Annotated in this window: 72 protein-coding genes; 56 read left to right on the forward strand and 16 right to left on the reverse strand. The window is 32.6% G+C overall.

Features of this window, described 5'->3' with window-relative positions; translation table 11 throughout:
* Positions 1–457: 457 nt before the first annotated feature.
* Positions 458–1117, reverse strand: coding sequence for an XRE family transcriptional regulator (locus FHR24_RS07385; RefSeq protein ID WP_167186117.1), 660 nt, complete (start codon positions 1115–1117; stop codon positions 458–460).
* 136 nt (positions 1118–1253) lie between these two features.
* Here FHR24_RS07385 and FHR24_RS07390 point away from each other — a divergent pair, with 136 nt between their 5' ends.
* From FHR24_RS07390 to FHR24_RS07495, 22 genes are all read left to right on the forward strand, one after another.
* On the forward strand, positions 1254–1445 hold the full coding sequence (locus tag FHR24_RS07390) for a hypothetical protein (RefSeq protein WP_167186120.1): 192 nt from the start codon (positions 1254–1256) through the stop codon (positions 1443–1445).
* Between the two features lie 9 nt (positions 1446–1454).
* Entirely contained in the window at positions 1455–3458 is a 2004-nt protein-coding gene (locus FHR24_RS07395) for an integrase catalytic domain-containing protein (protein ID WP_208412300.1), read from the forward strand.
* A gap of 4 nt (positions 3459–3462) precedes the next feature.
* Positions 3463–4311 carry an AAA family ATPase gene (locus tag FHR24_RS07400; RefSeq protein WP_167186122.1) on the forward strand — a complete coding sequence of 283 codons (849 nt, stop codon included), beginning with the start codon at positions 3463–3465 and terminating at the stop codon, positions 4309–4311.
* Between the two features lies 1 nt (position 4312).
* On the forward strand, positions 4313–4975 hold the full coding sequence (locus FHR24_RS07405) for an ATP-binding protein (protein ID WP_167186125.1): 663 nt from the start codon (positions 4313–4315) through the stop codon (positions 4973–4975).
* A 4-nt stretch (positions 4976–4979) separates the two neighbouring features.
* Positions 4980–5336 carry a hypothetical protein gene (locus tag FHR24_RS07410; RefSeq protein WP_167186128.1) on the forward strand — a complete coding sequence of 119 codons (357 nt, stop codon included), beginning with the start codon at positions 4980–4982 and terminating at the stop codon, positions 5334–5336.
* A gap of 3 nt (positions 5337–5339) precedes the next feature.
* A complete protein-coding gene (locus FHR24_RS07415; RefSeq protein ID WP_167186130.1) occupies positions 5340–5531 on the forward strand; it encodes a hypothetical protein in 192 nt (63 codons plus the stop codon).
* Positions 5528–5824, forward strand: a complete 297-nt coding sequence (locus FHR24_RS07420) for a hypothetical protein (protein ID WP_167186133.1) — start codon at positions 5528–5530, stop codon at positions 5822–5824. Before FHR24_RS07415 ends, FHR24_RS07420 begins: the two co-directional genes overlap by 4 nt.
* Positions 5821–6078, forward strand: coding sequence for a hypothetical protein (locus FHR24_RS07425; protein ID WP_167186136.1), 258 nt, complete (start codon positions 5821–5823; stop codon positions 6076–6078). The genes FHR24_RS07420 and FHR24_RS07425 overlap by 4 nt, the downstream gene beginning before the upstream one ends.
* A gap of 13 nt (positions 6079–6091) precedes the next feature.
* Positions 6092–6625 (forward strand): DUF4494 domain-containing protein, encoded by a 534-nt coding sequence (locus FHR24_RS07430; RefSeq protein ID WP_167186139.1) that lies wholly within the window; start codon positions 6092–6094, stop codon positions 6623–6625.
* A 34-nt stretch (positions 6626–6659) separates the two neighbouring features.
* On the forward strand, positions 6660–7310 hold the full coding sequence (locus FHR24_RS07435; protein WP_167186142.1) for a hypothetical protein: 651 nt from the start codon (positions 6660–6662) through the stop codon (positions 7308–7310).
* Positions 7311–7424: 114 nt separating this feature from the next.
* Entirely contained in the window at positions 7425–7604 is a 180-nt protein-coding gene (locus tag FHR24_RS07440) for a hypothetical protein (protein WP_167186145.1), read from the forward strand.
* Positions 7601–7762 (forward strand): hypothetical protein, encoded by a 162-nt coding sequence (locus tag FHR24_RS07445; RefSeq protein WP_167186148.1) that lies wholly within the window; start codon positions 7601–7603, stop codon positions 7760–7762. Before FHR24_RS07440 ends, FHR24_RS07445 begins: the two co-directional genes overlap by 4 nt.
* Positions 7762–8193, forward strand: a complete 432-nt coding sequence (locus FHR24_RS07450) for a hypothetical protein (protein WP_167186151.1) — start codon at positions 7762–7764, stop codon at positions 8191–8193. The genes FHR24_RS07445 and FHR24_RS07450 overlap by 1 nt, the downstream gene beginning before the upstream one ends.
* 1 nt (position 8194) lies before the next feature.
* A complete protein-coding gene (locus tag FHR24_RS07455) occupies positions 8195–8746 on the forward strand; it encodes a 3'-5' exonuclease (RefSeq protein ID WP_167186154.1) in 552 nt (183 codons plus the stop codon).
* A gap of 31 nt (positions 8747–8777) precedes the next feature.
* Positions 8778–9296 carry a hypothetical protein gene (locus tag FHR24_RS07460; RefSeq protein ID WP_167186157.1) on the forward strand — a complete coding sequence of 173 codons (519 nt, stop codon included), beginning with the start codon at positions 8778–8780 and terminating at the stop codon, positions 9294–9296.
* Complete coding sequence (locus FHR24_RS07465) at positions 9268–9933, forward strand: hypothetical protein (protein WP_167186160.1); 666 nt, start codon at positions 9268–9270, stop codon at positions 9931–9933. Before FHR24_RS07460 ends, FHR24_RS07465 begins: the two co-directional genes overlap by 29 nt.
* 102 nt (positions 9934–10035) lie before the next feature.
* On the forward strand, positions 10036–10392 hold the full coding sequence (locus FHR24_RS07470; protein ID WP_167186162.1) for a hypothetical protein: 357 nt from the start codon (positions 10036–10038) through the stop codon (positions 10390–10392).
* A 195-nt stretch (positions 10393–10587) separates the two neighbouring features.
* Complete coding sequence (locus FHR24_RS07475) at positions 10588–11256, forward strand: BRO-N domain-containing protein (RefSeq protein ID WP_243846512.1); 669 nt, start codon at positions 10588–10590, stop codon at positions 11254–11256.
* Positions 11253–11480: a hypothetical protein gene (locus FHR24_RS07480; protein WP_167186166.1), complete on the forward strand. Its 228-nt coding sequence runs from the start codon at positions 11253–11255 to the stop codon at positions 11478–11480. Before FHR24_RS07475 ends, FHR24_RS07480 begins: the two co-directional genes overlap by 4 nt.
* A gap of 5 nt (positions 11481–11485) precedes the next feature.
* Positions 11486–11713, forward strand: coding sequence for a hypothetical protein (locus tag FHR24_RS07485; protein WP_167186169.1), 228 nt, complete (start codon positions 11486–11488; stop codon positions 11711–11713).
* A 67-nt stretch (positions 11714–11780) separates the two neighbouring features.
* Positions 11781–12413 (forward strand): hypothetical protein, encoded by a 633-nt coding sequence (locus FHR24_RS07490; RefSeq protein WP_167186173.1) that lies wholly within the window; start codon positions 11781–11783, stop codon positions 12411–12413.
* Positions 12414–12461: 48 nt separating this feature from the next.
* Positions 12462–12716: a hypothetical protein gene (locus FHR24_RS07495; protein ID WP_167186175.1), complete on the forward strand. Its 255-nt coding sequence runs from the start codon at positions 12462–12464 to the stop codon at positions 12714–12716.
* On the opposite strand, the gene FHR24_RS07500 is transcribed toward FHR24_RS07495, so the two are convergent.
* Both FHR24_RS07500 and FHR24_RS07505 read right to left on the reverse strand, forming a co-directional pair.
* Positions 12713–13165: a hypothetical protein gene (locus FHR24_RS07500; RefSeq protein ID WP_167186178.1), complete on the reverse strand. Its 453-nt coding sequence runs from the start codon at positions 13163–13165 to the stop codon at positions 12713–12715. The genes FHR24_RS07495 and FHR24_RS07500 overlap by 4 nt on opposite strands.
* Positions 13162–13716 (reverse strand): hypothetical protein, encoded by a 555-nt coding sequence (locus FHR24_RS07505; protein WP_167186181.1) that lies wholly within the window; start codon positions 13714–13716, stop codon positions 13162–13164. Before FHR24_RS07505 ends, FHR24_RS07500 begins: the two co-directional genes overlap by 4 nt.
* 81 nt (positions 13717–13797) lie before the next feature.
* Here FHR24_RS07505 and FHR24_RS07510 point away from each other — a divergent pair, with 81 nt between their 5' ends.
* Positions 13798–14007 (forward strand): hypothetical protein, encoded by a 210-nt coding sequence (locus FHR24_RS07510; protein ID WP_167186184.1) that lies wholly within the window; start codon positions 13798–13800, stop codon positions 14005–14007.
* On the opposite strand, the gene FHR24_RS07515 is transcribed toward FHR24_RS07510, so the two are convergent.
* From FHR24_RS07515 to FHR24_RS07535, 5 genes are read right to left on the reverse strand one after another with little or no spacing between them, the layout of a single operon-like run.
* Positions 13994–15517 carry a phage head morphogenesis protein gene (locus tag FHR24_RS07515; RefSeq protein WP_167186187.1) on the reverse strand — a complete coding sequence of 508 codons (1524 nt, stop codon included), beginning with the start codon at positions 15515–15517 and terminating at the stop codon, positions 13994–13996. The genes FHR24_RS07510 and FHR24_RS07515 overlap by 14 nt on opposite strands.
* 44 nt (positions 15518–15561) lie before the next feature.
* Positions 15562–16806 (reverse strand): phage portal protein family protein, encoded by a 1245-nt coding sequence (locus tag FHR24_RS07520; protein WP_167186190.1) that lies wholly within the window; start codon positions 16804–16806, stop codon positions 15562–15564.
* Positions 16807–16808: 2 nt separating this feature from the next.
* On the reverse strand, positions 16809–17267 hold the full coding sequence (locus FHR24_RS07525) for a phage protein Gp36 family protein (RefSeq protein ID WP_167186193.1): 459 nt from the start codon (positions 17265–17267) through the stop codon (positions 16809–16811).
* A gap of 4 nt (positions 17268–17271) precedes the next feature.
* Positions 17272–18804 carry a hypothetical protein gene (locus FHR24_RS07530; protein WP_167186196.1) on the reverse strand — a complete coding sequence of 511 codons (1533 nt, stop codon included), beginning with the start codon at positions 18802–18804 and terminating at the stop codon, positions 17272–17274.
* Positions 18804–19364 (reverse strand): phage terminase small subunit-related protein, encoded by a 561-nt coding sequence (locus FHR24_RS07535; protein ID WP_167186199.1) that lies wholly within the window; start codon positions 19362–19364, stop codon positions 18804–18806. Before FHR24_RS07535 ends, FHR24_RS07530 begins: the two co-directional genes overlap by 1 nt.
* Before the next feature lie 180 nt (positions 19365–19544).
* Here FHR24_RS07535 and FHR24_RS07540 point away from each other — a divergent pair, with 180 nt between their 5' ends.
* The 27 genes from FHR24_RS07540 (at position 19545) to FHR24_RS07665 (ending at position 39187) form a co-directional block, all read left to right on the forward strand.
* Positions 19545–20522 (forward strand): HK97 family phage prohead protease, encoded by a 978-nt coding sequence (locus tag FHR24_RS07540; RefSeq protein ID WP_167186202.1) that lies wholly within the window; start codon positions 19545–19547, stop codon positions 20520–20522.
* Positions 20523–20527: 5 nt separating this feature from the next.
* On the forward strand, positions 20528–21445 hold the full coding sequence (locus FHR24_RS07545) for a hypothetical protein (RefSeq protein WP_167186204.1): 918 nt from the start codon (positions 20528–20530) through the stop codon (positions 21443–21445).
* 69 nt (positions 21446–21514) lie between these two features.
* Positions 21515–21832 carry a hypothetical protein gene (locus FHR24_RS07550; protein WP_167186207.1) on the forward strand — a complete coding sequence of 106 codons (318 nt, stop codon included), beginning with the start codon at positions 21515–21517 and terminating at the stop codon, positions 21830–21832.
* Positions 21829–22236 carry a M23 family metallopeptidase gene (locus tag FHR24_RS07555; RefSeq protein WP_167186210.1) on the forward strand — a complete coding sequence of 136 codons (408 nt, stop codon included), beginning with the start codon at positions 21829–21831 and terminating at the stop codon, positions 22234–22236. Before FHR24_RS07550 ends, FHR24_RS07555 begins: the two co-directional genes overlap by 4 nt.
* A 3-nt stretch (positions 22237–22239) precedes the next feature.
* Positions 22240–22641: a hypothetical protein gene (locus FHR24_RS07560; RefSeq protein WP_167186213.1), complete on the forward strand. Its 402-nt coding sequence runs from the start codon at positions 22240–22242 to the stop codon at positions 22639–22641.
* 5 nt (positions 22642–22646) lie between these two features.
* Positions 22647–22997: a hypothetical protein gene (locus FHR24_RS07565; RefSeq protein WP_167186216.1), complete on the forward strand. Its 351-nt coding sequence runs from the start codon at positions 22647–22649 to the stop codon at positions 22995–22997.
* Positions 22998–23019: 22 nt separating this feature from the next.
* Positions 23020–24240, forward strand: a complete 1221-nt coding sequence (locus FHR24_RS07570; RefSeq protein ID WP_167186218.1) for a DUF2586 family protein — start codon at positions 23020–23022, stop codon at positions 24238–24240.
* 4 nt (positions 24241–24244) lie between these two features.
* Entirely contained in the window at positions 24245–24661 is a 417-nt protein-coding gene (locus tag FHR24_RS07575) for a hypothetical protein (RefSeq protein WP_167186221.1), read from the forward strand.
* A gap of 2 nt (positions 24662–24663) precedes the next feature.
* The gene (locus FHR24_RS07580; protein WP_167186224.1) at positions 24664–24966 is read left to right on the forward strand and encodes a hypothetical protein; all 303 of its coding nucleotides are present in this window, start codon (positions 24664–24666) and stop codon (positions 24964–24966) included.
* A gap of 143 nt (positions 24967–25109) precedes the next feature.
* Positions 25110–25235, forward strand: a complete 126-nt coding sequence (locus tag FHR24_RS15715) for a hypothetical protein (protein ID WP_262886524.1) — start codon at positions 25110–25112, stop codon at positions 25233–25235.
* Between the two features lie 47 nt (positions 25236–25282).
* On the forward strand, positions 25283–27160 hold the full coding sequence (locus FHR24_RS07585; RefSeq protein WP_167186227.1) for a tape measure protein: 1878 nt from the start codon (positions 25283–25285) through the stop codon (positions 27158–27160).
* Between the two features lie 2 nt (positions 27161–27162).
* The gene (locus FHR24_RS07590; RefSeq protein WP_167186230.1) at positions 27163–27828 is read left to right on the forward strand and encodes a DUF6046 domain-containing protein; all 666 of its coding nucleotides are present in this window, start codon (positions 27163–27165) and stop codon (positions 27826–27828) included.
* 2 nt (positions 27829–27830) lie between these two features.
* Entirely contained in the window at positions 27831–28913 is a 1083-nt protein-coding gene (locus FHR24_RS07595) for a hypothetical protein (RefSeq protein ID WP_243846513.1), read from the forward strand.
* Entirely contained in the window at positions 28913–29413 is a 501-nt protein-coding gene (locus FHR24_RS07600) for a HypC/HybG/HupF family hydrogenase formation chaperone (protein ID WP_167186233.1), read from the forward strand. The genes FHR24_RS07595 and FHR24_RS07600 overlap by 1 nt, the downstream gene beginning before the upstream one ends.
* 6 nt (positions 29414–29419) lie before the next feature.
* Positions 29420–29629 carry a phosphoglycerate kinase gene (locus FHR24_RS07605; protein ID WP_167186236.1) on the forward strand — a complete coding sequence of 70 codons (210 nt, stop codon included), beginning with the start codon at positions 29420–29422 and terminating at the stop codon, positions 29627–29629.
* 1 nt (position 29630) lies between these two features.
* On the forward strand, positions 29631–29972 hold the full coding sequence (locus tag FHR24_RS07610) for a hypothetical protein (RefSeq protein WP_167186239.1): 342 nt from the start codon (positions 29631–29633) through the stop codon (positions 29970–29972).
* Positions 29965–30249 (forward strand): hypothetical protein, encoded by a 285-nt coding sequence (locus tag FHR24_RS07615; RefSeq protein WP_167186242.1) that lies wholly within the window; start codon positions 29965–29967, stop codon positions 30247–30249. The genes FHR24_RS07610 and FHR24_RS07615 overlap by 8 nt, the downstream gene beginning before the upstream one ends.
* Positions 30249–31118 carry a nucleotidyltransferase gene (locus FHR24_RS07620; RefSeq protein ID WP_167186245.1) on the forward strand — a complete coding sequence of 290 codons (870 nt, stop codon included), beginning with the start codon at positions 30249–30251 and terminating at the stop codon, positions 31116–31118. The genes FHR24_RS07615 and FHR24_RS07620 overlap by 1 nt, the downstream gene beginning before the upstream one ends.
* Complete coding sequence (locus tag FHR24_RS07625; RefSeq protein ID WP_167186248.1) at positions 31108–31572, forward strand: hypothetical protein; 465 nt, start codon at positions 31108–31110, stop codon at positions 31570–31572. Before FHR24_RS07620 ends, FHR24_RS07625 begins: the two co-directional genes overlap by 11 nt.
* Positions 31569–32405 (forward strand): hypothetical protein, encoded by an 837-nt coding sequence (locus FHR24_RS07630; protein WP_167186251.1) that lies wholly within the window; start codon positions 31569–31571, stop codon positions 32403–32405. Before FHR24_RS07625 ends, FHR24_RS07630 begins: the two co-directional genes overlap by 4 nt.
* Positions 32406–32408: 3 nt before the next feature.
* Positions 32409–33518: a hypothetical protein gene (locus tag FHR24_RS07635; protein ID WP_167186253.1), complete on the forward strand. Its 1110-nt coding sequence runs from the start codon at positions 32409–32411 to the stop codon at positions 33516–33518.
* Position 33519: 1 nt separating this feature from the next.
* Complete coding sequence (locus tag FHR24_RS07640) at positions 33520–35187, forward strand: hypothetical protein (RefSeq protein WP_167181989.1); 1668 nt, start codon at positions 33520–33522, stop codon at positions 35185–35187.
* Positions 35188–35189: 2 nt separating this feature from the next.
* Positions 35190–35819, forward strand: coding sequence for a DUF2400 domain-containing protein (locus tag FHR24_RS07645; protein WP_167186256.1), 630 nt, complete (start codon positions 35190–35192; stop codon positions 35817–35819).
* A gap of 2 nt (positions 35820–35821) precedes the next feature.
* Positions 35822–36334 (forward strand): hypothetical protein, encoded by a 513-nt coding sequence (locus FHR24_RS07650; protein WP_167186259.1) that lies wholly within the window; start codon positions 35822–35824, stop codon positions 36332–36334.
* A 157-nt stretch (positions 36335–36491) separates the two neighbouring features.
* Positions 36492–37127 carry a thymidylate synthase gene (locus FHR24_RS07655; RefSeq protein WP_167186262.1) on the forward strand — a complete coding sequence of 212 codons (636 nt, stop codon included), beginning with the start codon at positions 36492–36494 and terminating at the stop codon, positions 37125–37127.
* Positions 37128–37305: 178 nt separating this feature from the next.
* Complete coding sequence (locus FHR24_RS07660; protein ID WP_167186265.1) at positions 37306–38190, forward strand: LysR family transcriptional regulator; 885 nt, start codon at positions 37306–37308, stop codon at positions 38188–38190.
* A 76-nt stretch (positions 38191–38266) separates the two neighbouring features.
* Complete coding sequence (locus tag FHR24_RS07665; RefSeq protein WP_167186268.1) at positions 38267–39187, forward strand: YeiH family protein; 921 nt, start codon at positions 38267–38269, stop codon at positions 39185–39187.
* A gap of 37 nt (positions 39188–39224) precedes the next feature.
* Here FHR24_RS07665 and FHR24_RS07670 read toward each other — a convergent pair whose 3' ends face one another.
* From FHR24_RS07670 to FHR24_RS07685, 4 genes are read right to left on the reverse strand one after another with little or no spacing between them, the layout of a single operon-like run.
* Complete coding sequence (locus FHR24_RS07670; RefSeq protein WP_167186271.1) at positions 39225–40202, reverse strand: permease; 978 nt, start codon at positions 40200–40202, stop codon at positions 39225–39227.
* Positions 40195–40602 carry an OsmC family protein gene (locus FHR24_RS07675; RefSeq protein WP_167186274.1) on the reverse strand — a complete coding sequence of 136 codons (408 nt, stop codon included), beginning with the start codon at positions 40600–40602 and terminating at the stop codon, positions 40195–40197. The genes FHR24_RS07670 and FHR24_RS07675 overlap by 8 nt, the downstream gene beginning before the upstream one ends.
* A 5-nt stretch (positions 40603–40607) precedes the next feature.
* A complete protein-coding gene (locus tag FHR24_RS07680; RefSeq protein WP_167186277.1) occupies positions 40608–40844 on the reverse strand; it encodes a thioredoxin family protein in 237 nt (78 codons plus the stop codon).
* Between the two features lie 48 nt (positions 40845–40892).
* Positions 40893–41186, reverse strand: a complete 294-nt coding sequence (locus FHR24_RS07685; protein ID WP_167186280.1) for an ArsR/SmtB family transcription factor — start codon at positions 41184–41186, stop codon at positions 40893–40895.
* A gap of 287 nt (positions 41187–41473) precedes the next feature.
* Here FHR24_RS07685 and FHR24_RS07690 point away from each other — a divergent pair, with 287 nt between their 5' ends.
* A complete protein-coding gene (locus tag FHR24_RS07690; RefSeq protein ID WP_208412301.1) occupies positions 41474–42778 on the forward strand; it encodes an APC family permease in 1305 nt (434 codons plus the stop codon).
* An 87-nt stretch (positions 42779–42865) separates the two neighbouring features.
* Here FHR24_RS07690 and FHR24_RS07695 read toward each other — a convergent pair whose 3' ends face one another.
* The 4 genes from FHR24_RS07695 to FHR24_RS07710 form a co-directional block, all read right to left on the reverse strand.
* A complete protein-coding gene (locus tag FHR24_RS07695; protein WP_167186283.1) occupies positions 42866–43162 on the reverse strand; it encodes a hypothetical protein in 297 nt (98 codons plus the stop codon).
* 59 nt (positions 43163–43221) lie between these two features.
* The gene (gene cydB, locus FHR24_RS07700; protein ID WP_167186286.1) at positions 43222–44295 is read right to left on the reverse strand and encodes a cytochrome d ubiquinol oxidase subunit II; all 1074 of its coding nucleotides are present in this window, start codon (positions 44293–44295) and stop codon (positions 43222–43224) included.
* 3 nt (positions 44296–44298) lie between these two features.
* The gene (locus tag FHR24_RS07705) at positions 44299–45630 is read right to left on the reverse strand and encodes a cytochrome ubiquinol oxidase subunit I (protein ID WP_167186288.1); all 1332 of its coding nucleotides are present in this window, start codon (positions 45628–45630) and stop codon (positions 44299–44301) included.
* A 155-nt stretch (positions 45631–45785) separates the two neighbouring features.
* Positions 45786–46817, reverse strand: a complete 1032-nt coding sequence (locus FHR24_RS07710; RefSeq protein ID WP_167186290.1) for a LacI family DNA-binding transcriptional regulator — start codon at positions 46815–46817, stop codon at positions 45786–45788.
* Between the two features lie 132 nt (positions 46818–46949).
* Between FHR24_RS07710 and FHR24_RS07715 the strand changes: the two genes are divergently transcribed.
* The 5 genes from FHR24_RS07715 to FHR24_RS07735 all read left to right on the forward strand — a co-directional run bounded on the left by FHR24_RS07715 (position 46950) and on the right by FHR24_RS07735 (position 55880).
* Positions 46950–49601, forward strand: coding sequence for a TonB-dependent receptor (locus FHR24_RS07715; protein WP_167186292.1), 2652 nt, complete (start codon positions 46950–46952; stop codon positions 49599–49601).
* A gap of 95 nt (positions 49602–49696) precedes the next feature.
* Positions 49697–51001 carry an MGH1-like glycoside hydrolase domain-containing protein gene (locus FHR24_RS07720; RefSeq protein WP_167186294.1) on the forward strand — a complete coding sequence of 435 codons (1305 nt, stop codon included), beginning with the start codon at positions 49697–49699 and terminating at the stop codon, positions 50999–51001.
* Positions 51002–51012: 11 nt separating this feature from the next.
* On the forward strand, positions 51013–52965 hold the full coding sequence (locus FHR24_RS07725) for a glycoside hydrolase family 97 protein (RefSeq protein ID WP_167186297.1): 1953 nt from the start codon (positions 51013–51015) through the stop codon (positions 52963–52965).
* 133 nt (positions 52966–53098) lie between these two features.
* Positions 53099–54751 (forward strand): sodium:solute symporter family transporter, encoded by a 1653-nt coding sequence (locus FHR24_RS07730; protein WP_167186300.1) that lies wholly within the window; start codon positions 53099–53101, stop codon positions 54749–54751.
* 4 nt (positions 54752–54755) lie between these two features.
* Positions 54756–55880 carry a glycerate kinase gene (locus tag FHR24_RS07735; RefSeq protein WP_167186303.1) on the forward strand — a complete coding sequence of 375 codons (1125 nt, stop codon included), beginning with the start codon at positions 54756–54758 and terminating at the stop codon, positions 55878–55880.
* Positions 55881–55969 lie beyond the last annotated feature (89 nt).

A 55969-nucleotide genomic window follows, 5' to 3' on the forward strand; every position in this document is an offset into this window, starting at 1 on the left:
CACTTATACTTCCTCTTTTAAAAAGCATTTAAGGCTTTTGCTGTAAAACACTACTCTTTTACGAATAAAACACTCTTTAAACCTAGTTAAAACAAGGTTTAAAACCATTTAAAGGTGTTTTAAATACGATAATAACAAACTATTGAGGAGTTTTACTAAACCTCTTAAAAGGCTTCTATTTGTTGGCTTTCTGTTTTATTGCACAATTCTACTTAATCTTTAAAACTCCATTGTTTAAAAATGTTTTAATTTTTTAAAGAATGCTGTTTTTTGGGTTTAGGGGTTCGCTTAGGGGGTCACTTAGGGGTTCAAAAAACAATACTACAATAAGTCATAATTTGCCTATTTTGTGAGTTTAGGTGTTGTTAATGTTTGTTTTAGTTCTTTTAACTAGGGTGAATATACATTTAAAAAACGCTTGAAACAGTCATAAGTGATTGATTTACAGGTTTATTGATCAAGAAGGGTTCATAACAAAGGTTATCTGGTGTATTTCGAGGATATCATCTTTGTATATTTTGAATTTTGAATAGTTAGGGGAAACACACCAAAGTATGTTTTCATCATTGTCATCATGTTGTATGTATTTGATCATTCTCTCTTCATTAGTAATGATTAAATGTTTTTTATCGGTTCTTAAAATCTCCCATCTATTCAGTATTTGCCTAGCTCCAATAACAGCATTCTCCATAACCTCTGGAGCCATAGAATATCCAACAACAGGGAAAATGTTTTCTGTTTGTTCAAATCCTGGTATTCGAATCCCTTCCATATATCCAACAGGCATAATGTTAGAAATCATTTCCACTAACTTTCTACCGCCTGATACTTGTAGATTCCAAAAAGGTTTAGCTCCTCGAGGAATATCTCCGTTGAATTCCTTTATTAAATTTAAAGGATTTTGTGCTTTTGGTTTATTTTTTTGACCTGCAATCAACCAATCTAAGGAAACATCAAAATAGGCAGATATATCCATTAACTGAGGTATTGTAGGTCTAATTAATCCTCTTTCAATCTTCCCGAAATGACTAGAATCAACCTTTATTATGTCTCCAAAATCACTTTGAGTCAAATTATTACTCTTTCTTAACTCTTTGATTCTTAAATATATATCCATTTATTTATGATTAAATAGTAAAATAATGACTATTTATGTTGTTTATTAGTAAAAATATGCCTTAAACTTGTCCAGTAGTTGGACACTACTAAACAAGTTTTAAAAGTATTAAAAAAGAAAACAAAACAAGATTGTTATGGCAAAAAAGATATACGATAAAGAAGTTATCGATGAATTGGCATTAGATAACAAGGTTAATGAGAGAACTATCAGGAGATATTTGTCCCCTGCTAATAATTCTTTAGAGGCGGATATAATTAAGAAAAAATATAATGCAATTGTATCTGCTAAGAAAAGCTTTGTTAAAGCTTTTATTCAAACTATTTAATAAATTCTTATGTACGAATATCACAGCAATACACTTTCTATTCCTGCAAAACTTCTTTATGATGATTGGGCTTTAATAGCTTATGAAACATATAAGACTTGGTGTAAAAGAGGAAAGTTGGTAAGAACAAAACAAGGTCGTGGTGCTAGTAACGAGGCTTTTGTAAGCTACAAGGACCTACCCTTAGATATTAAAAATATCTGTTTAAAAGAATTAGGAGATCCTAAAAAAGTAGCGGTAAAAAATATTTTAGTAGAGTATCTGGTACCGGACCACAATGCAATTTCATTTTTTGCTCAACACAGGAAACCAGATGGACAACCTTTGGCACAAGATATACAGGTTATTAGAGCTACTAATGTGATGATTTTAAATGCTATTAGAACGGTGTTGAATGATTATGGTGTTGCTTCTAAAGCTTTTGGAAGAAAGAAAACTCATATCTGGAAGAATATTAGTGATGCTGTAAATGCAATTCCTACCAGAGAGTGGAAATATTCCTTACCCGGTAATGACAGAAGCTTATACAGAAGGTATAATGAATATTTAAAAAACGGTTATGCTTGTTTTATTCATAAAAATGAAGGAAATGAACATAAACTAAAGTTAAAACAAGAGGTTAAAGACTTCTTACTAGCTACTTATTGTTTGCCAATAAAATATACTACTCCTGAGCTGTTAGAAAAATATAATAATGTTAAAGATGATAACAGCTGGCCTAGTATTTCTGAATCTGCAGTAAATCAATTTTTAGATCAACCTGAAAATAAAAGAATTTGGATGCTTGCTCGTCATGGTAAAGAGGATTGGGCTAAAGAGTTTAAACACACGCTTACTCGTAATAAAAAAGGATGGTTTCCAAACGTGTATTGGGCTATTGATGGTACAAAATTGGACTGGGTGCATTTTTGGGATGACAGCAGTAATAATATGGGTGCCAAACTTAAGATTGATGTTGTTTTTGATGTGTTTAGTGAAAAGATTATAGGATGGTCTTTAAGTTTTACAGAAAGTCATGTAGATCACTTTAAAGCTATTAAAATGGCGGTTAATGAAGCAGGTTGTAGACCTTATTTGTTTACATACGATAATCAAAGTGGTCATAAAATGGATAGAATGCAAAATCTGTACAGTTCTTTAGTTGCAAAGTCTGATGATGATGGAAAAAATGGAGGAACACACTATCCACACAAAGTAGGAGAACACAACTCGCCTGCGGAACAATTGTTTAAAAGATTACAGCAGCAAGTAATTACAAAGTTTTGGTTTTCAGATGGACAAAGTATAAAGGTACGTAGAGCTGATAACAGAATGAACGAAGATTTTGTTTATGACAACAAAGATATTCTTAAAACACCTGAGGAACTCTATCAGGCATGGGAAACAGCTGTTAATCTTTGGAATGATAAAAAACATCCTCATTTAAAAAAATTAACCAGAACACAGGTTTATAATCAAGAAATGCCACAAAAACAATCTTTAAGCCTGTTTGATATTATGGATAAAATGTGGATTGAAGAAAAAAACAGACCAGTTACCTATAAAAAACATGGTTTAGACCTAAGGATTGGAGATGTAAAATATCAATATGAGGTGTTGGATGTTGATGGAAATATTGATTTAGAATTCAGAAGAAAATACATAGGTAAGAAATTCATTATTAGATATGATCCAGAGTATTTAGATGGCTACATACAGCTTTGTTTAATGGATGAAAACAAAAAGGTTGTAAATATAGCTAATGCACAGCCTAAGAGAAATCACCAAGCTGTACCTATTCTAATGCAAGATGGAGATAATGAAAAGAGAAAAGAGGATATGAAGGTTAGGGATATTGAGTTTGCACGTGATGAAGCTGATTATAAAGCTTTGGTAAGGAGAACGGGAATATCAAGAGAGAAAATGATAGAAGATCAGGATTTACTAGTAAAGTTCAAAGGGCGTTTGCCAAAAGACCAACGCAGTAAAGTAGAATCATCAGAAAATTTAACAAGCATAGCATCAAGATTTTAAAATTATGACACAAGAATTTAAACAATCTATAGCAGAAGAAGTAAAATTTAGAATTACTAAATCTTCACAGGTAAAAGTTTCAAAACAGGCTAAAGTTTCAAATGCTACCATTAGTCAAATAGTAAATGATAACTGGGAACACATTGCAGAATCTCTTTGGAGTAAAGTGAAAGTAAACTTAAGAATTGATTTGGCTTGGAAAATTGCTCCTACTCAAAACCTAGATGTGGTTGTAGGGGTTTTAGATAAAGTACAAGCTGGTAGCATGAGTGTGATGATATCAGACAAGCAAGGTAAGGGAAAAACTACAGGTTACGAGTATTACGCAAGAAACAACTCTAATGTAATTTTAATAAGCTGCAAAAACTACTGGTCTAAAAAGAGTTTTGCACGTCATCAATTGTTGGCTTGCGGTTTAGAAGATTATGGAACTACTGAAGAAATGATAGAAAGGTTTGAGGAACATTTATCTAAGCTAGAAAAACCACTTACTATATATGATCAGTTTGACAAGTTAAAAGAGGTTCAAAAAGATTTGTTTATGGATTATTATAACTCTTTAGATGGTCATGGAGGCTTTGTTTTATCGGGTGTAAACTTACATCATCAAGAAAAAAAAGGACGTAACAAAAACAAGACAGGTTACGGAGAAAGATGGTCACGTGTGGGGTCTAAAATAATATCTCTTAATGAATTGTCTTATAAAGATGTGGAGTCTATGTGTAGGGTTAATGGATTAGATGAGGAGGATGAGATACTAGAAATTTTTGACACTTGTTTAGGTGACAAAAGACGTGTAAAACGATCTGTTGAGCAGTATTTTTTAAAACTAGCAGAAAATAAATCAGCATAACATGGCAGATGAGAAAACAACAGTAAAAAAATCATTGTCCTACGAGGATATTACAAGAAAAAATTACAAAGTTTTTGATTTTGAAGGTGATTGGAAAAGACATCAAGGAGTTTTAGAGTGTGCGGGTTCAATACTGATTTATGGAGATTCTGGACACGGTAAAACAACTTACGCAATGGCAGCTGCAAAAGAGCTTACACAATTTGAGAAAGTTTTTTACAACACAGCTGAAGAAGGGATGAGACTTTCTTTTAAGCGATCGCTAATGTTAAATAATATGAAGTCTGTAAAATCAAAAATCACTTTTCAAAAAGAAACTTACGATGAAATGGTTTTGAGATTAAGGCGTAAGAGACAACCAAAAGTAGTTTTTGTAGATAGTGTTCAATATTGTTTTAGAGGCAAAAGAGTGACAGATTATTATAAACTGATAGAGGAATTTAACAACACTCTCTTTGTGTTTATCTCTCATATAGATAAAGTAGGAAGTCCAAAAGGAACTGTGGCACAAGAAATTTATTGGGATTGTCAAAACAGAATTTTAGTAAAAGATTTTAAGGCACATATTGAAAAAAGTAGATGTGGTGGTGATGAAGTTGAACCTTTTGTGATTAATGAAGAACGAGCTGCAGCTAGAGAATTAAAACTATTACGAAAATCTTAATCCTATGAAAAAAATACAAAAAATATTAGAATACACACCCAAAGAGTATGATGTGTTAGTGTTGTCGGTATATATGAACTGGTGTGACAAGCATTCTAATAGTGATAGAGAGCTGCAACAATTACTTTCTTATCAGGAACTTTTAAACTGGTTTAAAATGGAGTTTAAAGCCCTTGAAAATGAGTTTATAGAAAGCACTAAGCCGTATGTTAAAAATTTAGACAAAGTGGATGCTTTAAAGTATTACAGTAAGGTGGTTAGTAAAATATTAGAATTTTTTCCTTCCGCATTGTTTCCGGATAAACACAAGTTTACCAGCAGACCAAAACCTGTTAATTTTTTTGAATCTCATAAAAACTAAGCCATGGCAATTAAAAATGTAAAACACTACGTAAATGAAAATTGTTTGAATGCAAATATTGAAGTTTTAAACAATTGGTTAGATGCTAACCCAACAGGATCTAAAGAAAGGACTTTAACAATTATTAAAAGAAACTACTACGTGAATAAAATAATTGAGCTGGATAAAAGCCCTTTTAACTGTATACAGCTATGATAGAAAGAATATTAGCCCTTGATAGCTTGGTGAATGTTTTAACATTAAAAGAGCGCATGTGGTTGCAGTCACAAAGATGTTTGAAAGGTTTTTTGTTGATAGAGGCCCCATCAATGGTGATTGTATTAAAAAGCTTTGTAGTAAAGTATGATTGGCAGCCACCAGAAAGAAAATATAATGAAGATCGTGCAGAAATATGGCTAAATCAAACAACAAAAGAATGGCAACCTATAGAAATGTATAAACACAAAATTATAAACGAAGTTATTAATCAAATCCCTGTTAAAAAATGAGTACAGAAGAACAAACAAGTAAAGAAGCATTGAACCAAAACATTGATGAAGTTTTTGGAGCAAAAGCAAAAAGGTATTTAAAATGGCATGCCGGAAAGAAAAGAATTGAACGAGGTAAAATCATCATACCTAAGGAAAGCACTATTAAAAGGTTTGAGCTGTTAGGTATCTCTGAAATTTTAGCCTTTTGGAAATTTAACGACCTCGAGATAAAGAGATCTGGTGCTGGTTTAAAAATAGAATTTACAATTTAAAAAAGAAATACATATGTGGTTTATCGTAAAAGTAAAGTATAGCAAATTAGATGATAACGAAAAGATTAAAACCTTTAATCAACCTTATTTGTTTGATGCATTAACGCATACTGAAGCAGAAGCTCGTGCTAATGAAGAAATGGGTAAGTATTTATCTGAAGGTTTTATGATCACGGATATATCTATTGCAAACTTCTCTGAAATATTCCCTAGTGAGCATGGAGATCGTTGGTTTAAAGCAAAAGTTTCATTAGTGACTTTGGATGAAGACAAAGGATTAGAGCGTAGAACCAATACTTATGTTTTGGTACAAGCTTTAGATGTAAAAGATGCTTACGAATGGATTGAAGAACAATTTGCGGACACCGTTTCTGATTATTCAATTCCAAGTATTGCAGAATCTCCAATTATTGACATTTTCCCATTTTTTGATGGTGATGAATTGGACGAAGTGCCTAGTGAAACTCCAGAAGAATCTAATACAGAAGATGCTTCAAAAGAACCAGGCGAATTTTTAGACAAGCATGATCCTTTAACAGAGTCTTAAAATTATTACAACAATTATAAAAAATTATATATCCATGAATTTAGACGAATTAAGTCCAGAGGACAAAGAAAAATTAAGAAAGCAATTACATGCTGAGGAACGTGAAGCCAAGAAAAAAGCACAGGCAGATAAAGAGTCTTTTAAGGACTTGACTAAATTATTTGTGCTAGGGAATATTGATAATCTTATTGATTTTCAAAAGATCATTGAGGAAAAGGTTGTTGAGTTATTTGAAGACTACACCATTATTAAAGAATTAAAGCAACTGGTTTATGGACCAAGTGACCAAGATAGTCATACATCAACTTTACAAGATGGTTCCGCAAGTATTACCATAGGTCACAATGTGTCTATTAAGTTTAATGGTAACGAAAGCGCTGGACTTAAAAAGATAAATGAGTATCTAAACTCATTGGCAAGTGATGAGGAGAACTTTCAAAAACTTAAGAAAGCCATTGATATTTATTTAAAAAGAAACGCTAAAACAGGTGATTTAAGTCCAAATAAAATCATTGAACTAAACAGTTTACGAAAAGATTTTAACAGCGAATTGTTTAATGAAGGCTTGGATATTATTATGGATTCTCAAATTAGAACTCGTAACTCTATTTATGTAAGTGGTTGGAAGTTTATTGAAGATGCAAATGGTAGAAAGGTAAAAAAGGAGTTCCGATTTACCGTGTAAAACCAACCCCTCCCTAGTAAGTTTCAAGGGTAGAACTATAGAGTATGGTGGAGTCCAATATCTATGGTTGCAGGTTCGAGTCCTGTCTAGGGAGCTAAATCAAATTACAACACTATGAGAAAATTATTATTACTACTCCCTGTTGGGATTACAGTTTTTGTGGGGTATTCAATCATCCATAAATGTTTAGGAGAAATGTTACAAGGGCTTTTAAATGTGCTCACTTTTTTTATGTGGATAGCCATATTGTCAAACTACCTAACTCAAAAAGAAACTAAAAACTTAAAACGATGAAAAACGAAACAAACAATATCAACGAACAAAACAAGGTTGATTATCAAAAAAAGAAAGCTGAAAAAGCATTAATAAAAGCTAAAGAGGTTGAAGCGCTACAACTATCAAACGGTAAGCATTATCAACGTATCAATAGCAAAACTTATATTTTGATGTAATGTTAGCAACCAAGGAACAAAAAAAACTCATCCGTAAAAACTGTGAGTACAAAGTGGCTATTAAAGAGGAATTTGTGCAATGGGCTACAGAGGACAATAATAAAACTAGTTTGAATGATTTAACCTTTGATCAAGCAAACAAAATATTGTCTGCTCAAACAGGTAAAACAAATACTGCAGACAACTGGGCTTATTTTGATTATAAAAACCCAAAACACAAAACAATCCTTTCTTTATTAAGACAAGCCAATTGGACAGTACCCAATGAGAGACATGGATGTGTAGCAGATTTAGAAAGGTTTTCTAACTTTTTAAAAGACGGTAAAAGTCCCGTTAAAAAGCCTTTAAAAAAGATGGAAGATGAAGAGTTAGAAAAAGTAATAGTAGCCCTTAGAGGTGTAGTAGCAAGTAAATACAAAAAAAGGAGATAATATGGAACATTTAATGATTGACATAGAAACGTTTGGAAATAAATCACACTCAGTAATTGTAAATATAGGAGCTGTTTGTTTTGATTTAAAGACTGGAGAAATAGGTTCTATATTTCAAACATCTGTATCTGCAGATGATTGTGTAAAAAACGGATTAAAAATTAATGCAGACACGTTTTTTTGGTGGTTAGAGCAATCTAAAGAAGCTCAGGATAAAATCGTAAAGGATAGATCAGAAAAGAGTTTAAAAATAGCCTTATTGAATTTAGGAAGGTTTGTTTATGACAACTGTCCTCCAGATGTGCAAGTTTGGGGTAATTCTGCAAGGTTTGATTTAGGAATTTTAGAAAACGCTTATGATGCAATAGGCTTTGATCTTCCTTGGAATCATAAAAAAGAAAGGGATGTAAGAACCTTAGTAATGTTTAATCCTAAAATTAAAAGCGATTACTTAAATAAGCATGGAGTGGCACACGATCCAATATCAGACTGTAAAGGTCAAATAAGATATTGCTGTGACATCTTTAATACTATAAGCGTTCATCATGGTTAGCCACTACATCATAACAGTTGTAAAGCCTAACATGAAATTGAAGCTTACATACAAAAACAAACGTTTTTCTGCCATTAAACATTTGTCTGGTACGTTTGATGAATTTGTGATAAGATATTTGGGAGCCATATTACCTGTGTACGAAAATGAAGTTACTGCCAAAACCAAGGAGTACTCAGGTAGGGTAACCTACTCTTTAGAAGTTAAAGAAAAAACATTGTACACGCAGTTTAACGATGCTTGGCATTTGTTTTATATGGACTTTAAAAAAATAACACCAAAGTTTACAGGAGCTGATGGAAACGCTTTAAAGTCAATTATAAAGTACTTACAATCCATATCAGCCACAGATCAGGAAGCTTTGGCTATTTGGAAAGGTGTTTTAAATCAATGGCATTTGTTAGATGCCTTTCATAAAAAAAACACCGATTTAAAATATATCAATTCACGCTTAAACGTAATTATAGATGAAATCAAACGAATTACTGGTGTTGGATCAGATGGATCTAACAGTTCTACCAATGAAGCAGCAGAAAGCTTTACATATTAGCAAAATTGTATTACAGCAACCTAATGAGTTGGGTGCATTAGAAAGAAAACTACAGCCTACTGATGTGTTTTCTAAACCCACCTTAGGAGAAGTATACAAAGGTCCTTTTAGTAGTGTAGGTTATAAAACTGTTTTTGAATTAACCAATCGTTTTTTAGATGGCTTTGGTTTTGTTACCAAATTGTCTGAAGCACAAAAACAAATTATAACATCTGACTTGTTAGAGGCTTGTAAGTATGAAAGTTTAGAAGATTTGATACTGTTCTTTAAAAATGCTAGAAACGGACTTTATGGTGTAGCTAAAAAAGGAGTTGATGGCAATACAATTCTTGGTGACTGGTTGCCACAGTACTTAGAAGCAAAAACCTTATTAAGAGAGCAAATGGTGTCTCACAAAAAAGACTTGCATTTAACAATGGTTACCGATAAAGCTAAAACTATTGAAACTTATAAAAAACACTACGAACAAAAGGCTGTTAAAAAGAAAGCTGAGGAAATGAGAAATCTTGCCAATGAAGCTACTAAAAATTGTGACAGGCAAATGTTAGAAGATTTAATTATGACATGGGAAAGAAGTGTTGAGTTAAGACCTTATGTAAGGTTGTTAATTGTAAAACGTAAAGAGATTAGAAAATGAGAAAGGAATGGATTGCACATGGGGTGGCTTTGATACATACACCCTACTCAAAAGAAGAATTAGAGCCACAGAGTTATTGGAATAACTATAATAAGTAAAGTGATGAAAAACATTAAAAAACGAATTAAAAGAGCTTTGGCTGCCTTTCTTAGAGAGGAACTAATGGAGTATATAGGTTACAATCACAACATTCCATACATGTCATTAAATGATAGATTTAAAGTTGATGATTTGAATTTTGAAACTGTAGTAATGGAGCAAGATATTTCTATTGATATAGATAATAGAGAGTTACAAAGAGATCCTTTTAGGTTGGAGCGACAAATTGAAGATTGCAAAAGACAATTTGCAGATGAAGTATTAAAACATATTCATGTGGAAACTCAAAACTTAACCAACAGAGAACGTTTTATGAGACGTAGTGTTCGTTTTGTTTTACGTGTTCAAAGTGTAAAATAAATAAGATTTAATATATCTAAAATAATTTATATATTTGTAAGGCAAAACATTACCAAGGATAAGTCCTTAAAACAATTTTTTTAATTATAGCGAACCCCTCGCCACGTTGAAGGTGCTAGTGATAGCCCTAACTCATTCTTTGGAATGTTTTGCACAACCGACTCGAGGGGTTTCGTGTGTCTAAATTTTTCTAGTATGCAAAAAGAAAATGAAATGATGAAAGCGTTTGAGTTCAGCGCAACTAAACAAGAAATAAGAAGTCTTGTTGTGGAAAATGAACCGTGGTTTGTCGCAAAAGATGTTTGTGATGTTTTAGAAATCCAAAATAATCGACAAGCGATTAGGGAATTAGATAATGACGAAAAGCTGATGTATAAATTATATACGTCAGGTCAGAATCGAAAAACGTGGTTAATTTCACAAAGTGGATTATATGCTTTAATACTTAGGAGCAATAAACCACAAGCCAAAACCTTTAGAAAATGGATTACTAGCGAAGTAATACCTAGTTTGTTAAAAAAAGGATATTACAGCGTAAGTATAAACAAGGCTCATGATAATGTTATTGATGTTAGAGATATACCTTATAATATTGTTAAGATTAACGACAAAGATGTAAAAGTAGTTACTATTAAAGATGTACACTGGTTTAGTATTAACGACTACCATGCTGTAATTGGCAGTAGAACTGGAGCAACGCAAACAGCAAAAAAATTAAACAAGGTAAAAGAGTTGGCTTGTAAAATTTGGTTGTTTGGAGCAACAAACCCTAGTTGGTTTACCACAGAGGTAGGTTTGCAATTAATAGCATCGGGTAGTAAAAAAATACAAGTGAGTCAATTACAATTAAATTTAGGGCTATGAGAGTAACAAAGTTTTTTAAAACAAAGTCTGAAATGACTGCCTTTGCTAAAGAATTTGCAAAAGAGCAAACAGAAAACTGGTATTTGCGTACCACATTGCCGTGTAACCATGCGGTAAAAGAAAACAGAAAAGCCATTGTTTTGGTAACAAAAGAACGTATTACACAACGTTTAATTTGTTGTGGTACTTGTAAAAACGCAAACTCTTTAACCCTTAAAAGCTAAACATCATGAGTGTAAAATTAGATAAAAACGGAAACTTAATTATAGTGATAGAAAAAAAACGTATGTATTTAGACCCATTTGAAGAAATACAATTGCGTAAAGATGCTCTACACGATGCTATTGCAGAACATAATAGGGAAGCCTTTTTGGGAAGTAACCCATACAGTGGATTGATGGAACTTTTAAAAGACTTTGAACCTAGTACCGAACAATGGGAAAAAGTATTAAAATAAATTAAAAATTAAAGCTATCTAAACATAATTTGTTTAGATGGCTTTTTTTATTTTTGAAAAAAAACTCATGAATTTTTTTAGATTTATTTTCGGAAGTAAAAAACAAGAAGAGCCTTTAAAAGAAGAAGAGCCTTTAAAACAAGATATTACAATATCTGATTTTAGAAAAAAACAAGAGGCATATCAATTAAAAAAGTCAATAGAAAACATTGAGGTTTCTTTATATGTGAGTTATAGTATTTTACATGAATTAAATGATGAAGTTTATTTTACATATCAAAATAAATTTAATGATTTGAGAAAAGAGGTTGAAACTTTATCTAAAGCAAATATTAATAGCAAAATTTGGGTTAAAGCAAATAAAATGGCTAAAAAAAGATTCATGTCTGATTTTGATATTGATAAACTAGATGATGTAATGATAGATTTAAACTCAAACCCTTCTTTGTTTTTAGACAACTTGAATGCTTTTCATAAAGAAAAATTAATAAAAAGTATAGATGAGTTTTATAAATACTGGTTACGTGCGGTTAAAGCTCTAAAGCAGAAAGCAGCAAAAACGAAAAGGAAATTATATGTTATAAATGGTTACAAAGAGTTAAAAAAAGAACTTATAACACTCAAAGCATTAGATTTTGAGTTAGAGCTAATAGATAAAAAAATAGAACAAATATCCAATGAAGATTGGTCTAGTTTATGATATAAAACCCGATTTGCAAATTTAGCAAATCGGGTTTATTTTTGTCTTATGTGTAAGGCTATCAAACAGAAAATAGGAACGGAACGTAATAAGTTGTACAGGTACAATTTGATAGCTGAATACTATCAGGAAATTTACGATCAGTTTAAAGGCTATATCACGATGACAAAAATACATAGTGATTTTATATACCCTAAGTTTGGTATTAGCAAACAAACCCTGTACACCGTTTTAAATACCAATATTAAAGGTGATTTAAAAAAGCTAGATGAGTTTGAAAAGTCTCAATTAAGTTTGTTTTAAACGTCTGTAGCTTCAATTCCGTAGGTAATTTCATACTGTTGCACTCCATCATCTCTCTTTGTTCTTCTAAAGCGTTTACGCACCAATCTACTTGTATTTTCCATAATTCTAAAACCTTGAAGTTTCTCGTGTATATTTTGTATCTCCTCGTGAATACTCCAAGCGTGTTGTTTTTGTCCTACAGGAGCAAGCTTGCTAGTGTTGGTTAGTTTTAAATTAGCTACCGTAATTACAATGTCTCCAGATGCGTTTTGTCTGTTTATAGGTGTTTTTTTACGGTCTTTACCAATGTCACTAAAAACAACACTAGAAATATCTATCAATGCACATGGCCATTTAACAGGAAAGTTAGGGCTGTAATTGTCTAACTGCCCTGTGTCTTCATCAATATAAGCAATGCTTTGTATTTCTGATAACTTGGTTTGTATTTCGGGAATAAAATGTATCATCTTTTTAAACTGTTTTTAAGATTTTGCTCAACTTCTTTCATATTAACATCTACCACCTGTTTTAAAATACGGTGTACTTCTGGGTGTTCTCCAATAAACTGCCTTTGTTCAATTTTCATTTTAGTTCCTACGGGTTGCATGGCCATCGCTTTCCATTTTTGAGCTTCTGCAGACAACCTTTTATTACGTTGTGTATTTGCCATTGCTTTTTTTCTCACGTTAAATTGTATGCCTCCGTACACCTTATAATACATTGCCCAAAAGAAACTTTTCATTTTTTTAGTGACTTCTATTTCTCCACCTTCATTCTGAATCTTCATGTAAGGCAAATTACTGGACCAGGTAATATCTGTGTCTGTAGTAGTAGGGTTTTGTATGCTTCTACGTCCTTTACCAGAACGAACCAAAGTAGATCCTTTACTGTTTGGGTACTTGTCCGACTTCCATGCTTCATCAAAAAAAGCCTTGCGTTCAAAGTTCCTGTCAAACTCCTGACTAAGCTCTGTGTTAGCATCTTTTAATATTTGTTGACTTATTTGTTTGAAATCCATATCTTTGCTTTTATGATTACTATTTTTGATTTTAAACCCACACAGTTGGAATTGGACGATATTCGTTTTGATTCCCTCTCAATGACCCTTAAGTTTGGCTTAGAGGTTGAAGGAGATTTAACACCTGAGGTTTACAAAAAAATCATAACACAAGACAACGCTTATTATGATTTAGCGGTCTTATTTGAATTTAGAGAAGATCAACAAAAAGCTGATGAATTTTGGAATAAACTTCCATTATCCTATAAGATAGATGGCTTAGGTGGTGATTATGCTCTTACTTCAGTTTAGTATGTTTTTTAATATACTCGTTTGTTTTCCTTCCAATAGTACTGTAATCTTCCATTAAATAGACCATCAAGTCTTTAGATGCCTTTTTCTCATTAATTCCATTCTTTTTTAGTTGATCTCTAAAATTTGTGATCCAAGACTTATAACCATGTCCGTTCTCTAAAATTTCTTTTTGATGTATAGCTTTACCTCCTAGTTTTTCTAAAAAATCTACATAGGTATGTCTTGCACAAAATTGATTTACTGTTTCCATGTTCTTAACTCCAACCTGACCTAGTTTAAAAGGTTTGCTTTTGGTTTTAGCATGTAGTATTTCATGCCACATAGATTCAATAGAATATTCCTGGTTAAATGTTAATTTTTTACCTGATTTAATATTTGCTAAAGCATTTTTAAACTCCTCTAAAGGATTCATTCCAATACTTGTAAACGTGTTGCTACTAATTGAAATTGAAGAACCTCCTACCCAGTCTCCTGTAGATGGTCTGTATGACATTCCATGTTGCATTAAATAAGATTTAGCCTTAGCTACATTAACCTTTTCTAATCCGTTTCTAAAGTCGTTAGGGTTTAGTTTAGCGTATTCAAATAAAACATCTTTAACCTCCTTGTTTGTTGGAATTTCTCCTTTAATGTGTTTATTCAAATCAACAGTAAACTTGTTTGATTTAATGTTTCCTTTTCTTACTTCTTCTTTTACAAAATCAGCCCCTTTTATTTTATTGTATGGATGGTTTGGAGGGAAAATTATTTTTTTCTTCCCAGGATTAAAACGGAAAATTTCTAGTTTGTTTTTTCCATTCTTATCTATAGCAGTCGTTGCTTTTTCTCCTAACTCAATAGCTTTTTTACTGTCAGATGTTTTATGTAATGCTCTTAATAGTTGCACTACTAAACATCTACACCTCCACCCATTGGGAGCAAAATACTTGTCCCAAAAAGGATCGTCTTTAGGTAGCGTAATATTGTGCAATACAGCATGTGAATCTCTTACCTTGTCATCATTGGCCGTACGGTATTGTAATAAATAACGTTCATCATCACTAAAGCTTTCCCATCTATCAGCCATTTGAGAACCTCCTACAGCAAATTCATATTCAGCTTCTAAATAGTGACTATTATATGCTGTTACTATTTTAGAAACATCATATTCAAAAGTTGCAAAAGGTTTAATTTGTTTCTCATCGGTTAAAAGCTCACGAGAAAGCTCTAACAATTGTGTATGTGTTTTTACGGCAGAAAATGTATATACATCATTTTGTAGATGTTTTAACATCGTGGGCGATAAATCTACCTGCTTTAAAGCATAATTAAACACATTGTTAGTTGCATCAATTAAATGGATATATTCTTTGGTGTCCGCTAAATCTTTAGGGTGATAATTTCCTTTTGTATGTAATGTTTTTAAAGCCTTTTTAACAGCATTTAAAACAGGTTTAAAATTATCTTCTAAAGCAAGTGTGATTTGCTCTTTTTGATGTTTACAAGTTCCGCACTCACAATCATACAAATAATCGATACGGTTGTGTAATGCCCCAAAATAACTTTTAGGGCTTAAACGAAAAAATTGTTTGGGTCGTTTGAATCAACACCTAAATGTAGTTTTGCTTTACCATCTGGATTGCTTTGGTTTTTATCTCCAGTAACAGGGATTCCAAACTTATCTATAAACCATTTATCTTCTATGTTTTTATACGGCAATAGTTTTTCAGTCCATTCAAACAACTGGTCTAAATCTTCAGCATCTTCAAAATCAAACTCAACATCTCCTTTAAGTATTCCTAGCTTAATTAATGCCGGAATAACCTTGCTATTCCATTCTTGTTTTAAATCAACCAAATCAGCATTTACCAACTCCTGTAATACCTCTCTTGAACTTTCATCTTTTGAACGACTTCCGTTTTTAGTGTCTTGGCCAATAATAGCTCCGTTAATTAACAAACAGTTTTGATCATCACAAAGTTTTATAAAATTGGTGTAAAGGTCTCCGTTTGTTTTTACATTTTCGGCAAACTCAAAACTTTCACTTTCATCAATAATAAACCAAGCTGCAGAACCTAAATCACGCATCATTTTTTCTGCACGGTTCATCATTCCTTTATCATGTGTATTGGTTTTCATGACACGTGGAGGAATACCAGCTATTTCGCACAATTCAGAATTACAGCTTTGAGCAAACTTTTTAAATAATACATGAGGTACTGCATTGTTTAACAGTCCAAAACCTTCCTTTTCTACAAACTCTAAAACCCATGTACCGTATTCTCTAGCGTTACGGTAATCAATTTTATGAACATCATAGTAATCTTTGTATAGGTACCCATTAACAGGATCTAAGTTGTCTCTGTTAATTAAAGTAACTTCAAGTTCTTTGTTTTTATTAAAAGAAAACTCAATCAAAGATATTTTATGATACTTTTTATCTAGTATGTGTTGACTAATTTCACGAGACCAAATGGCGTTGTTGATGAAGTCTGTTTGTTCCTCGTCAATATCTCCGTTAGGTTTTCTAAGAAGTATTCTTTTAGATAGAGACTTTAGGTCTCTATTCTTTATTTGAGACAATAACAAAGGGTCTTTTCTAACCTCTGTTAGTAATTGTTGTAACAGGTACCATTTAGGATTATCAATCATACTAGCCAATTGCTCTCCTTTTTTCCAGTCCTTAATGTCTTTACGAGTTTGAGAAACCGCTTTAGGAGCAATTTGGTTGGCTAAATTCGCAGAACTAGTCACAACAGCACCCGGACTTAAATTTTGATTCTTTTTAGGATTGTATATTTTTTTACTCTTAGCCATAATTACTCGTGATTAAATTTTTTTCTTGAACCACTTCTAAAAGGTTCAGTTTGTTCCTCGTCTTCTGTATTAGGCTGTTCTAATACTGGTAAAGTGCTTAATGTTACTTCTCCTTTTGCTAATTGATTTAACCATGCTACAGATTTATCATAACGATCTTCTGCCTGTTCTTGAATCACATCGGCATTACATAACTCAACAATCCACCACTTGGTAATGGTTTTAGTGTGTGCTAATATTAAAGGGTTACGTGCAGCTCCTGCGCTGTTAAAAATGGCTTCAACATCATAAACAATACGTCCGTCTATCCATTCCCTTTGGTTGTTCCCCGTTAAATAACTCTTTACTTGGTCTATGGCTGCAGCAATGGCATTTAGAACTAAGTCATCATTTCCTTCTGTTATTTGATCTATCTGATAGTTGTAAATAACACTTCCTAAATCTTCTTTATTTAAAAACATAGTCTTAATATTTTCGGTTAGCTATGGCACCCATAGCATAACTTGTTTCAGTTCTTACAGTCCTTTTGTTTAATAACCAGCAACCTCCTTCTAATGCATCGGGTCCATCCATCACAGTTGCATCTTCTGACACTCCTAACATTTGCTCCACCATACGAACCATGTTAGGCTCTTTTTTTTGAGCGATGTTAAAAATCAAGTTTCCTAATCTGTTTAATGGTTCTAGTGTTCCCTCTATTCTAAAGAATTTATCAGGCTTTTTACGGGTGTCTGGAGTTATTGGTACGGTGTAACCATATTCATCTGCTTTTTGATATACTAATGGTAAAAGGACCTGTGTATAATGTGGGTCTTGTAAAGAGTTGTTTTCAACATGAACCCTTGCACTATCTACTCCTTTTTCTTTAATGTATTCGTAGGCTTCATAAAGCCAATCCACAAAATTTGCATTGTTTGTTTGATCTAACCAAACTTTGTATACATAACGTTTTCGTCCTTTTGCTCCTACAATCACAACTCCTTTGTGAGAGGCTTGTTTGCTTTTTCCTCTGTCTTTATTAGAGGTAGATGGATCTGCATAAATAATTACATGGTCACAACTTTTTAAAGGAGGACAAACACCCCATGTTATTTCTTTAAAAGTGTCTCCTTCAGACACTGGATTGTTATAGTATTCTTTTTGTTGAGCTGACCAAGGTATTTTTGAAAGTGTTCTATCTATTAAAGCTTCTGTGTTTTTTTGGGGCCATGTACTATTACCATCTTTGTCACGAATGTTAATTATTTCGTGCTTGTCAGCCACTTTAGCCATTTCTGTAATACAACAGAACTTTGCAATTAGGTTTCCACAAGCAATCCACAACAAAGGTTCAGACACTGAACGTGTAGCATATAAAGCTTCGTTGATCCATTTTACTTTGGCTTTGATACGTTTTTTGTTTCTGCACTCCTCATCAGTGTCAATGTCATCAATTAAAATAACGTCTGGTCTAACAGCATCGTTACGGGTACCACGTGGAGATTGTCCGGCACCTAAGGCTCTAAAACTTGCTCCTTTTTTGGTGACAAATTCATCTGCTTCCCATTTCCCTACTTTTTGCTGAACACCATAATCATTAATAATAGTTTCACTAGTTTCTAATAACAATTTATAAGGCAATAGCAAGCGTTCTGCATTGTCTTTAGTATTAGAAACCATTAATACGTTTTTCTTTCTACCTGTTAGAACTAAAAACAATACTTCCATCATGGTACGTCCAGACTTGGAAAGTTCACGAGACCATGAACGTACTTCGTACCATTCTGCATTTTTAAGAATACGCTTAGTAGCTGCTAAGTGAAAAGGGGCAGGTTCAGAAGTATAGAAGTTGGAAAAATGGTATTTAAACCACTTTTCAGGATGTGCTTCTAAATAAGTAATACGCTTTCTTTTTTCTGAAGGCGTTTCACTCTTGTCTACAGGACTAGATTTAAAAGCATTTGCTTTGTACTCTTCCCAGAGCTCTAAGTATTTTTTATTCTCTGTTTTAATGGTCATTACTTTTTAGACTTAAGCGTTATGTAATCATCAAAAACAGGTAATAGTGTTCTGTAAAGTTCAAAATCTGATTGCTTAACCATTTCTAAAACACCAGTTGATACTTCAAAAATTTCAGCTAAAGAAACCTCCGTTTCTAGCTTTTTTACGGCATTGGTAATGGAGGTGATCTGGTGAGATTCACTTGAAGTAGGAAAGTTTCCTACTTTAATAGGAAAGTCTTCAGGGTTGTAGTCTGGGTAGGTTACATACTCAACTCCTTTTTTATCTTTTAGCTTTGTTCCTTTTAACAAAGCATCTGGAATATCATATACAATAGGCCTATCTGCAATATGATCGTTTAATAGTTCTAATTGCTTGTAATAGCCCTCTATAATTTTAGGACGTGTAATTAAAACAGACGTACGTTGCTTGTCCCAATCTTCCTCTTTTATCCATTTTCGTAAAGTCCTTAATGATACTCCAGCACGCTTTGCTATTTCAGCAACATCGGGCTTTCCTTCACTTCTTAAATAGAGTTCTTTAGCATGTGATTTTTCGTCTGTTTTTGTACGTCCCATTCTTTGATTTTAAGAACAAAGTTGAGTTAACCATACCTCCAAATCAAAAAAGTGTAAAGCGGGTTTATAGTGTTAAAAGCTTTGTTTACAAAGGTGTTAACACCCTTTTCAACTTTTTTTTTACACCGTTTTTACTGCCAATATTTGTGCTCGATAGATGCAGAACATAAATAAAAACGGATGCCAGAAAACAAGAAATTAAGATTTGTATTTAATGACCCTTCACAAAAAAACAGCTATGGTTTTTATGTGCTAACATCGGGTATTGCATTACAAAGATTCAACGGTAACCCAATTATGTTGGATGACCATAGGTTGAGTAATCATACTGTTTTAGGGAGATGGTTAAATATTAGTGTTGAGGGTGATCTGTTAATGGCTGAACCTGAATTTGACACTGCAGAACCATCTGTACAAAAAATAGCTGGTCAGGTAGAGCGTGGATTTATAAAATCTTGCTCTATGGGATTCTTCTTTGATCCTAAAGACTTAAAGCTGATTGATGGAAAGTTAGTACTTACTAAATGTGAATTATACGAGTGTTCTATAGTTCCAGTCCCATCAAACTCAAACTCAGTAGCTCTTTATATAAAAGATGAAAATGGAAAAGCGCAATTAATGGATCAAGAAAAGATTCAACAACTGTGTTTGTCTATTCAAACGGCTTCGCAATTAGAAAATCACAATACAAATAATATGAAGAAAGTAACCTTATCCGCAGCTGCTTTTGTAGCGCTAGGAATGAAAGACACAACTGAAGAGGTTGATGTTGACGCTATTAATGCAAAAGTGCTTGCATTGAGTTCCGAAAATGAAAAAAATAAAGCCGATTTAAAAGTCTTTAGAGATTCTGAAGAAACTGCAAAATTAAAAGCTGTTCAAGACAAAGTTACAGCTGCTAGGTTAGCTGGTAAAATTGATGCTACAGAGGAAGCTGAGTATGTTCAGCTAGGAGTTTTAAATCCAACTGTTTTGGATTCAACTCTAGCTAAACTATCAGGTAAAAAGAGTCTTAATGCTGAGATTGAGAAAGGAGCACAAGACCCTTCTGAAGTAAAAACAGCTGAAGACTTTTTTAAGCTAGATGATGCTGCTCGATTGTCGTTTAAAAACGAGAACATGAGCCAGTATTTAAAAATATTCACACCTAAAAACTAAATAAAATGCCAGCAAATTTTCCAGAAATATGGTTAGGTAGAGTAATTCAAAACCTAAACACCGCAGATGTTGCTACCTTCTTAGAAGGTATTATGGAGCTAGATGTAGACGTTACGCAAATTAACGGAGGTACACCTACAGAAATGAATAAAATTTATGTGCCTACAACTGAGTTTGAAGCAGAAATTTTAATCAACAATACTACTTATCCTATTCCTTTTCAGGAGTACGAAGATGGTACTATTGAAATCACTTTAGATAAGTATCAAACCAAAGTAATTACGTTACCAGATGATAAAACATTAGGTTCTAGTTATGATATTATTGATACAGCTACTAAAGGTACTACAAGACCTATCTTAACCACTAAGAACAAAAAAGCAATTCATGCAATTGCTCCACAAACCAATACAGTTAAAACACCTGTTTTAGCAGCTACGGGAGGTGCTGAAGCTTTAGCAGATGCTTCTGGTAGATTAAGATTGACTTATGAAGATTTGGTAATCTTTAAAGGTAAGTGTGATGATGGTGAATGGCCAGCTGAAGACCGTAGATTAGTTTTGTGTACCAATCACTGGAATGATTTATTGTTAGATCGTAAAAACTTTGGTAATCAATTAATTGATTATGCTAAAGGAAAGCCAAACCCTGTAATTGCTGGTTTTGAATTGCATACATATATTGCAATGCCATTATTTACTGCAGCTGGTGCAAAGAGACCTTATGGTGTTGTTGCAGATCCAACTGATAAAACGGCATCTGTAGCTTTTGTTAAAGATGCTATTGCAAAGAAAACAGGTATTACTACTCAGTATTTTACACCTGCAGCAATTAATCCTACTCGTCAATCAAATGACCTTTCTTACAGACATTACTTTATTGTAACACCTTATAAGACTGAAAGAATCGGAGCGATTATTTAATCCAACAGAATACTAAACAATAAAAAGCCACTACAAAAGTAGTAGTGGCTTTTTTTACAAAATCACACCATGTTAGAAACTTTTTTATATCCAGTTATTGCATCTTTTTTGACTGCCTTAACTACATGGGGTTTTGCAAAAGGCAAAACAAAACAGCAGATACGAGCTTTACAAATAGAGAACGATGAAAAATCTGCTAAGTATTATCAAGGATTAGTTGATGATTTAGCTGTTAGGTTAAAAAAAGCATTAGACCAGTTACAAGATTTAGATCAAAAGTATAGAGGTTTATTAAACGACCACCAGGAGGTTTTAAGCATCAACAAAGAGCTGATTGATGAGTTAAGAAAATATAAACAATTACGCAAAGAACCTATAAAGACATGAAAAGCCCAACTAACAAAATAGTTTTAAGAGGTAACGACCCAACAGGGTATGGTTATTATGGAGCTAGCAGAAGCAATGGAACTAGAAAACATGAAGGTACAGACTACTGTGCTACACCAGGAGAAAATATTTATGCATGTATTAGCGGAAAAGTTCGTGTAGGTGTTGTTTATAGTAATTCTACAAAAATGAAGCTCGTAGAAATTACTGGAGCTGATTATCGAGTAAAACAAATGTACGTACAGCCTAATGTTAAAACGGGTGATTTTGTTAAGGAAGGTGATTGCATTGGAACCTCACAAGATATTTCTGCTTATTGGGGTGGTAACATGCTAAACCACGTACACATCTCAGTCTGGAAACATGGATTATTAACGGATCCTGAACCTATTATAAAAGAGTAAGCTATGTTTAAAAAGTTATTTAGCACTATAGGTAAACTATTTTCTCCTGGAGAACTAGGGAAAAGTATCATTAGTGGAGTTGACAAATCAATATTAACCTCAGAGGAAGGTATTGATTATCACAAGGAGTTTTTAAAGCTATATGAACCGTATAAAATTGCTCAACGTTTCTTAGCATTAATGTTTACGGGCGTTTATTTAATGGTTCACTTAATGACGTCTATAGCTCATTTTGTTTTAGTTCTAATGAAGCAAAACGCAGATCATGTTGTTGAATTATATCAATACAACAATGAGGGATTAGGAACAATAGTACTTGTAATTGTTTCCTTTTATTTTGGAGGTGGAGCTATTGAAGGCGTTGTAAACAAGTATAAAACTAAAAAAGAAAACGATAAAAATTAAATCATATGACACCAGTAGAAGTATTCCAGGAACACAAGAATTTAAAAGAATACCACGAGACATCAGATGGTAATAAATTCTTTGATGCATTAATGGCTAAAAACCATGCAAAAGGTTTAAAAGTTAAAGAGGTGAAGTCTTACAAACGTGAAGATCATAAACCTAAAAAGAAAGAAAAAGTTGTGAAGCTATCTGCTGAGGATAGAATTAAAGCAGTTGAAGTTTTAGAAACTATTGAAGCTGTAGAAGATGCTTTAAAAGATGAGACAGCAAAAACAGTATTAACTGCAGGTGAAAAAAGAATTGAAGAGTTGACAGCTGCTAGTTCTGGAGATGCACCAGACACAACAAAGTAATTAATCATAATAACACAAGAATATGTTACCAGGAGCGGATATACAATTTAGTAACGGGAATGTAGGTTCTGTAGTTGCTAGTGCAGATGGTTTGTTTGGACTTTTAGCATCAGCTGTTGCTGTTGCTACTAAGTTTGATTTAGAAACAGCCTATTTGTTAAAAGGAATGGCAGATGTTGCTGAGTTAGGTATTTTACCAGACTTAGACAATCATAAATTATACATCACTTTAAAAGAGTTTTACGAGGAAGCTGGAGAGGGTACTGAATTGTATTTGTATGCTTTTGGTAAAGACACAAAGGTTAGTGATTGGTTTACTGCAGATGCAGGAACTGGTAAAGTACCTGCAGAAACATTGTTAAATGTGGCTAATGGTGCAATCAATGGTTTGTTTACGTGTTATGATCCTACAGAAGCTATTACTGTTGCTGATGAAATGGATGAGGATGTTGTTTTAGCAAAGCAAAAAGCACAACTATTTGCTGAAAACTATATCAATAGTAAGTTTGCTCCCTTCTTTATTTTGATTGAGGCTTATGCATTTACAGGAGTACATGCAGATTTACCAGACTTAGAATTAGAAGATAATAACCGTGTAGGTATTGTTGTTGGTTCTGGTCAAAAAAGAACGGGTGTACCTGCTAGTTTAGGCTGTGTAAATCATGTAATTATGGGGCGTTTGGCTAGAATACCAGTAAGTTCTAATCCGGGTAAAGTAAAAGATGGAGCGTTGCAAATTTTAACCGCTTACATCGTTGATTCTCCTGTGGAAGAATATGATGTAGAATATTTACATGATAAAGGATATATCACATTAAGAACTCACGTGGGTAAAGCAGGGTATTATATTACAGATGATCCTTTAGCGACCAATCCAGATGATGATTATAGATACATCTCCAGAAGGCGTGTTATTGATAAGGCTTATAGGATTGCTCACGGTATTGCTACCAATGAAATTAATGAAGATTTTGATTTGCAAAATGATGGTACCATTGATCCTTTTTATGCAAAAACAGTTGAGGGATTGGTAGAGGAAGCCATTTTTAACCAAATGACCGCAAATGGTGAATTATCTCGAGATAAAACAGACAACAACGATTTAGGAGTAAAAGCAACTTTTGACACAACGGTAAATGTTGCTACTACAAGTACTACTAAAATGGATTTATATGTTAGACCTAAAGGCACAAGCCGATGGTTTAAAATAAACTTAGGCTTTAACGTAAACTTAAACAACTAACACAATGGCAAAATTTGATTCAAGAGAATACGAATGGGCAGACCTTACTTTAATTTTAGGAGGTCGAGATATAACAGGTATTAGAGCTATAAAATACAAAACAAGTATAGAGCGTGAGCTTTTGTATGCAAAAGGACGTTACCCAAAATCTATACAAAGTGGAAATATTAAGTACGAAGGAGAAATTAAAATGTTACGTAGTGAATATGAAGCTTTAGTATTAGCTGGAAGAGGAACTGTTTTAAGTTTGTCTTTAGATTGTTCGTTTACCTATGGTAATCCAAGTGAAGGAAATGCTTTGAAAACTACAAGAGCTTCGGGGATTAGATTTTTAGAAGAAGAGGTAAGTGATGAGCAAGGAAGTAAATTCCAAGAAATTACACTACCCTTTATTTGTTTAAGAATTAAAAACAACGCTTAATTATGGCTATTAAAGACATTACACCCGAACAGATACAAGCGTGGAAAAACGCTCATGGGAATATTTTTAAAATCACTATTGGTACAGGGAAAAGCTTCATTGTAAGATCTCCTAAAATTAAAGAGATTGAAGGTGCTCAGTATTTGTTAAAGGAAGGAAAATTTATCACTTATAACATTTTCTTATTTAAGCTTTGCTATTTAGCAGGTGATGATATTCCAGTAGATGAAGCTGAATTATCTGCAGCTGCAGATAAAATGTTACAGTCTATAGAAGTAGTTACTTCTGAAATGGAAAAGCTTTAGAGGAGGCTTCTTTAGAGTGGGATTCGCCCAAAGTTCAACAATCTCAGCCTAAGTCTCCTCAAAAGAAACATCAAACAGTTACAGAGAGTGAATGGTGTAAGTTGATGTTTGAATGGACGAGCTGGATTAGGAAAGAGAGCTTTATGCTTAAGTATTATGCCAGAATAGATCCTGATCAACTCTCCATTAATGAATGGGCACGCAATGTAGTTGAACTACGATGGATTAGACAACAAGAATCTAACACAGAAAACGAAAAGAACACTTAATCATAATGTCGAATTTACTAGAATATACACTAAGTCTAAACGACTCCATGAGTGCCAAGCTTAAAAAGATTGGTGTAAACTCTGGTGCGGCGTTAGATGTGTTTGCAAGACTGGAAGGTCAAAGCAAAGAAGTAGATCGTGTTATGAGAGGTACCGGTAATGCCGTTGGAGCCTTAAGACAAAAGTTAGAGCATTTAAAATCTGAACGTGATTGGATTCCTACAAGTAATATTAAAAGTATTCGTAGGTACAATACGGAAATTCAAAAGCTAGAACAAAGAGTAAGAAGGTTTGAGACCATTAGCGGATCTCGTACCAAAAGATATTTTAGAGAGGCATTTGGACAAATTCCCTTTGCTAATTTAATTACGAATCCTTTAGTGATTGCTGGAGCTGTTGGAGCAAAAGCTATTAAAGTAGGTATTGAGGAAGAAATGCAAAAAACTTCTTTTAATGTTTTATTAGGTGGTGAAGCTGCAGGGGAACAATTTTTTAAAGAAGTTAAAGAGTATGCAAAAAACACCCCTTTTAGAAAATTAGGAGTTGGAGATGCTGCTAAAACCATGCTTGGTTTTGGGATTGAATTAGAAAAAGTAATGCCTACGCTGAGAGCGATTGGAGATATTGCTGGAGGGAACCAGGAGCGAATGAAATCTTTAGCCCTTGCCTATTCTCAAATGAGTAGTACGGGTAAATTAATGGGACAAGATTTAAACCAAATGATTAATGCCGGGTTTAACCCATTAGACCAAATAAGCAAACAAACAGGTAAAAGTATTGGGCAGCTAAGAGAGGATATGAGCAAAGGACTTGTAACTACTTCTATGGTTGAAAATGCATTTATTACAGTAACTCAGGAAGGTGGAAAGTTCCACAATATGGCTCAAAAAATGTCCAGAACATTAGGAGGTCGTGCAAGTACTGTCATGGATAATTTTACTGATAAGTTTATCGCTATTTATGGGGCTATTAGTCCAGTTGCTATGTTGTTGTTAGATTTGGCTAATTATACGCTAACAGCTGTTAGCTCAGGAGTATCTTATTTAAACGATAAGCTTAAAGAAGGACACCCAGTAATGATGGTAATTGCAGGAACATTATTTACCGTTGCAGCTGCTATGGGGGTTGTAAAAATAGCATCAATGTCAATGTCAGCATGGACAACCATTCAGTTTTATGCTTTAGAGCTTCAAACTGCTGCTTGGTGGCAATTAAACGCTGCTATGTTGGCCAATCCTACTGTTTGGATTGTTGCTGGAATTATTGCAGCAATTGCAGCTATAGGTTATTTGGTTTATAGAGTTGATGGTTGGGGTCAGATGTGGGATCATACTATGAAAGGTATGAAAGCTGTTTGGAGTGGTTATGTTAGTTATGTTAAAATAGCTTGGCTAGGACTAGAACACTTGTTGCTTTCGGGTATTGAATCCATCATGATTGGTTGGTATAAACTTCAAGGTTTATGGAATGCAGATGAAGCAAATGCAGGACTTGAAAAAATAAAGAAACAATCTGAAGCTCGTAAAAAAGCAATTGTTGATGAAGGTAAAGAAATCATCAAACAAGGTAAGTCTGCTTTAGACCATTTTAAACAGGCTGGAGCTAGTTTAAGTTTTAATGATAAAAACTTAGGAGATCTAAAAAATGATTTGTCTGCAAAGCTTGGAATATCAGCACCTACTATTGGAGGTAAAACACTTACTACAAATTTATCTAACAATAAAAACACACAGAATTCTGAAAGTAATAGTAAAGCTGTTACTGGAGGAAGAAAGAATACAACCATTAACATTAAACTGAATGATTTAATAGGGGTTTTAAATATAGAAAACAAAGGATTTAAAGAAAGTGTTAGCCAAATGGAAGATCAAACAACCGATGCCCTTTTACGTGTGTTAGGATTAGCAGCAACAGCAAGTAGTTAGTTATGGAGTTAAAAGATACAGACATATTATATGCTTCTTTAGTTGGTTCTAAGATTGTAAAAGAGATACCAAGGTTAACAGCAGTTCAAAACGAATTGATGAAACATGTAATTCCGCCTATTAACTTTTTGCCATTTACAAGACAAACAGGTGTTAATAGTAACAATGGTTCTGTAGTTTCTGAAGATGAGTTGTGGAAATCAAACCCATCGACCCCTAAAGAAGATCAATTTTTTCCTTTAGAAATGTCTATAGATGATGGGATTACATGGTTTATGCTCCCTTATGAGCCTTTAATATCTGTAAACGGTAAGAACAATATTACTCGTAGAAAGGTTGCTAAGGCAAAGAATTTAGAAGGAACTGTAAAAGAGCACTGGTCTCGTGGAGATTATGATATTACCATTACTGGAGTGTTGTTAGGAGATAAAGAAGTTGGAGATGTAGCAGAATGTTTTCCTAAAGAGGATTTTGAAAGTCTTAAACAATGTATGACAGCCGCTAAGAGTATACAAGTAAAATGTGAGATACTACAGTTGTCTGGAATTAATAATATAGTAATAGAGGATTTTAGTTGGCCATTTACCAAAGGTGAAAATGTTCAGGCTTATGAGATTAAAGCGTATAGTGACAGTTCTTTTAAACTGTTATTAGATATAGAAGATTAATTATGAGAGCAATTATTTTAGGATTATTCATGTTTATCGGAATGGTAAGTATGACAGGAAACTCAGCAAACCTGCCACAAACAAAAGCTAAAGTAGAGAATATTAAAAGTAATGTTATGTATGCAATTAATTGGTATGTAGAGTTTGAAACGGAAGGTAAAAGAACTCAACTCGCTATTTTGGACGAATTAGAAATTATTGCATCCGTAGACAATTTAACAGATGTGGCCACTATTAGTTTACCAGAAGCCGTAATGAATACTGCTTTGAATTTTGAAGGTAAAATAAAGAGAGGTTCTAAGGTTTTAATAAAGTTAGGTTATGATTCAGATCTTAAAACTGAGTTTGTTGGTTATGTACAGGAAATAGTAAATAAAGATTCCTCTTTACAAATTAAGTGTGAAGATGCTTTGTTTTTATTTAGGAAAGGAATTAAAAGTGTTGAGCTAAAATCAACCTCTTTAAAAGAAGTAGGAAAATATATAGTTGATCAAATAGATGAAGGTTACACAGTTGATTGTGATTACGGTATTACTTATGAAAAGTTTACCATACATAATGCAACTGGTTATGATGTATTGAAAAAGCTCCAGGAGGAAACAAAAGCTAATATTTATTTTGATACCAATAATAAGGTGTTACATATACATCCTCCATATGTGACTAAAACAGGAGAGGTTTTTTATTCGATGCAAAAAAATATTGAAAATTCCTCTCTTGAATTTAAAAACAAAGTTGACGACAAAACCGAAATAATTATAGAAAGTACCGGTAAAGATGGTAAGGTTAAAAAGCTAACTGCAGGAACAACTGGAGGAAATAAGATTAATATAAAAGTAGGTCCCATGAGTGAGGAATCTATGAAAAAAATTGCTGAATCAGCATTAAAAAAGGAAGCTCAATCACGGTTTGAAGGAACTTTTGACACATGGCTTATTCCATATGTTTCTCCTGGTTATTCAGCAAGGATAAAAGACGAAGATTATCTAAATAAGTTGGGTTGGTATTATGTTGTTTCGGTAACCACAAAAATAAGCTCACAAGGGGCTGTTAGAACAATTACACCAGGAATAAAATTGAGCTAATGGATAAAGCTGCAGAACTAAAAAAACTATTACGTGTAATTGTTGGTTTTCAGAATAGTTTACCAATACCTGCAAAGGTTGTTGAAGTTGATGGAGATTCTTGTTCTGTAGAAATTGATGGCCTTGTATTAACAGATGTAAAACTAAAAGCAACTATTAGTGATAATACAGATCATTTATTAATCACTCCCAAAGTAGGTACCAACGTTCTGCTAATGAGTTTAACAGGTGAGTTAGACAATTTAACAGTTGTAAAAGTAGATGAAGTACAGTCTATTCATTTTAAACAAAATGGGTTAGAGTTTTTGGTAGATGGTTCTGATGGTAAAATTTCTGTAAAGAACAATGACACTTCTTTGCTTGACCTGTTTGGAGAATTAAAAGAGCTAATAAGTAAAATAACTGTGAGTACTGGTGTAGGTCCTTCAGGAACTCCACTACCTCCAACAATACAATCATTAACGCTTTTTGAAGATAATTTTAAAAAGCTTTTAAAGTAGATTAAAATGGCATTAGATAAAGTACAGTTAAAAGAAGATTTTAAGGCTTTGTTTACAGATATGCGAACCAGAGAGGAAAACGCAGATGATGAATTTGCAGAAAGGTTTGCCAGTTTAATGGATGCGTATATAAAAACTGCTAAAATAAATTATACATCAGGTTTGGTAACGCCACAGGGTACGGTTACAGGAACTTTTGTAGGTAATTTAAGTTGATATGAAAGATATAGCAATACAATTAGTAGACAACACCGATAGTAACGGTGAATTAATGGATGTGAAAATACAACCGGTAAGGGATGCTAATGGTAAAATAATTCAAGGAATTGTAATTGGAGATACACTACAACAAAACAAGGCTTTGATTTTAATTGCTCATCCTAATGATTTTAAAGCAAACCCAACTCTTGGTGTTGGTATTGGAGACATCACGTTAGATTCTGACTTATTAGACTACAGACACGAAATTAGGGAGCAATTCTCTAAAGATGGATTAAAGATTACGGAGTTGGATCTATATAGTGTTGATAGTGTAAAAATTGAAGCGCATTATGAGTAAAGTAAAACAAGGACAGTCTTTTTTAGACAAAGTAACTCAATTAACAGGGAGTTATGAAAATGCCTTAGAAATGGCTTTGTTAAATAATGTAAGTGTAACCGATGATGCTGTTTTAAAAACAGAATACAAAGTAAGTACAATTACTAAAATAGGAGTTGTAAGCTTTTTTAAATCACATGATGAACCTGCAACAGCTATTGGTGTAGCCGATCAAGTAGAACCGGATGATTTTGGAATTGGAGAAATGGAAATAGGATCCACATTTATAGTAAGATAATGGCAAAGAGTTTAAAAGACATAAAATTAGAAATGACCACCAAGTTTGTGAGCTATAATGTTGTAAAGACATTATATGGTTTAACAGAAGGTAAGACTTTTGAAGATGAGTTTTCTTTGGTGAGTTTTGAAAATATTTTATTTGATGTGATCGCCTATCCTATTTATTTAATGGGGCTTTTATTTGATCAGCATGAAAAAGAAATGACAGAAAAGCTTAGAGATCAAAAACGAGGTAGATTAACCTGGTACCGAACGATGGCTTTGCAGTATCAACATGGTTTTGACTTAGTAACAGATTCTGATATTTTTGATAATACCGGTGCAACACAAGATCAAATTACGGCTTCTATGATTATAAAAAACGCTTCGGTAAATGATGGTGAGAAACCAGGAACAATCGTTGTAAAAATTGCAGGTGAAGAGAATGAAGAATTAGCACCAGTTCCTTTAGATACCATTCCTTCTATTAAGGCATATTTTAAAGAAATCAAATTTGGAGGAAATAGAATCTCTGTTGTAAACTCATTGCCTGATATTCTTTATTTAGACTATGACATTTACATAAATCCATTGGTTTTAGATGTTTATGGAGTAAGTAGTAAAACAGGTAGAAAGCCTGTAGAGGATGCAATAGAGGAATTTAAAAGAGAGTTTTCATTTGATGGTGAACTTGTGTTAGAAGATTTAGACAATAAAATTCAAGCAGTTGAAGGTGTTGAAATTGCACATAGAAAATTAGTTAGATCTAGTTATATAGTTCCAGAGATTAATGGTTATGGTCCCCCTCAGGAAATTGAAGTGAAAAAAGTATTAGAGAGCGGTTATTTTGCTACTCCTGATTTTAATGGAATTAACTATGTGGTATAATATTGACTTTGATAAGCTGCTAAAATTAGTAACTCCTCCGTTTTTACAAAAAAAAGTATTTATGGTTTTTGTCTCTGTTTCTTTAGAGCCTATAAAAACTATATATAATGATTGGATAATTAACAGAGATGCTAGGTTATATAACCTTGAACACAATGGACAGGTTTGTTATTTAAGGAAAGTTTTGAATGATAGGTTTGATAGCACTCAACGCAGAATACAAATAGCGGATGGGAATCAATATGACCGAACTTATATATACACAAGAGTAGAACAAAACCCTAAGTATTTAGGAAAGTTAACACTTCATAGTAGGTCTGATTATGCCGACACAGGAGTTGATTTTATTGTATATGCACCAAGCTCTATAATTACAGAAAACAACTATGCTATAGAAGCTTTAGTGAATGAATATAAACAAGATGTTAAAAGATTTAAAGTAGTTGGATTATGAATTATATTAATTTTCAGCAAATAGGAGGTTTTCCATTGGAAACGGAAACATTGCTAGAGGTTCAAAAAGCCTATAGTATTTTTAATGCTTATGGAAAAGCCATGGGTGATAAAGTCATTGTTAGTGGCTGTACGGTTGTAGGGAATAATGTTAGTGATGGTTATATTTATTTAAACGATGAACTAATATCATTTAAAGGAGGAACACTACAATCTAAAATTTACATTAAAGAAGATGTTCAAAATGTTGAATTTGCAGATTTAGTAACTAAACCTGTTTACTATACAAGATATGCCACTTTTGGAAATACTACCAATAGTATTGATTGGGCAGACTTTAAAAGAATAGATCCTATTTTAACATTAATGTCCAGAATGGATGAGTTAGAGAAAACAAATGCAGTTTTTATAACTGGAGGAGCTATGGTTTTATGGAATAAACCAGCTAATGAAATTCCTGAAGGTTGGAAAGAGGTTGAAGACTGGAGAGGAAGAATGCCTATTGGTTTTGATCCTAACTATAATTTTGCATTTAATAATGATGAAGTTAATTACAGGCTTAATGTGTTAGGGCAAACAGGAGGTGTTAGAGAATCTAAATTAAATCTTTCTGAATTACCCAATTTTACTTTAAAGTGGAAAAATAGCCAAGGTACCAAAATAGATATCGCAGGAGCTCGCGATGCTATTGTTTACTCGGATATTTCTCAGAGTTCAGGAAATCACAGAAAAGACATAGATACGAGTCCTTTGGAATCTATAGGAGAAGGTAGATCTCATACTAATATGTCTCCATATAGAACAGTATTATTTATAGAACGAATTAAACCCTAAATAATGGCAAATTTAACCACAATTTTAAATTGGTTTAAAACAGGTTTAAAACCAACACAAAGCCAATTTGCACAATCTTTTTCGTCTTTTAGACATAAAGAAGATAAAGTGCCTGTTGCTGAAGTAGAAGGTATTGATAACCTTCTTAGTTCTAAAGCTGATGCTGAAGCTTTTCAAAACCATATTGAAGATGAAGAATTACATGGAGGTGCTACGGGTAAATACACCACCACCATTGCCGATGGCGTAGCAACAGCAGAACCATGGGGAGCCATTCCTGCGGGAACTGACGTTGCTACTTTAAAAGACAGAGAAATAAGTTCCTTAATAGATCAAGCATTATTTCCAACAGTATTGGCCTATATAAGTTCAAATAGAAGCTTAGCAGTTAACAACATGGACACCGCTACAAAAGAAGTTGGTACGAGTTATACTGATACTTTAGTTGATGTTATTTTTTCTCCAGGACAAATTAAAAACGGAGACGGATCTACTGCAGGAAATTTAACAGGAAACTTAAATAGAGTTGTTGTAAAAGCTCCTGATAATAGCACGGTGATTGATGACAATGCTCCAGGATCTAACAGCGTTCAAAAATCTATCCCTTCCTATAAATTAGAAGTAGGAAATAATGTGTTTACTTTTGAAGCCTACAACGCAGCAGGAACTACAACATATACCGACAACAAAGGAGGAACTGCAACCGTAGAAAGTATTGAAACTGCTAAAGCCATTGCAACGGCTATAACAGTTACTAAAACAATTGCTACAAGATACTACTACTTTGTGTATTTAGGAGCTAGAGATTCTCATCCAACAACATCATCAGGAATACGAGCATTATCTAATAAGAATTTTTTAAGTGCTAGCAATACTGCTAGTTTTTCTTTAGCAGTTCCTGCTAATACTTCTGAAGTAGTTATTTATACAAAGTCAGGAAAGGTAGTAAGCGCTAATAATCCTGCTACAAACGAGAATTTAACAGTTACACAATTACAATTTACAGAAGTAAATGATGCTGGTGGAGATGCCGTACAATACACTAGAAATGTAATTGATTTAGGATTAAACGGATTTTCAAGCATTGCAACTTTTAATATAACAATTGGATAATATGGCCACATTTGATTTAACAAAACCCGTAAAAAATAACCTTAGAGGAGATGACACCGCTAAGTTTCGTATGGCTAATGATGCTGCACGTGATGCTTTAATTACTGGAGACTTAATTAAACTTGGTCACATTATTTATCATGAAGCAGATGGTAAACATTATAAACTAAAAACTTATCCAACTTTTGGAATCCTTACAGGTGTTGTTTGGGACGAGCTTGGCGGTTCTCCATTAAACAACACTCTAACTTCTGACAGTACAACAGAAGCACTAACTGCAGCACAGGGAAAGGCATTAAAAACTTTGGTTGATAGTAAACAAGCCAAAACAACCACAGCTATTGCTACTGGAGGTATAGATTTAAACAATACATATAATAATAAAATAGTAACTATTGATTTGGCTACAGACTTTGTAACCATTAATGAGACTAATATTACAGATGCTGTTTTTCAAGTACAAATAACTACAAAAGCTATTGGAGCAGAAGTTCGTTTTACAGGCGATTCTGCCAATTTAGAGTACAATTCTTTAACCGATAATAAAATTGTATTTACTGATAGAAATATGTCAGTTTTTGTTTTTAAAAATGATAATGGTAAATTCTGTTGGCGTGTAGTTGGTAGTACATTGCCAGTACAAATTACAAGTGAGAATATTATAGATATTGTAACAAACGCTGGTTTTAGTTCTTATCCAAAGCCATATTTTAATAATTTATATCCCTTGTCTATACCCCCAACGCAAAGTAGGACTATTACAATAAATGGGGCATTTTTTAAGGAGCCAGTTGAAAATATGTTGGCTCGTTTTATTAGATATTCAGAAGAACCTTTATTAGACGTAAATGGACTACCAATACATGATGAAACTAAAGTAATTAGAGAGCTTCAAGTAAACTCTTTAACTTTTGTGAACGATAGTGTTATGGAAGTAAACGTAACAGGAGTTAATATTCATGACACAGCAACAAATGGAACAGGTGCCTTTGAATTAGACGGAACAACTGAAATAAATAACGTGTATTGGTTATTTCTTCATAACGGTGCTACTAGAATTTTTAAGAATGAATTTACTGTTAGCTCGGGAGATATTTATATACCAAGAGCTGGTTTGACTACTGATATTCCTGAGGGTGATTGGTCAGATGTCACAGGAGTTGTAGATATCACAGAGGGTGGTAGCGTTAGGTTAATTTCTTCGGAGTCTACAGGAACTGCATCTATTAAAGAAGATGGTATAGCTCTACCTATGGATAAAGATTGGTCTGTAAAATGGAGTATTGATATTTCACAATTTAGAAATGTTATAGGAGGTTACTCTGATCTCCGTGGAATGTGTCTTCAAATATGCCGAGATTCAGATGATGTACCTGTAATGGGGATGGTTTGGCTAAAGAATAATACTGAAGATAAGTTTTATTTTACCGAAGGAACTACTGGTGTAGTAGGAGGAATACAATCACCCTCTTCTCCTACAGATCAAGATAACGCATACCCCTTATTGACATCAAGGGTATTTGAATATAGGAGAGATAATGGAGTCTTTCAATTTAAGTATGGCGGTTACTTACTACAAGCTGCTAACCAATCTAATGTTCAAAAGTACATTAAAGCAATCTCTACTAAAGTTGATTTAGTTAATATTAGTGTAACAATAAAAGATTAAGTATGAAGACATATTTAGAAAAAATTATATCGGAAAAAGCAAATTGGCTATTAAATATATATCCAAATGTAGAATCTATCCCATTTGATCAATTAGGTTTTTTAATGGAGCATGAGCCTTATATTAACCCTAAAGGAGTTAAGGAGTATAAAAGAAGAACATTTAAAAATAAAGAGGTAGTTACCATATTTTACCAAAAACACTATGCAACCTACAAAGAGGTTGAAAATGTTTTTATAGGAACTAGTAAAAAACTTATCTATTACGCTGAAGACGGAACACCTGTAAAGCAAAAACCTACGGATTTCTACAAGCATGATGTAGAACCTGTACATAATGATGTTCATGAAGTAGTAAACTATGTATCCAGAGCATCAGAGGAATTTTTAAAAAATGAAAGGTCTAATGCAGAAAGTAAAATGAAGGCTTCAAATCCCATTATGTACGCTAAGTTTTACACAGCCTATAAATCTTTAATAGAGGATTGGAAAGCCACAGGAGATGCTACAGCATTAATTAGTGCAATAGATAATGAAACTGATCCCGACCTACTAGATGATGTATTAAATAAAATTGTAGAGGGCACAGTAGATACAACCGTAGGCAATTATATTAAGTATGTAATAAGTTAGTTATGTTCTGGAGTAAAAACAATTTTTTCAAACAGCAAAAAGCCGATGTAAATGAAGCTGGACGTTTACAACGTTTAGCTCACAAACGCAAGGTTGTAAAACGTCTTTTAGAAATTAAAAAGTTTCATGAATTTGAAATAGATTATTTCTTAGAAGCCTACGATTATATGGTAGAAAACAAAAATGTATTTGATGGTGCTACCATTGTAAAAGATGCTGATGATATTCCAAAACTAGAAATATCTGCCATGCTGCATGATTATCAATATGTTGCTTTACTTCCAAAATTTAAAGGTTCAATATGGTTTAAAATGAAAAATAAATTTGACAAAGAATACAGAGAGAATCTAATCAGATTTGGCAACATGCCCCAGTTGGAAATAAATAAAAAAGTAAACCTAAAAATATTTCAAATTCGTTTTTCATTCTACGTTAATTCAGAGCAAAGAATTAAAAACAGATATAATTTACTAAGAATTTCAACACCATTTTATTGGTTGATAAAGCTTTTTTAAAAATAAACTGGAGTGAATAAAAGTCCTCCAGCTGTAAATAAAAAGTTCCTACGCTTATATAAACACAGAGCCCACAGGCTGCTGGAGGACGAAAGTCTTCGAGTGCTTGTGGGCTTTTATGTATTAAACGTAGGAATAACAAATATAAACTTAAAATATGAATAAATATCATAAACTACTTAGTGAAATTGTGACTAAAGGAGAGTTGCAAACAAATAAAAAAGGTGCAATAAAGTATATTTTAAATCAAACATTAGAACTTCAAAAAGGAGATTTGTTGGAGGTGTTTGAAGATCATGCAATAGCTAGGAATAAATTAAAACAAGAACTTGATTTGTTTACACTTGGTGTTGAGCGAGTTGAGGAATACAACGAAGCTGGTATAAGTTGGTGGAATTACTGCGGTGAAAGGCTTAAAAATTCATATCCAAAGTATTTTGAAAAACTCCCAGAGCTGATTGATAAAATAAATGAGGAATTAAGAAGTTCTAAGAATTACGTTTTGTTCCTAGGCGAAAATGGAGTAGAAACTAATCAGCAACCATGTGTAAGTTTGATACAGTTTCAAATAAACAACGGAGAACTATCTATTACTGCTTATTTGCGTAGTTCTGATGCTAGTCTAGGGTTACCATCAGATATTTATCATTTATGGCTTATAAGTCGTAAAATAGGCTTGCCGTTAAACAACATAACGTTGATGTTGGCTAATGTACACATATATGAGAATAATCTAACTAATACAAAGAGGCTTCTAAGAGGAGATAGTGTTAGATTCAGTCTGAATGTTTAAGTTTATTTTAAACTGCTTTAAAAGACTGTTTAAAGCAGTTTAAAATAGATTGTTATCTTTGGAAAAAATGCACGTTTTGATTTGAAAATTTGTACTTTTTGATTTTTCGATTATAATATTTGAAAATTAGAAATTTTAACATAAACTTTGCTATTGAGAATTTGTTCTAAACATACTTATGAAAACTAAATTACATATATTTAAAGTTGTTGCTCAAAATTTAAGCTTTACCAAAGCTGCTGAACAACTATATCTTTCACAACCAGCCATTTCAAAAGCAATTAAAAACTTAGAACAAGAATATAAAACAACATTATTTATAAGAAGAAGGAACTCTATTGAGATGACACCGGAAGGGAAATCATTTCTTTTGTATACAAATAGAATATTAGCAGTTTATTCTGAAATGGATGAAAAATTTTTATATAAAAAAGATCACTTTCCTCAGTTGATAAGTTTTGGAGTAAGTACAACTCTTTCCAACTACACAATTCCTAAAATAATTGCAAAATTTAGAACGCAGTTTCCTCAAACAAAGTTTAAGATTGTCAGTAATAATTCTGAAGTTATTGAAAACTTAATTTTGAATGAAGATATTGATTTTGGTATAACTGAAGGAAGTACTTCCAACCCCAGATTACAATTTGAAAAATTTACTAAAGATGAAATTGTTTTAGTTACCAATAGCCAGAATAATACTTTCCCAAAAGGAAATATTGATATAAATACATTACAAAAAATTCCAATGATAGAACGTGAAATAGGTTCTGGAACTAAAGAAATTATTGATAATTTTTTATCAGCTAATAACATAAAAAAACTAAACTGTGTAGTCTCTTTTAACAGTACGGAAGCTATTAAAAGTTATTTATACAATTCAGATCATTACGCTTTACTTTCTATAAACGCTATTACTGATGATTTAATGAATAACAAACTTAAAATAATAGACATTAAAGATTTAAGCATTGAAAGGTGGTTTTATTTTGTAAAAAGAACAGGATACCTTTCTAGCACTTATGATTATTTTAAAAAATTCATCAAAAACAATCATAACTTTTAGTTATATAGACTAACTATATAATTTGCATATAGATTATTAAGTTGATTTACTTTTATATCAAATAACAATTCAGGATATGAAAGTTTTTTTTGCAAAAACCATTTACCTTTTTATAGTTTTAATTACTTTTTTAGGATTTATTAGTAGTCCTACAGCATTAATAATAGGTTTTGTTTACACACTACTTTTTAAAAACCCATTTAAGGTTTATAGTTATAAAGCAATTCATTTATTTTTAAAAATTTCGGTAGTTGGGTTAGGCTTTGGTATGTATTTAAAACAAACTATAGAAACGAGTAAACAAGGACTAAGCATTACCATTTATTCAATTATACTAACCGTATTATTAGGTATATCACTTTCCAAAATTTTAAAACTAAATTTAAAATTAGGATATCTTATTACCTCTGGAACTGCAATTTGTGGAGGAAGTGCCATTGCAGCAATTTCTCCTATTATTAAAGCCAAGAGTAAAACGATTAGTATTGCCTTAGGAATTGTATTTTTATTAAACTCTATTGCTTTATTTCTATTTCCTGTTATTGGACATGTTCTAAATTTAACGCAACAACAATTTGGTTTGTGGTGTGCTATTGCAATACACGATACAAGTTCTGTATTTGGAGCTGCATTAGGTTATGGAGAAGAAGCTCTACGAATAGCTACAATAGTAAAACTATCTAGAACTTTGTGGATTATTCCTTTATCTATTTTTTCAATGTTTTTCTTTAAATCAAAAGGCGAAAAAATAAAAATCCCATATTTTATTGTTTTTTTTATAATCGCTATTATTATAAATAGCTACCATATTTTACCCAATCCGACCACACATTTTATTGTTTTAATATCTAAAAGATTATTAATACTAACCTTATTTATTGTAGGTTCTTCTATTTCTATAACAGATTTAAAATCTACAGGGTTAAAACCCATACTATTAGCCGTGATTCTATGGGGTTTTATTTCTGTATTCTCTTTGGCTTTTATTTTAAACTAAAACCTTAAAAATCATTAATTTGATTTTTTTAAAAGAGTTACAACAACACATTAAACAAATATCCAGAGGCTATAATACATAAGGTAACCACACCAAAAAAGATGGCAATTAGTTTTAGAGTCATTACTTTTTTTAACAACATGGCTTCGGGCAAAGACAAGCCTACAACACCCATCATAAAAGCAATGGCAGTTCCTAACGGAATTCCTTTGGCAACTAATACTTGTACCACAGGTAAAATTCCGGAAGCGTTAGAATACATAGGCACAGCTAAAATGGTAGCAATGGGTACAGCAAACCAATTGTTTTTGTTCATATAAGTTTCAAAAAAACCTTCGGGAATGTAACCATGCATCAACCCACCAATGGCAATTCCTACAAGTACATATGGCACAATTCCTTTTAGTATATTAAGAACTTCTTTCCATATAATAGGCAAACGTTGTTGCAGTGTTTGTTTTTCGGCAATAAAAATATCTTGTTCTTTTTGTGCATTTTTTAGTACGTTTTTTACCCAAGGAGTTAAATAGGTTTCTAGGTTTAATTTTTGCAGAATTATTCCCGAAATGGTTCCTAATAAAATACCACTAATCACATAAATAATAGTGGTTTTAATACCAAACAAACCTATAAAAAGTCCAATAGCAACTTCGTTTACCAAGGGAGATGTAATTAAAAAAGCAAAAGTTACTCCTAAGGGAATTCCACCTCTTACAAAACCAATAAACAAGGGAACAGACGAGCAAGAGCAGAACGGAGTAACGACTCCAAAAAGACTTGCCATAAGATATTCTAAACCGTATAATTTATGGTTAGAAAGATAGTTTTTAACCTTATCTATAGGAAAATAACTGTTTACAATTCCCATAATAAAAATAACCACCAACAAAAGGATTAAAATTTTTACGGTGTCATAAATAAAAAAGTTGAGTGCTTCTGATAAGTGCAATCCTTGGGTCATGTTTAACAAATCATAAACAATCCAATTGGCCATATGTTGAATCCAGTCAAACATCTTTATGTGTTTTAATAGTTCCTAAAATAGAACAAGATTGTTTTACGGTATTATAGATGGTTCCAAACTTTACAATGTTCTTTTTTAACAAATCTAGATTTAAGGTATCATCTTGGGTATAAATAATTAGCGTATAAATAATATCATCCATCCTAGAGGGTTTTTCTAAACGGGTGGCTGTTACCTCTATAGTTGCTTTGGTATAGCTAAACTTCATTAGCTCAGAAAAACGTTCTACATTTTTTAAAACACAAGCTGCAAAAGAACTTAAAAAAAGTTTTGCAGGGTTGGGCAATGTATGGGCTGTTTGTGCTGTGGTTCCAAAATTTAGGCTAGACTTTTTAAAATAAATTTGTGCATCTTGATTAAAAAGTGAAGCTGCTTTTACTTGATAATTCATTATTTTTATTTTAAAAGTGTCAATACTTCATCTTTTGTAGGAATTCTCCCTTTAATGGTAATTACATCATCTATAACTAGAGCAGGAGTACTCATTACATTGTATTCCATAATTTCCATAAGGTCTTCAATTTTATCAATAGTTGCCTCTATATTATTTTCATCAACAACCTCTTTTACAACTTTTGTCATAGATTGACATTTTGCACAACCCGTTCCTAAAATTTTAATTGCTTTGCTCATACTATTTAATTTTTATTGTGTAAATAATTGATTTTATGTGTTTAAAAATCAATCAAAAAATTGCTGAAACAGTTCTTTTGCTATCTTCCAGTTTTTTTGATGGATACAATATTTTGTCTTGGGAGGTTTTAATTCACCTTGAATCAATCCTGCTTTTTTTAATTCTTTTAAATGTTGAGAAATGGTAGATTGTGCCAACGGAAAAACAATAACCAAATCGCCGGTAAAACAAGAACTCTGCTTTTCTAAATAGTTTAAAATAGCAATACGTGTTGGGTGTGCCAATGCCTTTGCATAAGCTGCCAGCTGAAGGTCTTTTTTAGATGTTGAGGCTCTTTCCATATCCCTATCGTAAAATTACGATGAGCATGGTGGTTTTTCTATGATATTTATCACGTATAGACGTAGTATCTAGTTTTTAAATAAATATTTTAGAGGACAATCCACTTGGTAAAACATCAAATAACAGTTATGCTATAAACTAGAAGTTTTTTGTATTAAACAGTCTTCTTTATAGAAAGATGAATACTAAAAAATTTTAAAAACAAAATCTCAATTATTTAGAACAGAGTTTTTTTATTTTACCTTTAGTTGTATATAGTTTATCTAAATTTATAACTACACTTTTAATGAAAACGAAAGAAAATATAAGTGATAAAATAGGATTAAAAGAAGCTATTTCTATAGGGATTGGTGGGATGGTAGGAGGTGGTATTTTTGCCGTTCTTGGTTTGGCTGTGGCTTTGGCAAAAGGTGGGACTCCCATGTCTTTTTTAATAGCAGGAATTATAGCTTTGATAACATCATACAGTTACGTAAAATTATCTCTTAGGTATCCAGATAGAGGAGGAACGGTAAAGTTTATCAATCAAGGATTTGGAGTAGGAGTTTTTAGTGGAGGAATAAACAACCTACTTTGGATTAGTTATATTATTATGTTGGCTTTGTATGCATCGGCCTTTGGTTCTTATACTCCTAATTTGTTTCAGTTAACCAACAACTCTACTTTAGATGCTCATTTGTACGCTTCGGGAATTATTGTTTTAGCAACGGCTATTAATTATTATAGCATTGCGGTGGTTGGAAAAATAGAATCGTATGCGGTAATTATAAAATTAGTGATTCTATTATCTTTTGTAGGGTTTGGTGTGTATGGTTTGTTTGGAAATCCACATTTAGAACAATTATCTTCAAAACATTGGGAATCCCCTTTTAAATTATTAACTGCCGGAATGGTTATTTTTGTAGCCTATGAGGGATTTGAGTTAATAGCCAATGCGGCTCCAGATATTGTCAACCCCAAAAAAAACATTCCCAAAGCTTATTATGGATCTGTAATTTTTGTAATATTTTTATATGTAATTATAGCGGCCATTACCGTTGGATCTTTAGATTTTAGTGTAATTGCAACGGCAGAAGATTATGTGCTAGCAGAAGCTGCCAAACCAATGTTAGGAAAGTTAGGTTTTACAATTATTACTATAGCGGCTTTAATTTCTACTTTTTCGGCCATTAATGCTTCTTTATATGGGGGGAGTAAAGTAAATTATGAAATTGCCGAAGATGATGAGCTTCCTAAAGAGTTTACGAGAAAGTTATGGAATCAACCAATTGGTTTGTTTATTACGGCTATTGCTACGTTGGTATTGGTAAATACATTAGAGTTAGAAAGTATATCAACCGCAGGTAGTGTAGGTTTTTTATTGATATTTGCTGTGGTTAATTTTACGGGCTTTAAACTATCTAAAGACATTAACGGAAAAAAGAGCATTCCACTTTTAGGAGCTATTTTTTGTTTTTTAGCGATGATTGCTTTACTCGTTCAACATTTTACAACAAGCAGGGGAGATGTATATATTGCTTTAGGCATTATTGTTTTTTGCTTTGTATTGGAATTTATTTATAAAAAAACAGAAGTTAAAAGTTCGTTATAAACGAGTTTAGTTCTTGTTTTAAAGTTTTTTTATTGACAGACAAGTAATAAAAAACTCCATCAGATGTTGATGGAGTTTTTTGTTTGTTTAACGTGGAATTTTTTTCTGAATATTAAAAACAATCCAAAGACCTAACATTCCAGATATGCAAGAAACAGATAGGTTTAACATCAGTAATAAATAATGAATTTTTGTAAGGCTTACTATATTGTTAGGTGCAAAGCCTAATCGGCCAAAAGATTTAAGAATAAAAATACTAACAAACACTCCTATAATACTGTTGGCTGTAAATCCTAAAGAATATTTGGGTTTTAGTTTACCAAAAACAACGGCTCCCAAAATTCCAAAGAGAATACTTAGTAAAGAAATAAGAGTTTCTGTCATTTTTTAAGTTTTGATTCGGTTTGTATTCAAGCCTTTTATGTGTTTGAGAAGTGAGCAATTTAATGTCCATATTCTCTATCATCAATCTTGCCTTTATTCAGTTTTTTCTGAATGATAAAGTAAGCTACAATTAAAATCCCTCCAATAATCATCCAAGGAATCGCAACAGACAATCCGTAGGTACTAGTCGCTGTATTATAAATAGTTAAATCTGGGTTTAAATTGTTGGTAGACGGTAATAAAACAGGAAACATAGTTGCCAGTGTAGAAGTAACTCCACCTGTAATAATTAAGCTAGAGAATATAAATCCGTGAACTTCTTTTTTTAGTTTTTTAATAAAGAACATCCCTATCAATCCTATAAAATATACAAGAGGAAAAACTAAAAATAAAGGATATTCTAAATAATTAGCCAAAGGATGAGGTTCTACAATATGCCATATACTTAAAGAAAAAACAGTTAATATAGCTAAGGCAATATTCAACCTAAAAATAACGGTTTTTAAATGGTTGTTAATGCTGGCATTGGTTTTTACAAGAATCCAATTGGCACCGTGTATGGCCAAAGTAACTACAGCTATAATACCAATAACAATAGTAAACCAATCAATAACACCAGGGTGTGTTGTAGATGGGCTAAAACTACTGTCCCATAAAGGCAAAAAGAAATAGTGAGGTTCGTAGGCAGACATTCCATATTCTACGCCTCCTAAATTTACACCTCTGGCAACGTTTCCTAGAGCAATTCCAAAAAACAATGCCAATAACAAACTAGAAACACCAAAAGCTTTGTCCCAAATAGTTTTCCATATAGAGTGATTGATCTGTGATCTTAACTCTAATCCTAAAGCTCTAAAAATAATTAACCACAACACAATAATTAAGGGCAAATAAAAGCCACTAAACACCGATGCATAAAAGGTAGGAAAAGCCATAAATAACAATCCACCAGCAGCTACTAACCAAACCTCGTTAGAGTCCCAAAACAATCCAGCAGCTTTAGATATTACTTCTTTGTCTTTGTCTGTTTTGGCAAAAAACAAATGAATAATTCCTGTACCAAAATCATAACCATCTAAAATAAAAAAGACCGTTAGTATAACTGCAATAATAATGTACCAAATAATTTCCATGATTTAGTGTTTTAAAGATTTAGGTCCGTGGTAAATTGTTTTCCCCACAAGAATTAAAAATAAAAGTCCTAGTAACATATACAAGGCAACAAAACCAAGCAATGTAAATAAAGTGTTTCCAGATGATACTGTTGGAGATATTCCATCTACCGTTTTTAACAAACCATATACTAAATAAGGTTGTCTACCCAATTCTGCCACATACCAACCGGTAATGTTTGCTATAAATGGAAAAGGAACTAAAAATAACAATGTCCACAACAAAGGTTTAAAGGTGTATAGTTTTTTACGATATAAAAAGACAACGGATAACATCATAATTCCAATAAAAATAGTACCCAAGCCTACCATAATATGATAGGAATAATACAAAGCAGGAATGTTGTCTGGTAATTCACTTTTTTTAAAGTGATCCATTCCAATAATTTGTTTGTTCCAATCTTGATAGGTTAAAAAACTTAATATATTTGGAACCGCTATTTTATTGTCTAACTTTTTTTCAACCATGTTTGGCTGCCCAATTAAAACAATTTCGGCACCTGCATGTTCTGTTTCAAAAATACCTTCCATAGCAGCAAAAGCAGCGGGTTGATATTTAGCTACGTTTTTCGCATTTAAATCTCCTGTAGGAAAAGCTACCAATAAACTAGCCACTAGTCCAAACACAATTCCTGTTTTTACAAATAGTTTTCCATGTTCCTCGTTCTTTTTTATCAGTAAATAAAAAGCACCAATACTAGCCACTACAAATGCAGAAGTAACTAAAGAAGCCATTTGATTGTGTAAAAAAGCGGGTAACAACCAAGGATTGCTAAATAGTTGAGAGAAATGAGTTAATACAAATTTTCCGTTTTCTAAAATTTCATAACCTACGGGGTGCTGCATCCAAGCATTGGTGGCTAAAATTAAATACCCACTTGCCCAAGAGCCTAAAAAGACAAAGAACCCTGTTAAGAAATGTAGTTTTTGACCCATAATTTTTTCACCAAAAATAAAGAGTGCTAAAAAAGACGATTCTAAAAAGAAAGAAAAGGTTCCTTCCATAGCTAAGGTTTGTCCTATAATTCCTCCCGTAAGCTCAGAGAATTTTGCCCAGTTGGTACCAAACTGAAATTCCATAGGAATACCCGTAATTACACCCATAGTAAAATTGATGGCAAAAATTTTCATGAAAAATTTAGCTGCATCGTTGTAAATTTCTTTGTTTGATTTTAAATAATATCCTTTAAAAAACAGGATAATTAAAGACAATCCCATAGTTAATTGTGGGAAAATGTAGTGGAATGTAATCGTAAATGCAAATTGCAATCGATCGTAAAAAATCATGTCTTCCATAGGGAGATAGATGTAAGCAAAAGTTAAAAAATAGTGAACTCAATTTTAGAAAAAAAATCAATTAGAATAAGGAATTTTTTTGCTAAAATTGTAGGTATAAATTTACGAGAATTACTTTGTTTATCTGTTACTTTTGATACATAAAAACCCTGTTTTTAATCATTTTTTATAGAGGATTCTCTTACTATTAAATTGGTTTTTATTTCTACAGTTTTATAATCCATATAGTTTTCTTTTGGATTGTCTATTTCATCAATTAAATAATTAATAGCGGTTTTTCCTACTTTGGAACCTGGCTGATCTACCGTAGTAAGGTTTGGATTTACTATTCTGGAAGCCAGAGAGTTGCTGAATCCTACAATGGCAATTTCTTCAGGAATTTTAATGTTGTTCTTTTTAAAAACTTGCATGGCACCCACTGCACAGTTGTCGGTAATACAAAACACAGCATCGGGTCTTTGTGGATTTTTTAAAACGGTTTCGGCCAATTTTCTTCCTTGTTCTAGCGGAATGTATTTAGAACTATATACTAGAGATTCATCAAAAGGCAAGTTGTTTGTTTTTAAAGCTCTTAAATAACCTTCATATCTTTTTAGAGAGTTAAAAGAGTCGTTGGTTTCTTTAAATATGGCAATTCTTTTACGACCTGTATCAATCAAATGTTTTACAGCATTAAAAGCAGCTTGTTCATCGTCTATAATTACTTGAGTACAAGGGACTTTTCTAGATACTTTGTCAAATAAAATTAAAGGCACCTGCTCTATGTATTTGATAATTTTGTCTACGTTATAGGTATCCCTAGTTAAGGATAGTAAAATTCCATCTACTCCCAAATGCAGCATGGTGTTTAACAATTCTATTTGTTTGTCATAACTATCTTTAGATCCTGTAATAATAACATGATATCCTTTTTTTTCCGCCTCTTCTAAAATAGCTTCTAATATAGTTGAGGAGTAATAATGAGTAAGATTTGGAACCACTACACCAATAAGATGTGTTCTATGTTTTCTAAAACCTTGTGCAAATATATTGGGAAAGTAATTTAACTCTTTGGCCTTTGCATGCACTAAAGCTATGGTTTCTTTGCTAATGTCTTTGTGGTTTTTTAAGGACCTAGAAACAGTAGATATAGATAGATTTAAAGCCTCTGCTATATGTTTTAAGGTAACGGTCTGTCTTTTCTTCATACAACAAATTTCTACAAATAAATAGATTACCGCAAACGTTTGCGGGTTAATTTTTGTAAATTATGTAAAATAAACTTGCTTTTAGTGATAATTTTGTAATAGAACAATTTAATAACTATAAATACGGAAATCATGAAAAAAATTATTTTTACAGTTTTGTGTACTATATTCTACCTAAACGGTAGTGCACAAACAAAGATTACGGGGACAGTAAAGGATGCAACGGGTTTTCCCATTCCTTTAGCAAATGTTAAAATTAAAGGAACCAATGCAGGAACTACTTCGGATTTAGATGGTAATTTCTTAATTATATCTAAAGAGTCAGGAGAAAAAACAATTGAAATTTCGAATATAGGAAACGATACGTTTACAAAAGTGATTGTTTTAAACGGAAAAGCAATTGTAATAAACGCTACATTAAAAGGAGGAGTTAGCAATTTAGAGGAAGTGGTACTAACAGCTTCTACTACGTTTAGATCTCAAAAAGAGGCACCCATGTCTATTAGTTCTGTTAAAGCAACAGAAATCACAAAATTATCGGCAAATAGCCAGGCAGATATTTTGCGTAGTGTACCCGGAATTACTGCCGAAGGTGGTGGTGGAGAGGTTGCTGCCAATGTATTTGTAAGAGGTTTGCCTTCTGGAGGACAGTATGTATTTAACCCTTTACAGTACGATGGAATGCCATTAATTAGTGCTTTTGGATTAAACTCTTCTGCGCATGATGTATATGCTAGAACAGATATTGGTTTTAAAGGAGTTGAATTTGTACGTGGAGGTTCTGCTATTTTATATGGAGCAGGTTCTGTAGCGGGTATTATTAACTATACAAGTAAAACAGGAGATACAGATCCAGGAAACATAGTAAATGTAGAATGGGCAAACGGAGGTAGAATTAAAACGGATTTTTATTCTGGAGGTAAATTAGGAGGAAAAGATTCTGATACTTACTATGCGTTAACAGGATTTGTAAGGTATGATGAAGGTCCTTTAGATGTTGGTTTGCCAACAAAAGGAGTGCAGTTAAGAGGTAATATTAAAAAGAAGTTTGACAAAGGTTCTTTTACCATGCACGGACAATTTATAGATGATAAAGTTCAATTTTATACAGGAGTTCCTTTAGATGGAGACTCTAGAGAAAGAATAGCAGGGAATGATGGAGAAGATGTAGAGCAATTATTATCTAGTCAATTAGCAAATACATCGTTTTTAACACCAAACGGTAACTATACAAGTCCTATTGGAGATGGAGTTGCAACAAAAGGGGGGTATTTCTTAGGAGATTTTAATTATAGGTTTGACAACGATTTAAAATTTAGAGCCAAAGCTAGATATGCTAAATATCAACACAGTTTTGCTTTATTAGGTGGTGCTGGAGATCCAACAAAATTAAGTGATTTGGTTAACAATATTGATGCTAACAACACGGGATATAGTGCGGTTTATCAAGGTGGTGGTAATATTGAAATAGATGGAAACACAAGAGTTGTAAGTAACAACTATACAGACAGAATTAGACCTATGACTGATTATTCTGGAGAAGCTTCTTTAACCAAAACAATAGAGTTAACTAATACAGAGCACAACATTACGGTAGGTACTTTCTTATCTAGAACAGAAGCAGAAGATATCAACTATCAATTTTCTTACTTATCAGAATTTAACAACGATCCTAGATTGGTAAACTTAAATTATACGGATGCTGGAGGAAATAACGTAATTTATTCTCAAGGAGGAATTTACAACAGAGCAGGACAAACTGCAAATAAGTATTTATCACAAAATAGATCTGCATTTTATATTTCTGATGAAATTGTAATGGATAAATGGAGATTTGATGTTGGATTTAGAGTAGAAAGTACAAATGGTGAGTTTATGGATGGAAATATTGTAGAGTCTACCGTATATACAGATCCTGAATTAACAAGTGAATTGGCAAACGTAAAGTCAGCAGATGGAACTTTTACAAAAGGAACAGTGAGCGCAACAGATTGGGCAGCTTCTTTTGCAGCATTATATAAATTAAATGATACGTTTAACTTATACGGAAACCTTTCTAAAGGATATTTCTTTCCACAGTTAAGAACCTTTACTCCAGTAGCGGGTATTCCAGAAACTAAATATGATGCTGAAAAAATTTATCAGTTTGAGTTAGGTACCAAAATTAGTACTAGTAAATTTAGTGGTGCAGTAGCTGTATATGCAGTGTTTTTAGAAGATAGAGTAAAACTTCTTCAAGAAATTGATGCAACAGGATTGTTAATAGATAATTCTAGAGAAACACAAAGCACTCAAACGTTTGGTATAGAGTTAAATGGAGATTTAGAAGTAGTTAAAAACTTACACTTAAGAGGTACAGCTACATTCCAAGATCATGAATTAACAGAAAACATCAGTGAAAATTTGGTAGACAACACAGTATCAAGAACCAACGAAGGAAATGAATTGGCAAGACAACCAAACTTTATAGGAAGCTTAGGGTTGCACTATGACAACAGTAAGTTTGATACTAGTTTTACAGTAAACCATACAGGAAGTAAGTTTAACCAAGATGTAAATGAAGTGGAGTTAGATCCAATTACAATTGCACGTGTGAACGCTGGATATACTTTTGATATAGAAGATGATAAAACATTAAGATTAGGAGCTTCAATATTCAATTTATTTGATAGTGATGGAGTTACAGAAGGAAACCCAAGAGGAGATTCAGTTTCTGGAACTTACTTTAAAGGTAGACCAATTTTACCAAGAAGATTCTTTGTAACGGCTTCATTCAACTTCTAAGAAGCATACAAACAATACCAAAGTAGTTTAGTTAAGTTATGCTCATCATCCTAATTTATATAAGGTGGATGATGAGTTTTTTAAAAGTGAAAATCATGAAAAATTTAGAAAACGAAGCAAAAAGAGTGCTTTTAGGGAACTGGAAAGATGGATTTAGTGTGCCGTGTGCCAATTTATATCCTTTTCAATGGAAGTGGGATTCAGGATTTATAGCTATTGGTTTTGCTCATTTTGATATGGACAAAGCAGAAAAAGAAGTAGCTACTTTATTAGATGCACAATGGGACAACGGATTTATTCCGCACATTGTGTTTCATACCAAAAGTGACACCTATTTTCCTGGACCAGAGTTCCACCAATCGGAATTGCATCCAGATTCTTCTAAAAAATATAAGTCTACAGGAATGACTCAACCTCCTGTAACAGGTTTTGTGTTAGAAGAAATGTATAACATTAGCAAAGATAAACCAGCGACGTTGGCATATATTAATTCGGTTATCGATAAAGTATATCACAACCATCAGTATTTTTATGAAAATAGAGATCCTCATCAAGAAGGTTTGGTATACATCTATCATAACTGGGAGTCAGGTACAGATAATTCTCCTATTTGGGATGATATTTTTGCAACCATGAACCCACCACATTATGAGTTTACACGAAGAGATACCACACATGTAGATGCTTCGGAAAGACCAACTAACAGAGAGTATGATCATTATTTACATATTATAAACATTGCCAAAGAGCACAATTATAGTGATGAAAAAATAGCGGAATTGTCTCCGTTTTTAGTACAAGACCCTTTGTTTAATTCGATGTTGATAAAATCTAACGAGGCATTGATCAATTTGTACAAAATGATTGGAGGTAATGATGATAAAATTAAACAGTTAACGGAATGGAATACCAAATCTGTGCATAGTATGAATACCAAGTTATACGATGAGAATTTGAAAGTATATGTACATTACGATTTAAGAAATAATAAACCAATTCCTTTTATTACATCTTCTTCTTTTTCTCCAGTATTTGCTAACATTGCTACCCCAGAACAAGTGGAAGGACTTGTTACTGTAATGTTAGACAAATTTGGAGGAGAAGATAAATACTTGTGTGCTTCTTTTGATCCTACTAATGAACGTTACAATCCTAAAAAATATTGGAGAGGTCCTGTTTGGGTAAACTTAAATTGGATGTTATACAGAGGATTAAGAAAATATGGATACAGTGAGTTGGCAGAAAGAGTAAAAAAAGATACCATAGAGATTGTAGAAAAAAGTGGGTTTTATGAGTATTTTGATGCTAGAAAAGAGATACACAATACCGGTAAAGCTGGTTATGGAGGAGGAGACTTTTCTTGGAGTGCTGCTTTGTTATTAGATATGTTAAAAGATTAATAAACAACATGATGAATAAAGGTTTACAGATCGTTTTTTTTATTTTTTTATGGAGTAGTTTAACAAACTATGCTCAACAAAAGGTGGTTTCTCCAGATAAAAATATAGAGGTAAATATAGAGTTGTCTGAGGTGATTGTTTTTTCAATTGCATATAATAATCAGTATTTAGTAGATAAGGGAATCATCTCTTTAGAACTGCTAAAAGAGGTTTTGGGAAAACAACCAAAGTTACTAAGAACAGAAACAGCTACTGTAAATGCTTTTGTAAACCCTGTTATTTCGTTAAAGAATAAAGAAATTGTAAATCATTACAATTCGTTACACTTGTTTTTTGAGAACGATTATCAGTTAGAGTTTAGAGTTTTTAACAACGGAGTAGGGTATCGATTTATTACCACCAAAGACCAAAACATTACAGTTGTAAATGAACAAGCTGAATTTCAATTGTCTGACAATTATAAAAGTTATATCTCTAAAACAGAAAAAACATATAGCAATTATGAACACGCTTATGATCCTGTTTGGTTGCAAGATTTTAATACGTCTGAAATAGCAACATTACCTGCATTTGTAGATGCTCAAGAATCTAAAATGTTAATTGCAGAAGCAGATTTGTATGATTATCCTGCAATGTTTATTCAGGGAACTAAAGGAAATTCTGTATCGGGTTGGTTTCCAAAATATCCAACCAAAATAAAACCAGGAAAAAGAGTAGATAGAAGGTTAGATATTGTAGAAGAAGGTAACTTTATAGCAAAAACTTCGGGAAATAGAAGTTTTCCTTGGAGAATATTTGCCATTGCAAAAGAAGACAAAAATATTGTGACTAACGATTTGGTTTATTTGCTTTCTAGAAATTCTACCTACAAAAATTTTGATTGGATAAAACCAGGACAAACCTCTTGGGAATGGTGGCACGCAAGTAATATTATTGGAGTAGATTTTAAAGCAGGTTACAATACAGAAACTTATAAATATTACATAGATTTTGCCTCTCACTACGGAATGGAATATACGTTAATGGATGAAGGTTGGTCTTATAGTGTGTTAGACATTACCAAACCCAATCCAGATATTGATTTAGAAGAACTAATTCGATACGCAAAAGAAAAAAATGTGTCTATCATACTTTGGGCATCTTGGTTGGCCGTAGAAAATACACCTACTTTTTTTGACTATGCAAAAAGTTTAGGAGTAGCGGGTATTAAGATTGATTTTATGGATAGAAGTGATCAATGGATGATGAATTTTTACGAAAGAACAGCTAAAAAAGCTTTTGAAAAAGAATTGCTGGTCGATTTTCATGGTTCTATCAGTCCAAGAGGATTGAGAAAGGCTTATCCCAATGTTATTTCTTACGAAGGTGTAACGGGAATGGAACAAAATAAAGGAGGAGGTTTTGATACTCCTAACAATCATGTGATTTTACCTTTTACCAGAAACGTTGTAGGGCCTATGGATTATACTCCAGGATCTATGAAATCTGTACATCCAGAATATTGGCATGCCAACTGGACAAATCCAATGAGTATTGGAACAAGAGGACATCAACTAGCACTTTTTGTTGTTTTTGAAAGCGGATTACAAATGTTGGCAGACAATCCATCAGATTATTACAAAGAAGATGAGTGTACTCGTTTTATAACAGACGTACCCACAACTTGGGATGAAACCATTGTGATAAGTGGAAAAATAGGAGAACATATTGTGGTTGCCAAAAGAAAAGGCAAAGATTGGTATGTTGGAGGAATAACAAACGATGAGGGTAGAAAAATAAGCATTGATTTTTCTTTTTTAGAAAAAGGAAATAAATACGAAATGGATTTGTTTGTTGACGGAGTAAATGCAGATAGTTATGCTATTGATTATAAAAGAGAATCAAAAAGTATAACATCAAAAAGTAAGGAAGTAATAACAATGACCTTAAATGGAGGTTTTGCTGCAAAACTTACAATTAAGTAATGTTTCTTAAAAACGTATCTTACAAAGAGAATTGTCTTTTTAGATAGGCTAAAAATATAGCTTAGTTGTTTAATTTATATAAAAATACAAACAACACTTTGTAAATGAATAATAATCTTATAAACTAAATATTATGAATTGGTTAGACTATACAATAGTAATTACATATATTCTTTTCTTTTTAGGAATGGGCTTCTTTTTTAAAGAGAACAAAAACTCTAAAGATTACTTTTTAGGAGGTAAAAGCTTAGGGTGGTTTCCGTTGAGTTTGTCTACAATGGCAACACAACTTTCTGCAATTAGTTTTATTTCTGCACCTGCCTTTGTAGGGTTAAAATTAGGAGGAGGTATGAAATGGTTAACATTCGAATTTGCCGTACCGTTAGCTATGATTTTTATAATGATTGTAATTGTACCTCCTTTATTTAGATCTGGTGTAGTTAGTATTTATGAAGTGGTAGAAAAACGTTTTAGTGCCTCTACACGATTGATTTTAAGTATTGTTTTTCAAATTAGTAGAGCCTTAGGAACAGGAGTAATGGTATACACTATTGCTATTATTTTACAAGCTGTTTTAGATATAGATTTTGTGTATACTATTTTAATAGTGAGTGTTATTACTATTATTTATTCTTGGCAAGGTGGTATGAAGGCGGTAGTCTGGGGAGATGCAATTCAGATGATTATTTTGGTATTAGGTTTAATTATTTGTTTGACCATTGGATGGAATTTATTGCAAGATAATGGAGGATTGCCTAATGGTTTTGATACCGAAAGATTACAAGTAATAGATTGGAATATGGGAGTAGGAAAAGGAAACGATTATGGTTTTTTACCCATGTTAATTGGTGGTTTCTTTTTGTATGTTTCTTATTATGGTTGTGATCAAACACAAGCACAAAGATTATTGTCTAGTAAAGACGAGGGAACAATTAGAAAATTGTTGTTAGCTAATGGATTGTTACGATTTCCTGTCGTTTTAGTCTATTGTATTATGGGATTGGTTATTGGAGGTTTGGTTTCTGTAGCCCCTGGTTTTTTAGAAGAAATTGTAGCTACAACACAAAAACATTTTCCTGTAGCTTTTGAAAAAACAGGAATAAAAGCAGATTTAATGTTACCTGTTTTTATTATGAAATATTTACCTCACGGGTTGATAGGTATTTTAATGGTAGGAATTTTATCTGCAGCCATGTCGTCATTAAGTTCTACGGTAAACTCTTTATCAGCAGTTACTGTTGAAGATTTTTTTAATAGAGGAAAGGCAAAAGATAGTTTAAGTCCCAAAAAATACATGATGATTTCTAAAATAGCAGTTGTTTTTTGGGGAATTGTTTGTATCAGTTCAGCCTTTTTATTTGGAGGAAGTAAAAGTGCGGTAATTGAAATTATCAATGCTATTGGTTCTGTTTTTTATGGACCTGTTTTGGTAACTTTTATATTGGCTTTCTTTTCTAAAAAAGTAAATCATGTGGGTATGAATGTCGGAATTATATCAGCAGTATTAATCAACCTTATTTTTTCTAAAACTATGCAAGAATTACTTCATATAGATTTAGGAATTCATGTATTTTGGATTTGGTTAAACTTTACAGGAGTTATTATAGCATTGGTAGTTGCCTACGGAGTAAGTGCACTTACAAAAAATGTAAAAGTTAATACACTAATGGAGGTGAACTTTACACTTAAAAAGAAAGACTTTTTTATCAAAGAGGTATATATTTTAGTAGCCTTTTTTATAGTAATTGTTGTGTTCAGTTTTTTTCTTCCCAACCTTTTAAGTTAATCGTATGAAATTTGTAATAGCCCCCGATAAGTACAAAGGTTCTTTAACAGGAATTGAGTTTTGTAATGCGGTAGAAAACGGAATTAAAAAAGTGATAAGTAATGCTGAGTTTCTTCATATTCCTTTAGCAGACGGAGGAGATGGAACTATGGATGCTTTATTATACTCTTTAAAAGGACAAAAAGTAAAAGTTGAAGTAAATAATCCTTTGTTTCAAAAAATAGGAGCAAATTATTTATGGGTTGCTTCTAAAAAAATGGCGGTTATAGAAATGGCAGAAGCCTCAGGTTTAAGTTTGTTAAAATTAGAGGATAGAAATTGTATGCATACCACCTCTTTTGGAACTGGTGAGCTAATTGTTGATGCTATTAAAAAAGGAGTAACCACTATTGTTTTAGGAATAGGAGGTAGTGCGACCAATGATGGAGGGATGGGAATGGCTACAGCTTTGGGATATCGTTTTTTAGATAAAAATGATGAGGTTTTAAAACCTATTGGATCCAATTTAGATAAAGTGGTTACAATAGATAAAACCCAAGTACATCCATTATTAAATAACGTAACTTTTAAAGTTGCTTGTGATGTAAAAAATCCTTTGTATGGAAAAAATGGAGCCGCTTATGTTTATGGTACTCAAAAAGGAGCTTCTGATGCTGAAATTGAAATTTTAGACAAAGGATTGCAAAGTTTTTCTCAAGTATTGTTAAAGCAATATACTATAGATTGTCAACAAATGGAAGGAGCTGGAGCTGCAGGCGGAATGGGTGCAGGAGCAGTTGTATTTTTAAACGGAGTTTTAACTTCTGGAATAGAATTGGTTAAAGAAATTACAGACTTTGATAAAGTAATTAACAATGCAGATTGGATTATTACAGGAGAGGGAATGTTAGACAATCAGACATTATCTGGAAAAACAATTACAGGTGTACTTAATTCTGCTAACAAACAAAATATTCCGGTCGCAGCTTTTTGTGGAAGCGTAGTTATCACCGAAGAAGAGCAAACAAAACTGGGAATTACATATGTAACCTCTGTATTAAAGAACGTTGTGGATATTGATACAGCGATAAAAACAGCTTATAAAAACCTAGTCTTTAGCACCTATAATTTTGCAAAATTGATACAATAAAAATATTTGTTTAGATTTTAGTTTTTTTATTTAAAACCATCTTTTGTATCTACAGTAGATGGTTTTTTTGTTGATTAGAATTAACTAAG

It is taken from the genome of Wenyingzhuangia heitensis (genome assembly GCF_011762155.1).
Classification (GTDB): domain Bacteria; phylum Bacteroidota; class Bacteroidia; order Flavobacteriales; family Flavobacteriaceae; genus Wenyingzhuangia; species Wenyingzhuangia heitensis.

Coding starts and splice junctions, on each gene's coding strand:
- FHR24_RS07385 (WP_167186117.1), bottom strand. CDS start 1,117: ATGGATATATATTTAAGAATCAAAGAGTTAAGAAAGAGTAATAATTTG.
- FHR24_RS07390 (WP_167186120.1), top strand. CDS start 1,254: ATGGCAAAAAAGATATACGATAAAGAAGTTATCGATGAATTGGCATTA.
- FHR24_RS07395 (WP_208412300.1), top strand. CDS start 1,455: ATGTACGAATATCACAGCAATACACTTTCTATTCCTGCAAAACTTCTT.
- FHR24_RS07400 (WP_167186122.1), top strand. CDS start 3,463: ATGACACAAGAATTTAAACAATCTATAGCAGAAGAAGTAAAATTTAGA.
- FHR24_RS07405 (WP_167186125.1), top strand. CDS start 4,313: ATGGCAGATGAGAAAACAACAGTAAAAAAATCATTGTCCTACGAGGAT.
- FHR24_RS07410 (WP_167186128.1), top strand. CDS start 4,980: ATGAAAAAAATACAAAAAATATTAGAATACACACCCAAAGAGTATGAT.
- FHR24_RS07415 (WP_167186130.1), top strand. CDS start 5,340: ATGGCAATTAAAAATGTAAAACACTACGTAAATGAAAATTGTTTGAAT.
- FHR24_RS07420 (WP_167186133.1), top strand. CDS start 5,528: ATGATAGAAAGAATATTAGCCCTTGATAGCTTGGTGAATGTTTTAACA.
- FHR24_RS07425 (WP_167186136.1), top strand. CDS start 5,821: ATGAGTACAGAAGAACAAACAAGTAAAGAAGCATTGAACCAAAACATT.
- FHR24_RS07430 (WP_167186139.1), top strand. CDS start 6,092: ATGTGGTTTATCGTAAAAGTAAAGTATAGCAAATTAGATGATAACGAA.
- FHR24_RS07435 (WP_167186142.1), top strand. CDS start 6,660: ATGAATTTAGACGAATTAAGTCCAGAGGACAAAGAAAAATTAAGAAAG.
- FHR24_RS07440 (WP_167186145.1), top strand. CDS start 7,425: ATGAGAAAATTATTATTACTACTCCCTGTTGGGATTACAGTTTTTGTG.
- FHR24_RS07445 (WP_167186148.1), top strand. CDS start 7,601: ATGAAAAACGAAACAAACAATATCAACGAACAAAACAAGGTTGATTAT.
- FHR24_RS07450 (WP_167186151.1), top strand. CDS start 7,762: ATGTTAGCAACCAAGGAACAAAAAAAACTCATCCGTAAAAACTGTGAG.
- FHR24_RS07455 (WP_167186154.1), top strand. CDS start 8,195: ATGGAACATTTAATGATTGACATAGAAACGTTTGGAAATAAATCACAC.
- FHR24_RS07460 (WP_167186157.1), top strand. CDS start 8,778: ATGAAATTGAAGCTTACATACAAAAACAAACGTTTTTCTGCCATTAAA.
- FHR24_RS07465 (WP_167186160.1), top strand. CDS start 9,268: ATGAAGCAGCAGAAAGCTTTACATATTAGCAAAATTGTATTACAGCAA.
- FHR24_RS07470 (WP_167186162.1), top strand. CDS start 10,036: ATGAAAAACATTAAAAAACGAATTAAAAGAGCTTTGGCTGCCTTTCTT.
- FHR24_RS07475 (WP_243846512.1), top strand. CDS start 10,588: ATGCAAAAAGAAAATGAAATGATGAAAGCGTTTGAGTTCAGCGCAACT.
- FHR24_RS07480 (WP_167186166.1), top strand. CDS start 11,253: ATGAGAGTAACAAAGTTTTTTAAAACAAAGTCTGAAATGACTGCCTTT.
- FHR24_RS07485 (WP_167186169.1), top strand. CDS start 11,486: ATGAGTGTAAAATTAGATAAAAACGGAAACTTAATTATAGTGATAGAA.
- FHR24_RS07490 (WP_167186173.1), top strand. CDS start 11,781: ATGAATTTTTTTAGATTTATTTTCGGAAGTAAAAAACAAGAAGAGCCT.
- FHR24_RS07495 (WP_167186175.1), top strand. CDS start 12,462: ATGTGTAAGGCTATCAAACAGAAAATAGGAACGGAACGTAATAAGTTG.
- FHR24_RS07500 (WP_167186178.1), bottom strand. CDS start 13,165: ATGATACATTTTATTCCCGAAATACAAACCAAGTTATCAGAAATACAA.
- FHR24_RS07505 (WP_167186181.1), bottom strand. CDS start 13,716: ATGGATTTCAAACAAATAAGTCAACAAATATTAAAAGATGCTAACACA.
- FHR24_RS07510 (WP_167186184.1), top strand. CDS start 13,798: ATGACCCTTAAGTTTGGCTTAGAGGTTGAAGGAGATTTAACACCTGAG.
- FHR24_RS07520 (WP_167186190.1), bottom strand. CDS start 16,806: ATGGCTAAGAGTAAAAAAATATACAATCCTAAAAAGAATCAAAATTTA.
- FHR24_RS07525 (WP_167186193.1), bottom strand. CDS start 17,267: ATGTTTTTAAATAAAGAAGATTTAGGAAGTGTTATTTACAACTATCAG.
- FHR24_RS07530 (WP_167186196.1), bottom strand. CDS start 18,804: ATGACCATTAAAACAGAGAATAAAAAATACTTAGAGCTCTGGGAAGAG.
- FHR24_RS07535 (WP_167186199.1), bottom strand. CDS start 19,364: ATGGGACGTACAAAAACAGACGAAAAATCACATGCTAAAGAACTCTAT.
- FHR24_RS07540 (WP_167186202.1), top strand. CDS start 19,545: ATGCCAGAAAACAAGAAATTAAGATTTGTATTTAATGACCCTTCACAA.
- FHR24_RS07545 (WP_167186204.1), top strand. CDS start 20,528: ATGCCAGCAAATTTTCCAGAAATATGGTTAGGTAGAGTAATTCAAAAC.
- FHR24_RS07550 (WP_167186207.1), top strand. CDS start 21,515: ATGTTAGAAACTTTTTTATATCCAGTTATTGCATCTTTTTTGACTGCC.
- FHR24_RS07555 (WP_167186210.1), top strand. CDS start 21,829: ATGAAAAGCCCAACTAACAAAATAGTTTTAAGAGGTAACGACCCAACA.
- FHR24_RS07560 (WP_167186213.1), top strand. CDS start 22,240: ATGTTTAAAAAGTTATTTAGCACTATAGGTAAACTATTTTCTCCTGGA.
- FHR24_RS07565 (WP_167186216.1), top strand. CDS start 22,647: ATGACACCAGTAGAAGTATTCCAGGAACACAAGAATTTAAAAGAATAC.
- FHR24_RS07570 (WP_167186218.1), top strand. CDS start 23,020: ATGTTACCAGGAGCGGATATACAATTTAGTAACGGGAATGTAGGTTCT.
- FHR24_RS07575 (WP_167186221.1), top strand. CDS start 24,245: ATGGCAAAATTTGATTCAAGAGAATACGAATGGGCAGACCTTACTTTA.
- FHR24_RS07580 (WP_167186224.1), top strand. CDS start 24,664: ATGGCTATTAAAGACATTACACCCGAACAGATACAAGCGTGGAAAAAC.
- FHR24_RS15715 (WP_262886524.1), top strand. CDS start 25,110: ATGCTTAAGTATTATGCCAGAATAGATCCTGATCAACTCTCCATTAAT.
- FHR24_RS07585 (WP_167186227.1), top strand. CDS start 25,283: ATGAGTGCCAAGCTTAAAAAGATTGGTGTAAACTCTGGTGCGGCGTTA.
- FHR24_RS07590 (WP_167186230.1), top strand. CDS start 27,163: ATGGAGTTAAAAGATACAGACATATTATATGCTTCTTTAGTTGGTTCT.
- FHR24_RS07595 (WP_243846513.1), top strand. CDS start 27,831: ATGAGAGCAATTATTTTAGGATTATTCATGTTTATCGGAATGGTAAGT.
- FHR24_RS07600 (WP_167186233.1), top strand. CDS start 28,913: ATGGATAAAGCTGCAGAACTAAAAAAACTATTACGTGTAATTGTTGGT.
- FHR24_RS07605 (WP_167186236.1), top strand. CDS start 29,420: ATGGCATTAGATAAAGTACAGTTAAAAGAAGATTTTAAGGCTTTGTTT.
- FHR24_RS07610 (WP_167186239.1), top strand. CDS start 29,631: ATGAAAGATATAGCAATACAATTAGTAGACAACACCGATAGTAACGGT.
- FHR24_RS07615 (WP_167186242.1), top strand. CDS start 29,965: ATGAGTAAAGTAAAACAAGGACAGTCTTTTTTAGACAAAGTAACTCAA.
- FHR24_RS07620 (WP_167186245.1), top strand. CDS start 30,249: ATGGCAAAGAGTTTAAAAGACATAAAATTAGAAATGACCACCAAGTTT.
- FHR24_RS07625 (WP_167186248.1), top strand. CDS start 31,108: ATGTGGTATAATATTGACTTTGATAAGCTGCTAAAATTAGTAACTCCT.
- FHR24_RS07630 (WP_167186251.1), top strand. CDS start 31,569: ATGAATTATATTAATTTTCAGCAAATAGGAGGTTTTCCATTGGAAACG.
- FHR24_RS07635 (WP_167186253.1), top strand. CDS start 32,409: ATGGCAAATTTAACCACAATTTTAAATTGGTTTAAAACAGGTTTAAAA.
- FHR24_RS07640 (WP_167181989.1), top strand. CDS start 33,520: ATGGCCACATTTGATTTAACAAAACCCGTAAAAAATAACCTTAGAGGA.
- FHR24_RS07645 (WP_167186256.1), top strand. CDS start 35,190: ATGAAGACATATTTAGAAAAAATTATATCGGAAAAAGCAAATTGGCTA.
- FHR24_RS07650 (WP_167186259.1), top strand. CDS start 35,822: ATGTTCTGGAGTAAAAACAATTTTTTCAAACAGCAAAAAGCCGATGTA.
- FHR24_RS07655 (WP_167186262.1), top strand. CDS start 36,492: ATGAATAAATATCATAAACTACTTAGTGAAATTGTGACTAAAGGAGAG.
- FHR24_RS07660 (WP_167186265.1), top strand. CDS start 37,306: ATGAAAACTAAATTACATATATTTAAAGTTGTTGCTCAAAATTTAAGC.
- FHR24_RS07665 (WP_167186268.1), top strand. CDS start 38,267: ATGAAAGTTTTTTTTGCAAAAACCATTTACCTTTTTATAGTTTTAATT.
- FHR24_RS07670 (WP_167186271.1), bottom strand. CDS start 40,202: ATGTTTGACTGGATTCAACATATGGCCAATTGGATTGTTTATGATTTG.
- FHR24_RS07675 (WP_167186274.1), bottom strand. CDS start 40,602: ATGAATTATCAAGTAAAAGCAGCTTCACTTTTTAATCAAGATGCACAA.
- FHR24_RS07680 (WP_167186277.1), bottom strand. CDS start 40,844: ATGAGCAAAGCAATTAAAATTTTAGGAACGGGTTGTGCAAAATGTCAA.
- FHR24_RS07685 (WP_167186280.1), bottom strand. CDS start 41,186: ATGGAAAGAGCCTCAACATCTAAAAAAGACCTTCAGCTGGCAGCTTAT.
- FHR24_RS07690 (WP_208412301.1), top strand. CDS start 41,474: ATGAAAACGAAAGAAAATATAAGTGATAAAATAGGATTAAAAGAAGCT.
- FHR24_RS07695 (WP_167186283.1), bottom strand. CDS start 43,162: ATGACAGAAACTCTTATTTCTTTACTAAGTATTCTCTTTGGAATTTTG.
- cydB (WP_167186286.1), bottom strand. CDS start 44,295: ATGGAAATTATTTGGTACATTATTATTGCAGTTATACTAACGGTCTTT.
- FHR24_RS07705 (WP_167186288.1), bottom strand. CDS start 45,630: ATGGAAGACATGATTTTTTACGATCGATTGCAATTTGCATTTACGATT.
- FHR24_RS07710 (WP_167186290.1), bottom strand. CDS start 46,817: ATGAAGAAAAGACAGACCGTTACCTTAAAACATATAGCAGAGGCTTTA.
- FHR24_RS07715 (WP_167186292.1), top strand. CDS start 46,950: ATGAAAAAAATTATTTTTACAGTTTTGTGTACTATATTCTACCTAAAC.
- FHR24_RS07720 (WP_167186294.1), top strand. CDS start 49,697: ATGAAAAATTTAGAAAACGAAGCAAAAAGAGTGCTTTTAGGGAACTGG.
- FHR24_RS07725 (WP_167186297.1), top strand. CDS start 51,013: ATGAATAAAGGTTTACAGATCGTTTTTTTTATTTTTTTATGGAGTAGT.
- FHR24_RS07730 (WP_167186300.1), top strand. CDS start 53,099: ATGAATTGGTTAGACTATACAATAGTAATTACATATATTCTTTTCTTT.
- FHR24_RS07735 (WP_167186303.1), top strand. CDS start 54,756: ATGAAATTTGTAATAGCCCCCGATAAGTACAAAGGTTCTTTAACAGGA.